The following is a 57,398-nucleotide window of genomic DNA, read 5'->3' as shown; positions in this document are numbered from 1 at the left end:
GCTGGGGTTGTAGAAGAGAGCCAACGCTCGTCAATGCCGCCGCGGACGCCGCCCAGCACGTAGTAGTCGTCAGGATGAAGTTTGATCCGCCGTCCGGGTACGCAGAAAGAACGGGGTACCCAGGTGGGAGCGAGGCGTAAAATTCCTTTTCCCTGTTCGAGTGCCTGTGCCGCCAGACTGGTTTTATTCAGTGTTTCCATTAAAATGAGAATTTATGATGTATGCTAAAATTGATTCAAAAAGGTCTTTATGGATTCCGGGTCCTGCTTCACCTCAATAGTAAGATCGTAGCTTCGGCTTTCTCCGGGTTCCAGTTGAATCAAGGTACCCTCCTCGCGCGCTTTCGCCTGTCCGATGGGCGGATGGGTACCCGGTTCGAGTCCTGTTACGTATTCGCCTTTTCCCCAGTGTTGCCAGTTCGTGAGCCAGGGCAGTTGGTTTTTGTTAAATGCTATGGAAAGCGCCAGTCCTAGTTTTTCATTATGCAGTCCGCACACGGAGGTACCTGACTCATCAGCCACGGGATCGATGATGGCTACTTCTTCGCCTCCACCCGAATGGGCATCCAGCGGGGCCGGACATTTCCGGAAGTTATTTCCTTCCCGGAAAATCTGATGTTGACTCGGGTCGAGGCGCGGCTGCCAGGTACCTTTCCACAGGATATCCGTACCCTCATCAGCCAATGGCCAGCCGAGGTTGAAATGGTACAAAAGCATGTGCGGTGCCGAAGTATTGCCCCGGTTGATTACCTCGTCGTGAATGCGGATCTGCGGCTGTCCGAGGGTACCTGAAATAGTCCGTCGCAGTTCCAGACTGGGCCCGAACACCTTGGTTTCGCGGATGCGTCCGGTAATACTCATTTCCATCCGGCCCATTGCCGGATCAGGCTGGATGATGGATTCTATTTCTGCCTGACAATGGCTGATCAATCCATGCAAGCCCCGGTCGCCATACTGGTCTGACTCAGGGCCGCCCACGTGCGAAAGCCCGCAGGTAACCAACAGGCCACCGCCAAAGGTACGTATCCAGTCGATGCCCTTATCTGAAAATGGCTGAGGAGAAGTGACTCCCACATGACTCAGCCAGGCCAGGCTGTGTTGATTACAAAAGGCATCGGCAATATCCATCGCCCGGTCCAGGAGTACCTTGTAACGCAGGCCGGTACCCGTATTGATCCAGGCAATGCGGGTACCGCGTCCGGGACCGTTGTCCAGTACGGAAGTCTCTATCCCGCCCATTTGCGCGGGGTTTCCTACTTTATCCAGTCCGTCAATATCTCCCATGTACTTTTCCGTTCGAATTAATGCTTGTTGAGCCAGTCGAGTATTCTGGCGTTAAAATCCTGGGTCGCCTCAAAATGGAAAGCGTGGCCCAACTTTTCGTACAGATATATTTCGGCACCCGGTATGGCCTCGGCTATTTCCTGCCCCATCCAGGGAGGAGTGAAAATATCTTCCTTTCCCCCAATCACCAGCGTAGGTACCCGCAGGGTAGGTAGCTGATCCAGGACATTATGACTGATACAGGCCGCAGCTTGTCCCTGCAATCCGTGCAGCGGTTGGGGGAAGGCCGGATTCTCTTTTTGTCCGTCTTCCAGCTCCTTTCTTTTTTCGTCATTGTCCCAGCTGGACTTGGAAAATATCAGGAGCTGAATGTAGCGGCTGAATTCCTCCGGTGTAAACCGCGCCTTGCAGTCCATCATGTGCTGGAATATGCCCTTCGCCATGGCATCGCAACGCGCCCAGGGACACATCAATACCATGGACTTTACTTTGTTGGGATGCCGGAGGGCCAGCTGCATTGCAATGGTACTACCCATCGAAACGCCTACCACGCGGACATTTTCCAGCTCCAGGTGATTCAACAGCCCGGCGTAGTCGTCGGCCATTTCAGCGGTGGTGTAGGGTCCGTCGGGTTTGTCGGAGAAGCCTACACCCCGGTTATCGCCGAGGATACATCGGTAGTGTTTTTCCCAGTTCGCGGCGTGTGGCTCCCATACCGATCCATCGGCCGTAATGCCCATAATCAGCAGGAGTGGCTCGCCCGAGCCGCGCTCTACGTAGTGGAAGTTTATTCCGTTGGACTTAATGAGTGGCATAGTTTAAAGCTGATAGCTATTGGCTTATAGCTTCTTCGGTATAGCAAATTGAATTTCGTGAATCAGTAAATGGTAGCTATTGGCCAACAGCTAGCAGCCAATAGCTAAAAAATTCACTTCAACGCGGGGATCAGTTCGTGGGTGATCCAGCGACCATCGTGGAGGGTCACGTAGTCAGGGTCTTCGAGAGCTTCTTTGCCTTCGTCTTCACAGACGATCCAGCCCTTGTACTGCTGATCTTTAAGCCATTGGGTAATGGCCAGCAGATTTACTTCACCCATACCCATAAGGGAGAATTCCGGATCGCCATTCCAATCCTTGTAGTGCACATGATTGATCAAAGAGGCGTACTCCTGCATTTTTTCGAGCGGATCCATGCCCCCATTGATAATATGACCCACATCGGGCGTCCAACCCGTGACAGACGTATCCAGCCCTCCCAGCACGATCCGATAATCTTCGGCAGTACGAATGATCGAACTGTGGGGTGAATTGGGATGAAAACTGCAGGGAATACCTTTGTAGGAAGCCCGAGCCGAAACGCTATTGACATTATTGACCAAGTTGCGCTGACGGTCGGATAGATCGTGGCGACCCGTCGGAATCTGTACTGTGCAGAGGATGGCTCCCGGAAAATAGCGCAACAATTCAACCGCTTGGTCGGCTTCGGCGCGCTCGGCTTCGGTTTCTTCGGGGCCGTTCCATTCCAGGGCCAGGGAGAGCGCCGCCAGTTCCAGGTTGTGCTCTTTCAGCTTTTCGGCCAGGAGGTGTGGGTCACGCAGGGTACCCATCCAGGAAAAAATGGGCTGTATGCCGGCAAAGCCGGCTTTGGCAATGATATCAATCATATGGTCCAGGCGCCCGGCGTAGGTAGTGCCGTTGCCACTCATATACCAAGTGTATACTTCGGAACCAAAACGAAAAGGAAGTATGGAGTCCATTAGGTAGGTAGTTTATAGTTTGTTGGATATAGTTTCTAAGAATAAAGTCATACAGATGATAGGCGGGCCGCCATGTTATTTCCCTTTTTTCTTCACCACTTCACCGGGCATAATCAGCGAATCCCAGCCCGCCAGATCGGCCGGTTTGACCTTGGCCTTATAGCCCTCGAAATTGAATGTGGTGGGTTGGTAAGGCCCCACAAAGGCAATGTTGTTATTGGGCTTAATACTCTTTTCCATTCCCATCGCCCAGAAAGCCGCGTTGATGAGCATGCGCCGGAAACCTTCATTGAGAATATCTTCCGACGCGCCGTGCGTAGTGGTAAAGGATCGCCCGCTTTTGCCGTTTTCGATCTGATAGGTTTTGGTCCAGGCTACCGGAACAGGCTTTTTGGTATCATCGGCGGGTGAGTCAGGTGTCATGCCGTTCAGGGGTTGATCATAAGCCAGAATGGTACCTTTGGGTTCGGCGGTATAGGCTCCCGATTGGACCCATATGTCTTTCACACCCCGGAAAATCGGGTGGTTTTTCTGTGCCTCATCAATGGTGAGCCGCGACGACTGCTTGTGATTGGTACCATAGTGGCCAACCCAGGTTTCGCCCAAAACATTTTCGCCAAAGCCATCCTTCCACGCCGTTTTAGGACCGTTGTAGCGGTAGTCGTAATGTTGCCACTTGGGGTTGTCTTTAATATTGAAAGCATGCGTGGAGGTACGGAGGGCCACAATAGGGCCGCCGCGTTTCAGGTACCCGTCAAAGTGCTGCATCTGCTCATCACTAAAATCGGAGAATCGCGTAAACAGCACCATCAGGTCGGCGTTATCGAGCGCTTCCAGACCTTTGAGATTGGATCCTCCGGGCAGAATGTTACCTTCCTCGTCCAGAGCAAAGATGACGGTACAGGTGAAGCCATAATGTTTGGCCATAATGCGGGCCAGTGCCGGCAGGCTTTCTTCGCCCCGGTATTCGTGATCGGAAGCAATGAATACAATGTTTTTCCCCAGGCCAGGCCCTTGGGTACCCTTGTATACCACCCGGTAGTCAGCCACATCGCGTGAGGGATCTGACTGAGCGCAGGCCGAAATACCCAGAAGGATAAGCAGACAAAAGGGAAGGAAAGGGCTTGGACGATTTTTCACGGAAAATGAATTTTACGAAGATCAAAGACCATGCTTCTGGCACATGCTCTGGATAAAAGTGAATCCCTGCTCGGCGATGTCCCAGGGTTCGTTGTATTCCCGCCAAACCCCGATGGAGTTGGCAAAGTCGGGATCATTGCGGGAGAAGGCTTCGATAGTGAGCCACTTATTGTACTCGATTTCGGCGAGGGTACCAAAGATAGTGTCCCAGGGTAGGTGACTACCACCCGGGGTACCCCGGTCGTTTTCGCTGATGTGGACATGCGCCAAAATCGGAGCCAGCGTTTTAATGGCCCCGGCATAGCTTTTCTCTTCCACATTGGCATGGTGCGTATCAAACATTGCCCGAACGTTGGGATGACCCGCCATCTTGACCAGCCGGCTCAGTTGTTCGGCGGTATTGCAGAGGTAGCATTCGAAGCGGTTGAGGGCTTCAAGCGCCAGTGTCACATCGGCCTGCGCGGCGTACACGCCGGCTGCGTGCAGTACTTCTGCTGCCCAGCCGTATTCCTCATCCTGGGCCGGACGCTTGGAAAAATGCGCATGGGCCGAATGGAACGGCCCACATAGGATGCGAGCCCCCAGATCATGGGTACGGTCGATGGTCCATTTGATACGTTCCAGCGCTTTTTCCCGGACTGAAGCCGATTCGCTGATGGGATTGGTGTCGGGACTTACTACGGTAACGCCCGTCATCTCCATGTCCAGATCTCGGACGTGCTTACCAAAGCGGTGATAGGCGGTGGGGTCTTCAGCAGCTCCCACAAAGCATTCCACTCCGTCGTATCCAATCTTTTTCAACCGGTCGGCCAAGGGCATCAGATCGTCTGATACAACGGCCGACCAGGCTAACACGTTAAATCCAATTTTTGTCATTTGTCGTTTTTCGAGCTATTAGCTGATAGCTACCGGCGGTTGGCCTTACTTGGGTGTTATGAATTCCAGGCATAGCTACCAGCCCAAAATCAGTAGCCTCCTGTCTTACTGTTTTATCCTTAAATCACGGTACTGTACTTTCATAGGCGGACCCACGTGTACCTGTACCCCGAGCAACCCTTTTTTCATGCCATTGACGGTATCGTTATCGGTAACATCGCTCATGAGTTTGCCGTTGATATAATGCTGCAGGCGGTTTCCTTTGGCAACAATATGAAAAGTGTTCCAGTCTTCTTTCTTGATGGAGCTTTTCAACTCATCCGAAGTACCCAGTGAGCCGGTAACGGTCCGGTTGGTCCAGTTGTTTTTGGCTACTTTGGTGCGAACCGCCGTCGGATCGGCGTCGCCGGTATAGGGATTAATCTCCGAGATTTCGCCACGGTAAGCCAGAGTAGTACGCTTGCGTTCCTCGTAGTTTTGGCCCGTATAGTTAATCTTACCGTCAATATCGGCTTGGTATCCGCGCAGGGCATAGGGTATATCGGTCAACTGGTCGCTGCGGTAGTTGATGCCGGAGTTGCCCGCCTCAGTGATCTTGAATTCACCTTTCAACTCAAAATCCCCGGGCTCACCGCCCTGCCAGATAATGAAGGAATTGGTTTTCAAAAGCGTCGAGGGCGTGATTTCACCCGTCAGGGCACCATCTTCGACCCGCCAGTAGGTAGGATCACCCTTCCATCCATTCAGGGTTTTGCCGTCAAAAATGGACACAAAGCCATCCTTGGTTTTTTTCTGACCTACGCAGGCATTCATACCTAGCACGAGGAGAGACAAGCCACAGGCGAGAAAGGTGAAGGAAAGATTATTTTTTTTCATGGGGAGAATAGCTAAATCGTTTGGTGGGCAGATCCCGGCACTTGCCAAGACCCGTAAACTTAACTTTACCCTTATTGGGGGCCATACAAAGAAAAAAGGACAGGAAACCCACTGAGCTTCCTGTCCTTTCATTATCACTTATTTACCGCCCTGACTTTTGGACGACTGGGCGGAAAACATCGCGTTCTTTTCGTTGCCCCCTGATTTCAGGTAGGCGATAAGATCTTTGAGCTCTTCTTCATTCAGGCTGTTGATCAGGCCGGGTAGCATGATGGAAACCGTCGAGTACTTGCTCGCCGCTACGTCTTTCTTCGGAATCTTCACCACCATGTCGGGGGCAAAAGGATTCTGCGAAACCGTATAGGACGCGTTGTCTTCGTTGGTGATGCGACCCACAATGGATTCTCCGTTTTTCAGGGTAATCTGTGTAGCCGCGTACTGGTCCGAGATTACTTTGTTAGGTTCGATGATCGATTCCAGGATATCCTTCGTCGTAAATCGCGTAGCCAGTTGCGTCAAATCCGGACCAATGTTGCCACCTTGCCCGTTGATGGCGTGGCAGCGGCCGCAGGTAATGGCATTGTACATATCCTTGCCCTGCTGGAAGTTCCGGCCAGTCAGGTGGTCTTCCACTACGGCTACGGCGGTAGGTACCTCCCACCGTTTACCAGGGCCTTTTGGGTAGACACTCTGTACGAGGTCGTTACCGTTTTTCGTAAGCAACTCGCCACCCGACATTTTATCGTAGGCGACGCGCTTGTTTTCGGGCGCATTGGCCAGGGCCATTTTACGGGCTTTGTCGATAAAACCAATGTAGCTTCTTCCAGCCTGATAGGTAAAGGCTTTGTTAAACCACTTCATGTATTTTTCCTGTGTGGCAGGTGTCCAGCCCGTTTTGGCGGCACTCAGCATGGTGGCAAGGTACGTTTGCTGGGGAGGAGGCATCTTTTCCAAAGTCTTGGCAATGTCCAGTCCGTACTGTGGGTTCCGCATGATGAGGTCGGCCGACGAAGTCGCCGTCATTCCGCCGGGCATCATACTGGTATCCTCTTTTTTGTCCATCAAAGCCAGGGTTTTCTCGATTACGCCAGGCGCTTCGAGGGTTATCAGGATGCGGGCGAGTGAGCGGTTAAGCTCCCCTGAGTTGGAAGGGTAGCTCGGGTTGAGCGCGGCGACAATTTGCTTTTTCTGGGCGGCATCAGGTTCACCCAGCCGCAACGTTACCAGCTCGTAAGCCCGGATCAGGTCAATTTGCTGGGGCTCAGTCAGGCTTTTAAGATTGATTCTCAAAAGATTGGCGTTCAGTTTGCTCTTGATGTCGCTATCGACACTATCGGTGCGCGCCAGGGCAATCGCTGCCTGAATGGCCGTGATGGGGTCTTTTTCACTGGTAGCCTTGTCCTTCCATTCGCTCAGCGGCTGGTGTTCGACGGCAATGCGGGCAGCGTAGCGGATAAAACGATCGGGGTTGTTCAGCTGAGGCCAGGCCGCGGCAATAGCGGCGCTGTTGGGGCCGGTATGGTATTTTTCCAGACTCCGGCGCAGTTCGTTTTCTTTGTTGACGGGTGTTACCGCCACGGAAGAAACCAGTGCGTCATTACCCGCATAACTCACCCGGTATAGGTCTGATTCCAGGCGGCGACCGCCAGTCATAAAATACAGAGCTCCGTCGGGTCCGATCACACCATCGGTAAGGGGTAGGGGTACCCCGGAAAGAAATTCTTCGCGGTCGGCAGAAAAGGTAGAGCCGCTGGGCTTGAGGTGAATGGCGTGCACAATGCCAAAGCTCCAGTCAAAAGCCAGCAGGGTGTTTTTATACTTGGCTGGGAACTTGGCATTGCTCGCAAAAAGCATACTGGTCGGGGAGCCTTGCCCGATGTTAATAATGGGGGGCAGGTTGTCGGGTAGGGCGGGTGACCACTTGCTGTTACCCGTCCGCCAGCCAAACTCACTGCCACTGGTAGCATGGCAGATCCGGGTAGGGCGGTACCAGGGAGTACCAATGTCCCATTCCATGTCGGCGTCATAGACAAACAAATCTCCGGTATCATTGAACGCCATATCGAAAGCATTCCGATAGCCCGCACTGTACAGTACCCAGTCGCTGCCGTCGGGCTGTACATTGGCAACCCAGCCACCGGGAGCCATCCGGTCATTGGCGTGGCCACGTGGGTCTTTGATGAGCGGGAAAAGGTTATCCTGTTTCCAGGTTTTAGGCAACAGGTAGTTGTCCATCTGAGGGGCGTCGGTGTGATTTCCTGAAATCACATACAATGATTTTCCGTCGGGCGACAACTTAATGCTGTGGGGACCGTGTTCGCCGTTTCCTTCCAGTTCTTTGAGCAGGCTCACCTTGTCGTACTGATCGTCGCCGTTGGTATCCTGTAGACGGTAAAATCCACTGTGGACGGGCAAATCCTTCGTCACGCGGTTATTCACCATGACGTACAGGCTGTTAAAAGCGTAGAGCAACCCATGGGCTGTTCCCATGCCCAGCGTGTCGCCAGGGGTACCTACCTTGAGGTGCTCCACCTTGGTGGGGGCGGTAGAACCCGAACCGAGGGCCGGGAGCGTAAGACGATACAGGCCACCGTACTGATCGGAAGTGATGAGTCGCCCCTTGTCGTCAAAGCACATCGAAACCCACGAACCCTGCCCGTTTTCGGATGGACTGTACAAGTGCTCGGCTTTGAAACCAGGCTGTAGCTTTAACTTATCCACTTTGGAGTTATCGGGGCGGACATGGGTGGGAGCGAACGGGTCGACTTTTGCGTAAAAGGCACCCAGTCCCACCAGAAGTCCCAATCCCAGCAGGGGCTTGACGAAGACGGAAGTGGCAGACGAATTCTTGTTGAACATGAGTTTGTTATTTTGTTTAAATGCTGAGAAATGCTTCAAATACGGAGATACTCTATTTTATATGACGCAGGAAATGGCTTTATATACTTATACGTTGGTTTACTTTTTCTGGTATGGATTATAAAAAAGCGTATCAAACCGGATACTTACTTGCGTTGACTAGGGCAATCTGTACGCCCGACAAGGATAGAATCGTGTATGAAACTATCCCTGCCGGGCGAAATCATCAGAAATTGGGGCTTAGTGCCGACTCGTCGGCGGGTAGCGCGTAATACAGGTCTAGGTTGGTGAAGGCGTTGCCACGGGGCTTCGATCCTTCCGACACCGGATAATAATAAGCTTCTGGATTTGATTTGATGCGTTGGCCATACGCAGTAATGACGTCTACAGCCCGGCCCGTTCTTACCAGATCGAACCAGCGTTTGTTTTCAAAGGCCAGTTCCACTCTTCTTTCTTTAAAAATCGCTTCCCGCATATCAGCTTGCGAAGAAGCCGTAGTGTTAGCCAAACCAGCCCTGTTTCGCACTTGATTGAGGTAGGGCGCGGCATCGGAGGTTTTCCCCTGCTCGTTCAGTGCCTCGGCCAAAAGCAGCAATGTTTCTGAATACCGGTAAATCGGCCAGTTCATACCATGGTTGCCATTGAGGGCGTGCGTTTTAGCGTACTTCTTGATATAAGGGTACACCTTGTCCTTACGCTGGCTTCCACTCAATGTAACATAAGCAATCGATGCATCCTTACGCGTGTCGCCCGGCTCGTAAGCCGCGATGATATCCGGAGTAGGAATATTATTACCCTCACCGGTCTGAGGCTGCGGATTCGACGTACCGGTGATTTTTACCAGTTCTTCGGACGACATAGGGCGGGGCAGAAAATTGTAAAGGAAGCTTCCGTTCAAACCCGCCGAACCTTCGATAAACTGTACTTCGAATACCGACTCCTTATTATTCTTATTACCCGTCGAGGTCGAAAAGGCGTCGGCGTAGTTGGGCATGAGCGAATACTCGCCGCTATTCACTACATCTTTCAGCAAGGGTTCCGCTTGCGCCCATTTTTTCTGATTGATATACACATCCGCCAGCAAGGTTTTAGCGGCCCCGGAGGTGGCCCGGCCCGGCTCCTGCTTGGATTTGGGTAAAAGCGAAGTGGTGGCTTCCAAGGCATCTTTCTCAATCTGTGCGTATAATTCAGCGGCCGTAGCCAGCGGCAAAGCAGCTTCCTGCCGAACCGTTACTGGGGTCAAATGCAAAGGCGCTTTGTTGAAGTAGCGTACCAGCTCGAAGTAGGCGTATGCTCTCAGAAACAAAGCCTGCCCTTTCAGATTGCTTTTTGATTCAGCGTTGAAATCGACGTCATCAATGACCGCCAATATCTGATTGGTACGGGCGATGATCTGATAATCTAACCGGTATTGGTTCAGCACGTGCGTATTAGAGGTAACGCCATTGGCGGTAGGAATCGCAAAGTCGGCGATATCTTCCTGTTGTTCCGTGGCGCCAAAGAGCGGGTTACGGGCATAGTACGTGTTGTCCGAATGCATTTCGCCCAGCAGCCAAGCACGGTCGTTGACGATGCTGCGTAGTGGTACGTAAGCGGCGTTGACAGCCTGCTGGAAATCGGCTTCGGTCTTGAAAAAGGTAGCCGAACTGAGTGAAGTTTCGGGGTATATTTCCAGAAACTTGCTGTCGCAGGCCGACACGAGCAAGCCAATGGTACAGAAAAATATAAGTGATCTTTTCATAGGAAGTATAGTTATGAGGTATAAATCATGAGAGTTATTTTACTCATAATTAGAAATTTAGATTAACACCAATGGTCCAGGTACGTGGGACTGGATAGTTGGACAGATCAACACCCGGACTCAGGTTACCACCATCGCCCTGCCCATTGTTTTGGGCACTGGTTTCGGGGTTAGGACCGCCCCAGTACTTGGTGAAGATATAGGCCTGCTGCACAGAAGCATACAGACGGGCGCTCTTGAAGAACTTATTGACTGCTCCAATCGTATAGCCCAGCGTGATATTCTTGATCGTAAAGAAGGAAGCGTCCGTTACAAAGCGACTGTTCATCCAGTCGCGCTCGATACCCGTTACGTTACCGCCACCCACGGTCGTACCGAAAAAGCCTTTTCCTGGGTTATCCTCCGACCGGAAGCGATATTTCACCTCCTTTAGCAGATTGAAAACCCCATCCAGGTTAGCAGTACTGTACAGGTGACGTACCAGCAGCTGATTGCCCTGTGAGCCGGAGCCTACAATGGAAAAGTCAAAATCACCATAACGAAGAGTATTGGTGATGCCATAGATAAACTTCGGGAAAGGATTACCCATGATCACGCGGTCGTCGTTATCGCCACCATAGGTAATAATGCCGTCCCCATTGGCATCTTTAAGCTTGATGCTACCCACAACGGAGCGGCCGGGTACCTGCGGTGAATTTTTGAGATCTTCAGCGTTCATGTATACTCCATCGGCTTCAATTCCATAGAACTGGCCGAAGGGATAACCCACTTTGGTAATGTGGTAATCGCCATACACGCGGTCGATGCCGTCGGCCAGTGCGAGCACCTTATTCCGGTTGAAGGAAATATTGGCATTCGTGGTCCATTGCAGGCGCCCGGTAGTGTTCCGGGTAGTAAGTGAAAACTCGTGGCCCCAGAACTTGATCTCGCCAATGTTGTCAGCAAATGTGCTGAAACCCGACTCCTGAGGTACCTGTACGTTGTAGAGCAGGTTAGTAGTGCGCTTGGTGTAGTAGTCGTAGGTCAACTGAATGCGGTCATTGAAGAACCCTACATCCAGGCCGGCATCTAGTTGCTTGGTAGTTTCCCAGCCCAGATTGTTGTTAGACAGCGAAGTCACGACGGCCCCCGACGCTACGTTGTTGCCAAAGGCGGCATTGACCGTATTATTGATCAGGGCGTATTGCGTGTAGTTACCGATGTTGTTATTACCCGTAATTCCTAGGCTCGACCTGAGCTTAAGGAAGGAAACCTTGGGTAGCTCCTGCATGAATGCTTCATCGGAAACCACCCAGCCCAATGACACGGAGGGGAAGGTACCCCAGCGGTTTTGAGAACCAAAGCGCGAAGAACCGTCGGTGCGGATGGCGGCGGTCAACAGATACTTGCCTTTGTAATTATAGGTAAGTCGCGACAGAAACGAGGTCAGGCTCCACTCATTCACGCCGCTACTGGTTCCAGAATTACCATCATTGCCACTACGGTTAATGTTGATCGCGCCTTGTATGGTGGGCAGACGGTCATCGGCGTAGGTATCAGCTTGAATACGGAATCTGTCCTGCCGGAAATGCTGGTTGGTGAATCCGCCCAGCAACTCAAAGTTGTGCTCTCCAAAACTATGGGAGTACGTAGCCAGGTTTTCGTTCAGCCAGGTGAAGTTGTCCGTATTCTGGCGAATGGATACCGCTGTGGTAGGTATAGGCACATTAATACCGCTGGTAGCCGTGGAGGGGTTGAAAAAGAAAAACTTGGAACTGAGCAATTCGGCGTTAATGGTCGATTTAAGTAGCAATCCTTTGATAGGGCGGTACTCCACGTAGCCATTGGTCAGGATATTGGTTTCCTTGGTTTCATTGATCAACTCCTCAGCTGACCTTACCCAGTTAGCGTATGCATAGATATTACCCGTATTGGCAGGAAACTTATTGAATAGGGTTAGTTCTCCGTTATCGTCATAAATAGGCATGATCGGCCAGGTATGCAGGGCATTGAAGAGAATTCCCGTACCCCGGGTACCATCCGTACGGGGCGTATTGTCATATACGTAGGAAGGAGCAATGTTGAAGCCAATTCTTACCTTGTCAGAGAGGGCATAGTCCAGGTTCATCCGCAGCGAATACCGCTTGTATTCATTATTGATAACAACTCCCTGCTGGTTGAATACCCCGGCTACAATGGCCGTGTTGACTTTTTCCTTGTTGGAAGTAATCGTCAGGTTATAGCTCTGAATCGGGGCTTTGCGGAGTAGGGCATCGTACCAGTCATTGTTTTTGCCTTCGTACTGCGAGGGATTTTGAAACGCCTCAGGCACGGGTAACCCCGAATCTTCATAGGATTCTTTCTTGAATTGGGCGAACTCTACAGCATCCATCATTTCGATGCGCCCTTTTTTAGGTACGTTCTGAACGCCTACGTACGTATTGAAGCTTACGTTGGTCTGGCCACTCTTCCCTTTTTTCGTGGTGATAAGTACCACCCCGTTAGCCGCCCTTGATCCATATAGCGAAGTAGAAGCGGCATCTTTCAGAATCGTGATATCTTCGATCTCGTCGGGATTGAGCGCACCAATGCTACCTGTAATCGGGAAGCCATCGATCACATACAGAGGGTCACTACCCCCTGAAACTGACAATTGACCCCGAATTCGGATGTTCATGCCCTGTCCCGGCTTCCCGGTGGTCTGGTTGATTTGCACCCCGGCCAGGCGGCCCTGTAATTTCTGACCGATCTGCGAAACGGGAATATCCTTGATTTCCGCCGCACTCACAGTCTGTACCGCTCCGGTGATTTCTTTTTTGGTCTGGCTACCGTAGCCCACGACCACTACTTCGGAAAGGGATTTGGTGTCGGTGGCCATTTTGATGTTGATCGTCGAGCGACCGTTGATGGCTTCTTCCACAGTCAGAAAGCCCACGTAGGAGAACACGAGGGTACCATCGCTGCCCGGTGTGTTCAGAGAGTACATACCCTCCGCGTTGGTAGTGGTACCTGTGGTGGAGCCTTTCAGCACCACGCTTACCCCCGGCAGGGCTATGCCGGCATCATCGGTGACCTTACCCGTAATAGCGGCTAGGGAGGCATCTGAGTCAGAGGGAGCCGCCGCCCGGGCTGCCGTAAAGCCCGAAGGCATAAGTAGTAAGAGGAGCAGGAGAACCGGAACCAGAGCCAGATGTGGCCACTGCCGCTTCGATGCACAGAATTGTAGAATTCGCGATTCGTTCATAGTTTTGAAAGTTTTGTTTTTTGGAAATGGAACAGGACATGCCGCATGAATCTTCCAGGAAAAATGCGATAATGTCGAAGACTCAACCGGCGGTGGTGACACACTGCCGGTTGTTTTTTACAGGTAGGTTTTTATTTACATAGGCTGATTGGTAAGAGATTAAGGATAGCATATCAGGTAATTATTCATTTGATTTGTCACAAAGATCATTCACAAAGTGCAAAGCTAGACTAAGCTAGCTTCTAACCATCCTATACTGTCTTGCCTGAGTGCAGAACTGGGATTAGATTTAAAAAGCATCCAACCTGAAAATCCTTACTCCATGAAGCACTATGATTTTGAATACACCAAGATGTTCACGAAGAAAAAAGGTACCGCGGAACTCGACGATACCTACTTACTCCTCCATCTTGACGGGGAAGAAAAACACTTTCAGTTTGGGGAGGTGGTGTCTTACCAGGTAGAATACTATAATGGTGTAACCCTACGCCTTAAAATGGCGGACAAAAGCAGATTCAAACTGATCGCGAATGCCAATTTCTGCAACGCTGAACCATTCGGGAATTTTTGTGAATCTTTCGAAGGTACCCTGGCGCGCTATGCCCGTGAGCATCAGGGTACCCTGGTGCGAAAGCCCTCTATTTTTGAACAAAAATGGGTACTATGGTTTCTGATCGCAGGCACCCTGGCGATTGCCTGGATAATCGTCCGTAGTCTTTCGGCTGGTCAGGGCGTAAGTAATGCCCTGGTACCAATGGGTCTATTTGCCATGCTGTGGGCGGCCTGGTTCAATACCCAAAAAAAGCGCAAAGAAGCTCTATCTGAGGAATAGAAGGTATCCCCTATTTTAATTCACGATACCCCGGTAGGGTACCTGGATGTCCATTTTCCCTTTCCAGTTTTTAGGAACGGGCTTGCCCAGCTCCCAGTGAATGGCGTTGACCACCAGGCGCTGAAAAGCTTCTACCTGAAAGTCTTCGGGATGGCCCAGGGTGGTCATAAAGACCCGCGCACCCGCTGGGTTTTGCCAGGTCCAGGCTACGGGCTGATCCACGGCGGGTTGGGAATTAGGATTGACCGATTTACCCATTAGCAGCCAGGTAGTTCCCTTCACGGGGTAGTCGGGCAGTACCCGGTAGAGCCACGAGGCTACATGAAAGTTGGGATCGACCCCGGTGAGAATGGGGTGCTGGGCCGCTTCGGGAATGATGGAAACGTCGGTGGTACTTTCGTGTCCGTAGTGGGAGTGCTTGGCGGCTCCACCCCAACCCGGAGGCGCGCCAAAGGCGCGTTCGCCGAACGCATTCCAGGCTTCCAGTTCGTGTCCTTTAGGATAGTTGAAGGCATGGGTACTGGTACGAAAGCCCATCACGGGCTTGCCGGAGTTGAGGTACTCATCGATGTAGGCCACCTGGTCTTTTGGAAGCCTACGCCAGCGGAGGAAAAAGACCGCCAAATCGGCATCTCGCAGGGCTTCCAGGCCGGGAATATTTTCTTCACTGTTCTGATTGGGCGAAGCTTTCAGGACTAGGGTACGCATCCCGTAGTTTTTTTCCAGCTCGGCCGCTACGATGGGCAGCGTGGATTCGCCGCTGTACTCGTGGTCGCCGGTGACGAAAACCACCAACGGCCTCTTGTCTTTGGAGGTACTCGTTTGATTTTTGGAAGAACAGCTCCCAATCAGTATACCTACCCCCATCAGCAGCAACCAGCTCAGTATTTTTGGAGAGAATGGGGTAGTTTTGGCGCGCTGGAAAGAAAATGTCATAGCCAGGAAGAGTTGAATTTTTCGAAACACAGGATGTTTTCTATAAAGACGCAGGAGCTGTCCTCTTACCCGCGCAGCGCCACGTTACTCTACCAATCCCTCCCGCATGGCCTCGGCCCGCAACAATTCGCGGTCGATCGGTACCACACCTACCTGCTCACAAACCAGACCGCCGCCCAGGTTAGACAAAGCCGCGATCGTTCGTGGGGGTACCCCGAGTGCCACGCAGCAGGCCGCGATGCTGATGACGGTATCGCCCGCCCCGGATACATCGGCGATGCTGCGGACATGGGCGGGCAGATGGCACGTTTCGTTCTGATAATCAATATAAATGCCGTGTTCCGAAAGCGTGATCAGCGCCCCGGAGGCATTGAGTGTTTGGGTAAGTTGCTGCACCACGGCTCGCAATGCAGCGCCATCGCGCACATCGAAATCTACCTTCAGGCCTTCCCGCAGTTCTTTCAGATTGGGTTTGAAGAGCGTCACCTGCTGATAGGCCAGGAAGTTGCGTTTTTTTGGGTCAACCACCGTGGGTACTTGGTGCTGGTTGGCAAATGCCGTAATGTCGGCAATGGCTTCGGGGCTAAGTACCCCCTTGTCGTAATCCTCAAAAATAACGACCTGACAATCTGGAATGAGTTCTTTGGCTTTGGCCACAAGTTGGGCACGTTCCGTGCTGGAAATAGCGGCATCCGTCTCGGTGTCGATGCGCACGACCTGCTGCGAACCGGCAATAATTCGCTCTTTGATGGTGGTGATGCGGTCCTCGCTGCGGATAAGGCCCTCACAACTCAGGTTCCGCTCGGTAAGCTGGTGTTGTAGAATATCACCCGGCCCGTCGTTGCCAATAACGGTGCAGGCAATCGCCTCTGCGCCCAGGGCCTGCACATTAAGCAACACGTTGCCCGCACCACCCAAACGGTACTCACGCCGTCCCACGTTGACCACAGGTACGGGCGCTTCGGGCGAAATCCGCTCTACTTTCCCCCACACGTACGAATCGAGCATGACGTCGCCCACCACGAGAACGCGCAACTTGGTAAAGCCTTCAAATAGTTGGTCTAGAGTCACTGCGATCATTGGAAGGTTGAATGTTGAAAATGACGATTGCGCATTTTCAACTTACCATTTTCAACTGGATGTGGCAAAGTTCTTAAATTTTGGGAGAAGGTCAGGCTAATGTGCTATTTTTAGCATGAAGTGACCGTAATAAGGCCTTTGTCAAAATTCCAGCATCTTACCGCCAATAACTTAATGGAAACCCTTTTTGCCACTGAACGCCTACGTACCTTACTCCCCCGCATTCAGGAATTTGTCGAAACCGAACTTTATCCCCTCGAAACGACCGAAAATCTGACGCGTGATTTTTCCTACATAGAGCCTGTATTATTGGAAAAGAGAAAACTCGTAAAACAAGCCGGGCTGTGGGGCCTGCACCTGCCGGAAGCAGACGGTGGACTGGCTTTGACGCTTTGCGAGTTCGGGCAAATCAGCGAAGTACTGGCGCGTTCGCCCTTCGCCCACTTTGTGTTCAATACGCAAGCACCCGACATTGGCAATACCGAATTGATGCACCAATACGCCCCCGAGCCTTTGAAAGAAAGGTACCTTAGACCGCTCATGGAGGGTACCGTCCGGAGTTGTTTCAGTATGACCGAACCCGAATTTGCCGGCTCTAACCCCACTCGCATGGGTACCACTGCCGTGAAAGATGGTGAAGATTATATCATCAATGGGCATAAATGGTTTACCAGTTCGGCCGACGGCGCGGCTTTTATCATCGTCATGGCCGTGACCAATCCCGAAGCAGCCCGCCACAAACAGGCCAGTCAGATTCTGGTACCCATGGGTACCCCGGGCGTTACGCTAGTGCGGAATATTCCGATCATGGGCCATGCGGGTGACAGTTGGGCGAGTCATGCCGAAATGCGTTATGAAAACGTAAGGGTACCTCAAGCGAATTTGATCGGGCCGGAAGGAGCGGGGTTTTTGCTGGCGCAGGAACGGCTGGGACCGGGACGCATTCACCACTGTATGCGGTTCATTGGTATTGCCGAGCGAAGTTTTGAGTTGATGTGCCGCTATGCCGTCAGTCGCGAACTGGAAGAAGGTACCGTGCTGGGCGACAAGCAGTTTGTTCAGGGGTTCATTGCCGACAGTCGGGCAGAAATTGACGCCGCCCGGCTGCTGGTGCTGCGCACGGCCCGGCACATCGACGAGCAGGGAGCCGCTGCCGTTCGCGATGAGGTATCCATGATCAAGTTTTTTACGGCCAATATGATGCTCCGCGTCGTCGACCGCGCCATTCAGGTGCACGGCGCGTTGGGTATGACGAGCGATATTCTGCTTTCTTACTGGTACACCCACGAACGGGCCGCCCGTATCTACGACGGGGCCGACGAAGTACATAAATCCGCTCTGGCCCGGAACATCCTGAAAGGCTACGGGCTGGACGTAAAAAGGAAAAAATGAGCAAGATGCATATCGTTACCGATAGCCCCGCGCCCATCCGGGCGGGCGAGGAAATTGATCTGGTTTCTCTGAATGGGTACCTGTTGCGATCGGATATTTTCAAATTGCCGGTAGTAGAAATGCGGCAGTTCCCCGGCGGCTACTCCAACCTAACCTATTGGCTTAAAACTGAAAATCAGCAGGAGTATGTACTGCGCCGTCCGCCCTTCGGGGCTGAACACATCAAGGGCGGTCATAATGTCATGCGTGAGTACCAGGTACTGAAGATGATCCAGAGCACTGGCTTCACCAAAATTCCCCGGCCGATTCTACGGTGTGAAGATACGCAGGTGATAGGCTCTCCCTTTTATATTATGGAACGCGTGCAGGGCATTATCCTGCGGGCGCAAAATGCCCCGCAGTTTGGGCTTACACCCCAACAATTGCGGGGTACCTCGGAGGCTTTGATCGATAATCTGGTGCAACTGCACGCGATCGACATTGCCACCCCCGGCCTCGACACGCTGGGCAAGCCCGAAGGCTACGTACGTCGGCAGGTGGAAGGTTGGTACAAAAGGTACCTCGCCGCCCAAACCGATGACCTGCCTGTTATGGGGCAACTCTACCAATGGCTCAGTGACACGATGCCCGAAGAGAATGCACCTACCCTGATTCACAACGATTATAAGTACGACAATCTCGTGCTAAATCCCGATAACCTGGCCGACATCCTCGCCGTGCTCGACTGGGAAATGTGTACCGTAGGCGATCCGCTCATGGACGTAGGTACTGCCCTTTCCTATTGGGCCGAGGCGGATGATGGACCTTTCGAGCGGAGTTTTAACCTCACCTGGCTACCCGGCAACCTGACCCGGCAGCAATTTGCCGATCGCTACGCCGAGCGAAGCGGGCGTGATTTGTCGAATATTCTCTATTACTATGTGTTCGGGCTTTTCAAGAATACAGTGGTAATCCAGCAAATCTACGCCCGTTGGAAAAAAGGTCTTACCCAGGATGAGCGTTTTGGCGGATTGCTGTTTGGGATTAATTCGTTGTCGGCTAAGGCGGCAAAAGCCGTGGAGCGGGGTAGGTTTTAGTTTTGAGGCCAGTTGCCTATTGGCAAACTCCAAAATAAGTTTTTTACTAATCCTTTGAATCCCATGAAAGCCCTTCTCTGTACCCAATTTGGTTCACCTGAAAACCTGATTTTGACTGAGGTACCTTCGCCGACGCCCGGCAAAGGGCAGGTGCTGATTACCGTAAAAGCCTGCGGCGTCAACTTCCCCGACACGCTCATCATTCAGAACAAGTACCAGTTCAAGCCCCCACTCCCGTTTTCGCCGGGCGGCGAGGTATCGGGCATGGTCAAAGAAGTAGGTGAGGGCGTAAAGCATCTTAACGTGGGCGATACTGTACTTTCGCTGACGGGTTGGGGCGGATTTGCCGAGGAAGTCGTGGCCGATGCCACTACTACCTTGCCCATCCCGGCGGGCATGGATTTCGTTACGGCGGCAAGCGTGATGTACACTTATGGTACCTCCTACCATGCCCTGAAAAACCGCGCCCAACTCCTGGCCGGAGAAACGCTTTTGGTACTGGGTGCCGCAGGAGGCGTAGGCCTGGCTGCCGTGCAGCTGGGTGTGCTCATGGGTGCCCACGTCATTGCGGCGGCATCGAGCGACGAGAAACTGGCGGTTTGTCGAAAAATGGGGGCAAAAGCGACCATCAACTATGCTACTGAAGACCTCCGGGAAACCATGAAAGAACTTACCGAAGGCAACGGCGCCCACGTCATCTACGACCCCGTAGGCGACCGCTATACCGAACCGGCCCTGCGCTCCATCGCCTGGAAAGGGCGCTACCTGGTGGTAGGATTCGCCGGGGGAGAGATCCCGAAAGTACCCCTTAATCTGGTACTCCTGAAAGGTTGTCAGTTGGTGGGTGTTTTCTGGGGGGCCTTTGCCAAAAACGAACCCCGCGAAAGCCAGAAGAACTTTCAGGAGCTACTGACCTGGATAACCCAGGGAAAACTGCAACAGCATCTGTACAAAACCTACCCCTTGGCTGACGCCGCCCAAGCGCTCCGCGATATGATGGATCGGAAAGTGGTGGGGAAAGCCGTAGTAGTGGTTTGAAACGGAAAAACTTCTCCAGAGTAGGCAAAATGCGTATATTGGGTTGTAATCTGTTTTTTGTAATAAGAGCGCTGACTTCATCAAAATCATCCTATATCCGTCCCTTATGAAAACCTACCAGAATATCGCGCAATTCCGGGAACACCTGGGCCGAGAAATCGGCGTAAGCCCATGGGAAACCATCTCGCAGGGCCAGATCAACGACTTCGCCGACGCCACCGGCGATCACCAGTGGATTCACATCGACCGTAAGAAAGCGGCGGTGCAATCCCCCTACAAAACTACCGTGGCCCATGGCTTCCTGACCCTTTCGCTCGCTCCCAAACTCATGTCCGATCTGTATAAGATCAATTCGGTCAAGGTAGGGATCAACTACGGCACCAACAAGGTACGCTTCATGGCGCCGGTACCTTCGGGCAGTCGGGTGCGGATGCGCATGACTTTGAAGGAAGTGGAAGAACAGGAATCGGGCGGGGTACGTGCTACCACCGAATGCGTGTTCGAACGGGAAGGTTCCGATAAGCCGGTCTGCGTGGCGGAGCTCATCACGCTGCTTTTTGAGAAATCACCTTTTTCCTGAAATTCAAAATCCCGTTATTTTCAAAGCATGAACCGATTACAGGATAAGGTGGCCATCATCACCGGAGGTGCCCGCGGCATTGGAAAGGCCACGGCTTTGCTTTTTGCCCAGGAAGGCGCCCGGGTGATTTTGTGGGATATGCTGGATGCGGGCGAAGAAACGGCCCGCGCGCTACGCGATCAGGGCTTTCCGGCCGAATTCATGAAACTGAGCGTCACCGATCCAGGTATCCTGGAGACGGCCGCTCAGAAAGTCGTTCAGCAGTATGGAAAAATTGATATCCTCATCAACAATGCCGGCATTACCCGTGACCGCTCCCTGCTGAAAATGTCGCACGAAGAATGGCAACAGGTACTGGACGTGAATCTGACGGGCGTATTCAACTGCACCAAAGCCGTGGTACCTTATATGGTTGAAAGAAAATACGGCCGCATCATATGTACCTCATCGGTGGTAGGTATAACGGGCAACTTCGGCCAAACCAACTACTCGGCCACCAAGGCAGCCATTATCGGCATGGTCAAAACCTGGGCGAAGGAACTCGGTAAGCACAATATTACGGCCAACGCCGTAGCGCCGGGCTTCATCCTGACCGACATGACCGATCAGATTCCCGAAGAAGTGCGTGACCAATCCATTGCCGCCATACCACTCCGACGCATGGGGGTACCTGAAGACATTGCTCACGCCTACCTCTACCTAGCCTCCGACGAAGCGTCATACGTCAATGGCCACACGTTGAGCGTCAACGGGGGCGTGGCTTAGTGTAACAAATGTCACTGAACGGACTGAATGAGCGGGGTAGTTTTGTAGAAACACTAAACAAACCAGCCCCATGAGGAATCTATTGAAATCCCTATTCGGAGGTACCAACACCAACGATTTAAAAGAGAAAGTTGCAGCCGGAGCTATCATTGTGGATGTACGGACCCCCGGAGAATTTGCCGGAGGACATGTTCCAAACGCAAAAAATATTCCGCTGGATGCCTTATCTGCTAAAATGAGTCAGATACAAAGCTGGGACAAACCGGTGGTGGTATGTTGCGCTTCGGGTATGCGCAGTAGCCGGGCCAAGTCGCTGCTCGCGGCGAAGGGAGTCGAGGTATATGATGCTGGTCCCTGGAAAAATCTGGCCTGATAAGAAACCAGAGGTACCTTCTACCAATTCACCACCCCTTTTTCGCCCAAGCCTAATTTTCCCATAAATTTAGAAGAAAAATTGGAGCGCGACGTGAGGTACCTTACGCTTACGCCCACGTAGGGAGCAAAAGGCGGGTGGGTAGAAGTGAGATTTTCCCGCGCGCTATTAAAAGTCCGCAACTGCCGGAAACCTGCCACGCCCGCTTCGGCAGAAATATTGAATACGGTCAACAGATGTAGGTTGGCGGATAGGCCTAATTTGACGTGCTGGTAGTTCTGGCGGCGCAGTATTTTTTCCTCGGCGGTTTGTATCTGAAAACCACCGCTATAGCCGTTGACACCCGCCAGCATGTCCATGCTGAACCATTTGGTCGGATGGTAGTTGACGTCGGCCATGAACGGTAGGAGTGCGGTCGCGCGCCACTGCTTGCCCAGCCGCTGATTGATTCCGAACACGGGAATGACGCGTAATTTTTGGTTATAGGCCAAAATAGACCCATACACGATCTGGCTCCGTAGCCCAATAATCCGCATCCGGGCGGCCCCGCCCCATAGGAAAGGTTGCGGCGTAAAAAACGTTTCGTTTGACTCGGTCATACCGATCGCCGCACCGTATACCCACAATTTGTCTTTCACACTTGCCTGCATTCGAATCGCACCCAGCGAAATGGTTTTATAGCCGTTGTCGGGAAAATTTTTCTCGTCCAGGGTAGGCTGCAATTGCGAATATTGGCCAATGAGTACTGTATGTACCGCCCGCAGGTCGAATTTCTTTTTTAAACTGAAACTCCCCTGTACTTCGCTTTGGATGGGTACGATCCCCAGAAAACTGGTGCGTGTCAGCCCGAAATTCTGCGTAGTAGCCGAGTTAGTCGGTACGATATAGCTGGCACTCAGGGTACCATTGGGATAAAAAAGGCGACTAAGACCGAGCTGCTGCGCCTGAGCGCAGGGTACCAGGGCAATTAGTAAAATAGCGAAAAGAACGGGAGTGAATTTCATGCGGGCGAAGTTTGGAATTCCGTAGCCAATAACGTCAAAGATATACGGCTATTGCTTTTCGATACCAAACAGAGTTAGCCGAATTTATCTATTTTTGGCTGTTCACACTGATTTGAAAAACTGTAAAAGCCCCAAGCCTATGGCCGATCGATCCCGATTTCCGACCATTCTTCGTATACCTTCCCTCAAAACACTGACCTATGGCATTGAGCAGGTGGTCCGGCGGTTTCCGTTGGTAGTACTGGTGGCCGCTCTGAAGGCGTACCTGCTTTACAGGTTGATTTCACTACCCGACCACTTTGCGTTTGCGCGGCCCATGTACATTCGTCCCCTGTTGGTCGTGTTTGTAGCTCTACCTCTCTTGCTGAGCCTGCATCTGGTAGCCGAGCGGCGGAAGTGGAGTCGGCTGTGGTTGGCGGCGGGTGCCCTGGGACTACTGGCTCTGCTAGTGGCTTACTTCTTCACCATCAGCCCCGTTCCCATTCAACGCGATTATTACCGCTTCGGGATGTTTCTGGTGAGTGCGCACCTGGTGGTATCGTTTGCACCCTTCGTGGGTTATGACGAACCCAATGGTTTCTGGCGGTTCAACAAAACTATGCTGCTGCAGTTCCTCACCGCCACGCTCTATGCGGGTACCCTGTACATTGGAGTGCTTGTGGCGGTCGAAACCGTCCGATTTCTGTTTTCCTTTGATTTTTCCTATAAGGTTGAATTGTACCTACTGGTATTCATTGGCGGGTTTCTGCACTCGCTTTTTTTTCTGAATGGCTTTCCGGCCCATCTCGAAAACCTGGAAGCGCAGAAAGGCTACTCGGCTGGTGTCAAGCTATTCACGCAGTATGTACTCCTGCCGCTGGAAGTTGTGTACCTGCTGATTTTATACGTCTATACCGCCAAGATCCTTGTCCAATGGCAGCTACCCCAGGGCGGCGTAGCTTACCTCGTTATGGCGTTTTCAGTGGCCGGGATTTTCGCCCTGCTTTTGCTATATCCCATCCGCGACAGCGCCGAGGAACGGTGGATCCGGATTTTCACCAACCGTTTTCACCTGGCTCTTTTTCCGCTGATCGTACTGCTGGGCGTAGCTATTTTCCGCCGTATTTCGGAATACGGCGTCACCGAAAACCGTTACCTCGTGGCGGCGCTGGCCGTATGGCTCACGGGCCTCACGCTCTATTTTTTAATTAGTAAAAAAGACGACATCCGCTGGATTCCGCTTTCGCTCTGCGTGGCCAGTTTTCTGCTGGCGGTAGGTCCGTGGAGTATTTTCAGTTACTCCCGTCAGAATCAGGCGAAACGTTTCGGCGGGCTTTTGGAAAAATACAAACTCCTGGATAGCAGTGGAAAACTTACAGGGAAAGCCACCCTACCTGCCGATGACTATGATCGGCTGATCTCGGGAATACGCTATTTCCGCGACCGAAAAGAGATAGGTACCCTGAGTCCCTTTTTTGCTTCCGTTCCCGAAGACAAGAATCAATCTGCCATTGCGGGTATCATGGAAAAACAGCTGCGTGAAACCGTGAGCGCAAAAACACGGAAATCCGGGCAAGCCGATAATATCCGGTACGCTCTTGCCGGAGGCGATGGAATGTATGGTACCCGCATTCAAGGGTATGATTACCTGCTGGTTTTCGACTTGTATGGTGATGCCGTGCGCGAACAGGATACCTGGAAAGTGGAGGCAGCAGAGCAGGGAGCCAGGCTTATTGTCTCAAAAAATGAAAGAGTAATAACTACTTTGGACATAGCCGCGCGGGTAGCCCAGATCGAGCAACAATATGGAGCCGCCGGATACGAGGTCAGTCCAGACGAACTTACCTTCACTCAGGCTAAGGTACGGGTGTCGCTCAACACCGTTTCGAAGAGTGGCAAACTTTACTCCTATCGAGGCGTATTACTGGGAAAGGACTGAAATTCAAGGGATATATACTTTAAATAGGATTGGTGGCTTTATCAGGTAGCCCATTTCTTGATTTGAAAAGTAAGAATAAGGGCACAGTATTACCTGGCCTTTTTTCCCTTTTACAGCTACCTAATCTCGAAAATCCATGAAACCGATTGTGTTCTGCTTACTCGCCTTCTTCATGATTCACGCCGCTTCCGCCCAAACCAAAACCTTCGCCGAGCAGCTAGGGTACCCGGCGGGCAAAAAGGTAATCATTATGCACGTGGACGACGCAGGCATGTCCTACGACTCCAACGAAGGCGCCCTCAAGGCCATCCACGACGGGGTGGCCACTTCGGTGAGCGTAATGATGCCGTGCGGCTGGGTGCCGGGGTTTGTACATATCCTTAAAAAGTACCCCGAGATCGACGCCGGTCTCCACCTTACACTCACTTCCGAATGGAAAGAGTATCGCTGGGGACCATTGGCCGGTAAGCCCACCGTGAAGGGCCTGGTGGATGCCGAAGGAGCGATGTGGCCCAGTGTGGCCGATGTGGTGAAACACGCTACTGCCGACGAAGTAGAAGCCGAAATCCGCGCCCAACTGGAACGGGCTCGCACGATGGGTTTTGAACCTACCCACCTGGATTCGCACATGGGTACCTTGTTTGCCACGCCGGCCTTCATCGAGCGTTATGTTAAGGTAGGTATGGAGGAAAAAATCCCAGTCATGTTTCCCGGCGGCCATAACACGGCCATTCGGGTGGATGAGCGTATGAACGATGCCATGTTTGCCATGACCCAGACCATCGGTAAACAACTCTGGCAGGCCGGACTACCCGTGCTTGATGACTTGCATAATGTCAGTTACGGTTGGAAACTCCCCGAAGGTACCCCGGCCACGAAAGAAAACCTGCAAAACTTCAAAACCCAGAAGTACATCGAAGGACTGAAAAACCTGAAGCCCGGCCTGACGATGGTCATCATGCACTGTACCGACCCAACGGAGGTTTTTCCCATTATTTCCGGCTCCACCCAAACGCGCGAAGGCGACCTGCTGGCCATGCTAGACCCCAAGTTAAAAGCCTACATCGAAAAGGAAGGCATCATCCTCACCACCTGGCGCGAAGCCATGCAGCGGCGGGGGAAGGTGAAGTAAAAGACAGTATCTTGTTGTTTATGCAGTGCAACGGATAAAGTAAGAGACAATCCCCAAGGTACCCCCTACATCATCGCCATCGTAAAACGATCCATCACCTCACCGGGATGTACCTCCAGGACATTGGCCAGTACCAGTAGCACCAACGTGCGGGAGGCCATGTTTCGGGGAATGCCCACGGTGCTGGCGAACGAATCCACGGTGACGCTCTGCTGCTTGTCGAGAAGCTGCATCAATTGCCTTTCCTTTTCACCGTAGCTGAAGCGCACGTCGCGATTGCGGCGCGTTCGTTTCATAATTTCACGCATCTCGGGGCTAGCCTGTACCGACTTGTCCTTTACCCGTACGTATGATTTTTTTTGCCAAACATGTCGAGCACGGCATGTGGCTTTTCGGTGCTGCGATGGATGTGAAACACCAGCACATCGCGCTCATTGGTGAGCGGCACACGTTCGGTACGGTAGGGGATAGGAGGCGAGCAGTACTTCTGGATGGCCCGCTCCAGGATGTATTCGTCTTCGTCGGCGTATTTCAGGCCCTTGATGGTTTTGTCGTCGCCGATACCGATGAGCAGCTTTCCCCCTCCGGAGTTAGCGAAAGCGACCATTTCGCGGACAATTTTTTCGGGGTGATTGGATTTCAGTTTGAATTCCAGGTTATCACCCTCACCTTGCTTAACCAGCTCTTTAAGCGTTCGCAGGTCCATCAATCGTAGAAATTAGATGGAAGATATGTTTGCTAAATATAGGGACTTTCGTCTTTTTAAAAAAGTAATGTACCTAACTTTTTTTTCTAACAATTATCCCTTCCAAAACGTTTTTTTTCTGACCTTGTCTAGTGGAAAGCTATCAGGGTCTTTCACAATTCCTTAGCTATAACGCATGGATTTAGCAGTTAATATATTACTCATGCTGGGTACCTTCGCTTTTATGGAAGGCTTCGCCTGGTTCACGCACAAGTACATCATGCATGGCATTATGTGGCGCTGGCACGAGTCGCACCATGTGCACCACAAGCACTGGTGGGAGCGTAATGACTGGTTTGGTATTATTTTCGGTATTACCGCCACGGTATTAATCATAGTAGGTTCAGAGGTACCTGCGTGGCGGTTCTTGATGTGGATTGGTTTCGGTATATCGCTATACGGTGTAGCCTATTTCATTTTTCATGATATCATCGTGCATCGCCGTATCAAGGTCAGGTACTCTCCCCGCAGTGCCTACATGAAGCGTATCATGAAGGCACACTACATCCACCATAAAGTACACGAGCGGGATGGAGCCGAAGCCTTCGGGTTTCTATATGCACCCAAAAAGTACGAAGCGAAGCCGTTGAATAAAGCGAAATCAGCAGAAACGGCCTAACAAAAAAGGCGCCCGCAGGCGCCTTCGTGCTGAATCAATATTCGTCTTCGTTGAAGAAGAAATCTTCTTTCGTGGGATAATCGGGCCATATTTCTTCGATGCTTTCGTAGGGTTGGCCGTCGTCCTCCAATTCCTGCAGGTTTTCAACTACCTCCAGTGGGGCTCCGGTACGAATGGCAAAGTCAATGAGTTCGTCCTTGGTAGCTGGCCAGGGGGCATCTTCCAGATATGATGCAAGTTCTAGTGTCCAGTACATAATGTAAAATAGGATTAAATTGTTGGATTCTTTTTTTGGAGTGCAAAAGTAAAAAGATTTGCTTCTCTCGGTAATTTTTAACAGTATTTTTAATAAAAAATTTTTGTTTCTGTTTTTTTTTTTTCTATTGTACTATATAGTATTGACTTTCAATGAATTAAAAAATAATAGAAACCTTAATTTTGTGGCAACCTTTGTCCAAAACAGGCCAACTACGCCGACGAACCCACTGAATTTTTGTAATATTCACCCCTGATTTCCCATACCTGTTCCGAATGACTGTCGAAGTATGTGCCTATTCCCTCGAATCCTGCCTGAACGCGCAGGAAGCGGGTGCCGTCCGCGTGGAGCTATGTGGTGGCCTGGGGGAGGGAGGTACCACCCCAAGTGCGGGCCTTATTGCTGCCGTACGTGAACACATCAGTATTGCTCTCTACGTCATGATCCGCCCCCGTGGGGGCGATTTTGTGTATGATGAAAAGGAACTGGAGGTCATGCGCCGGGATATTGATATCGCACGTTCAATGGGAGCCGATGGCGTAGTGTTGGGTATCCTCCTGTCGGACGGAACCGTAGATGTGAATCGTACCCGCACTTTAGTGCAGTATGCCCACCCTATGGGTGTAACATTTCACCGGGCCTTCGACCTCACGCCCGATCCACTAAAAGCACTGGAAGCTATCATCGAAACTGGGGCCGAGCGGATTTTGACCTCGGGGCAGCAATCTACAGCTCCGCAAGGGGTACCCTTGTTAGCGCAACTCGTTCAACGGGCGGGTGATAGAATCGAAATCATGGCCGGCGGCGGTGTGTCGGCTGATAGTGGGCCACTTCTGGCGGGCATCGGTATTCATGCGTTGCACCTGACAGGGAAGGCCTTCCGGCCGGGCCAGCAGACCTATTTCCCAGATGGTATTTCGATGGCGGGGGAAATCCCGGATGAACATAGCATCATGTACAGTGATCCGGATCGCATTGCGGCGTTGCTTCGTGCTGTTTCCTGATCTTTCTCATCTCAGTTAGTATTGAAAAGAGTAGCAAGCTCGTATTCCCTACTTATAAAGTACCTCTGCCTAGTAAACCCTTACCCACCTATGAAGTTTGTAAAAGCAATCGCCAGCGTGCTGCTCGTCGTTGGATTTGTGTATGCCTTAAGTAGCCCCTGGGGACCAGTGCCTGCCCTGGGTCCTTTCATAAGTCCCTATACCGGATTTTGGCAGAATGGGGATATTCCTTTGTTTTCTCGCATCAACGATCCCGACTTTGCCCTCGATAGCCTGCGTGAAGACGTTACTATCCGGTTCGACGACGTGGGCGTCCCGCACATTTTTGCACAAAATAACTACGATCTGTATTATGCTCAGGGGTACCTAACCGCCCGCGACCGGCTGTGGCAGATGGACTTGCAGACGCGGGCGGCGGCGGGTCGGCTCTCAGAGGTATTGGGTGCCCGTACCGTGGCCATGGATCGCCGAAGCCGCCGTATGGGCATGGGCTACGGGGCTGAGGTAAACCTAAAGATGGCCATGAGTGATCCCATTAGCCGCGAGGCTCTGCTAGGCTATACGGCCGGGATCAATGCCTACATCGATCAGCTTCCAGCCCGCAGCCTACCCATCGAGTATAAACTGCTGGGCTATGAACCCGAAGCCTGGACTCCGCTCAAATGCATGTACATGCTGGAACAAATGACTTTGACGCTCGCCGGTGGCGGCGATGAGGTAGCCATGTCCAATCTGCTGAAATCCCTGGGCAAAGAAACCATGGAGCAGGTATTTCCCGACTACCCCATGCTGATGGAAAGTCCGATTATTCCGGCAGGTACCCCCTGGAACTTTACTCCTCTGCCAATTCCGGCCCCTCCGGTAGAGGTGGAGACGGCAGCGGTGGGTTTCACGGAAAAAAATCAAAAGTCTACTCCCTTTGCCGAACCGATTTATGAAGGCCTAGGAAGTAACAACTGGGCGATCAGTGCCGAAAAATCGGCCACAGGGTACCCCATTCTGGCCAATGACCCCCATCTGGAACTGACACTGCCCTCCATCTGGTACCAGGTACAGCTACACACTCCCGATATGAATGTATACGGCGTTTCATTGCCAGGTATACCCGGCGTAGTAATCGGATTTAACAAAAACGTGGCCTGGGGCGTAACCAATGTCGGTGCCGACGTGCTCGACTACTACCAGATCAAATTTCGGGATACCTCGCGAGCCGAGTACTGGTACGACAACCAATGGCGTAAGACTCGCAAGCGGGAGGAAATTATTACGGTGAAGGGAAGCGATGAGCCGGTTCGGGAAGATGTGGTGTACACCCACCACGGGCCAGTTGTATATCAGGAAAATGAAGGACGCTCCGGACCCGCGCTGGCCGTGCGCTGGATCGGTCATGAGCCGGGTAATAGCTTCCGGGCTTTCTACGAATTGAACATAGCCCGGAACTACGACGACTACCGGCGGGCCCTAACGTACTATGTAGGCCCGGCGCAGAATTTCGTATTTGCCGACAATAGCAAGAATATAGCCATCACAGTCAATGGCAAATTTCCCTTGAAGTGGAACGAACAGGGAAAGTACCTCCTGGACGGAAGCGAGCCAGCCAATGACTGGCAGGGCTGGATACCGGCCGCGCAGAATCCGCACGTAAAAAACCCCCCACGCGGATTCGTGAGTTCGGCCAATCAGTCTTCCACCGATCCTACCTACCCCTACTATATTAACTGGCGTTTTGCTCCATCAGAACGGGCCATCCGGATCAATGAGCGGCTCGCCGCTATGCAACAGGCCACGGCCGATAGTCTGCGCATGCTACAGAACGATAATTTCAGCGTCATGGCCAGAACTATCCTGCCCACCTTGCTTACCTACCTTAAAGGGGTACCCCTCACGGCTTCCCAAAAAGCGGCCTTTCAGAAATTGGAGAGCTGGAACTTGATGAACAATCCAAACGAGATAGCGCCCACGATCTTTGAAGAATGGATCGTCGCGTTGAATACGGCCATATGGAAAGACGAATTTTATTCCGATTCTCTGGCATTCAGGTACCCCACCCGGGACCGTACCCTATACCTTATTTTGAATCAACCTGATATTCACTGGGTAGACAATGCCAAAACGCCTGTGCGGGAAACCATGGCTGATATTATCCATCAGAGCTTCAAAGCTACCCTGGATTCACTTACCGTCCACCACGGCCCCATGAGTCCCGCCTGGCAGTGGGCTACAGTGAAGGACACGGAGATTCTTCACCTGAGTCGCGCCCTTAAACCCTTCAATGCCCCCCGATCAAAAATGGTGGAGGCGGAAGCATTGTCAACGCCACCACGCACCACCACGGTCCTTCGTGGCGCATGGTGGTGGAGCTGGGGCCGGAACCCCGGGCTTATGGGCTTTATCCGGGCGGGCAATCGGGCAATCCTTCCAGCCCATTGTATATGAACATGCTTGGAAAGTGGGAAAAAGGAGAACTCAACGAGTTGATTTATCTAAAATCGCCGGAGGAGCAGAGTCCCCGCCTGACCACTACCTGGACTTTAACCAAGAAATAAGCTATGCGTGTTGTTTATAATTATCTCATTATTCTGGTGGCCACCGCCGTATTACAACTATTTCTGCCCTGGTGGATGATCGTGCTGGTACCTTTCGTAGTGTGTCTGTGGCGTTCCCATCATCCTGGCAGCGCCTATGCGGTCAGCCTGGCGGCGGTATCGACGGTATGGCTGGCCTACACCACATTCATTCATAACAGTACCCAGGGCAGTATGTCTAACCGGATGGCGGAATTGTTCTTCCTGCCCAACGGTGTGGTACTGCTTATAATAGTATCGCTGGTAAGCGGATTCGTGGCGGGATTCGCCGGGATGGCAGGCTACTACGTACGTCAGCTTTTTGGGAAAGGAACGGCCGGAGTAGAGCCAGAACTGCACTCCCGCAAATTTTGACCCGCTGTATAGGGCTTGATTTACAAATTACTATCTTTGCGGCTCCTTGGGGAATAGGCTATTCCCCGGTATCTTATTTTTCATTCATTATTCAACAACGTGAACAACAATACCTCCCTTATCTGGAATGCTATCCTGACTGTAGCCGTGCTCGTGCTATTCTTTTTGCACTTCTCGGGCGGCAAGTCCTCTTCTTTTTCGGGCGCTGACTCCACGGGCGTACAGGGTCGCCGCATCGTGTATGTGCAAGTGGATACCCTTTTGAAAAACTACGCTTTTTTTGACGATACCCGCAAGGAACTCGAAAGCAAGCGTTACCAATTAGAAAACGACCTGGCCAACCGGGGACGTTCACTGGAAAACGAAATTCAGTTTTTCCAACAGAAAGCCCAAACCATGACGCTCGACCAGGCACGTGCCACTGAGGCGCAGCTGGGAAAGAAGCAACAGGATCTGATCGCTTACCGCGACCGCCAGGCGCAAACCTTGGCACAGCAGGAAGCGGATAAGAACAATGAACTGTACGATTTGATTTATAAATACATCGAGAAGTACAACAAGGATAACGAGTATGAGTACGTACTGGGCTACTCGAAAGGTGGCGGTATTTTGTTTGCCAATTCAGATCTTAATGTGACCCAGAAAATACTGGATGGCCTGAATAACGAATACAAAGAAAAAAGCAAAGCCGGCGAAGCCAAAAAAGATTCGACGGCGAAAAAATAATTTTTAAGCCATTGGCTCAGGGCTGTTCGCTTTTAATATTGAGTAAAACAGAAAAGCCGACCAATTTTGGTCGGCTTTTCTGTTTTAATTAGTTCAGAATAAAGTATTAACCAGCAGCAATTCGCTGAATACCTATCTCCTACCTATACCCGGCTCGATGTAATCTTCGCACCCAGGTACTCGCGGTTCATGCGAGCGATATTTTCCATGGAAATCTCCTTGGGACATTCGGCCGAGCAAGCGCCGGTATTGGTACAGGCCCCAAAGCCTTCGGAATCCATTTGAGCTACCATCTTTTCGGCGCGGATCTTGCGTTCGGCCTGCCCTTGGGGCAGGAGAGCCAATTGCGAAATTTTGGCCGAGGTAAAGAGCATCGCCGAGGCGTTCTTGCAAGCCGCTACACACGCCCCACAACCAATACAGGCCGCCGCCATGAAGGCTTCGTCGGCGTCCTCCTTCGCGATGGGAAGGCTATTGGCGTCCTGGGCATTACCCGTATTAACGGATACGAAGCCGCCAGCCGAAATAATCCGGTCGAAGGCAGAGCGGTCCACAACCAGGTCTTTAACTACCGGAAAGGCTGCCGCCCGCCAGGGTTCCACCACAATTGTGTCGCCGTCGTTGAACGAACGCATGTGCAGCTGGCAGGTAGCTACCCCTTTGAGTGGTCCGTGCGGGCGGCCGTTGATGTGCATTGAGCACATTCCGCAGATTCCCTCGCGACAGTCATGATCAAAAGCGATGGGTTCCTTATTATCGTGCACGAGCTGCTCGTTCAGTACGTCGATCATTTCCAGGAAGGACATGTCCGGCGATATGTTTTGGAGGGAATAGGACTCAAATCCACCCTCGGAATTTTTATTTTTTTGTCTCCACACTTTCAGCGTGAGGTTCATGTTTTCTGCTGACATTTTTTTGGGGGTAAAAGGTTAACGCGGGGCGCCCCACGGCGTCAAAAGTTAACGTAACTTATTCCTCTTGGTATTCTGCGGAATTCTCACTCAACCTTCAACGCATAAACTCATAAACTCTTTACTTATAACTCCGTTGCGCGATCTTGATGTTTTCATATTCGAGTTCTTCCTTGTGAAGCTCCCAATCACTGTCGCCTTTATATTCCCAGGCCGACACGTACATGTAGTTTTCGTCGTCGCGCAGGGCTTCACCCTCTTCGGTTTGGTACTCCTCGCGGAAGTGACCGCCGCATGATTCGTTACGGTCCAGAGCATCCTGGCACATGAGTTCGCCCAGTTCCATAAAGTCGGCTACCCGGCTGGCTTTGTCCAGTTCGGGATTCAGTTCATCGGCCGACCCCATCACCCGTACATCTTCCCAAAACCGCTTGCGCAGAGCCCTGATTTCCATAATGGCATCCTGCAGGTCTTTGGCATTACGGGCCATACCGCACTTGTCCCACATGATTTTACCCAACTCGCGGTGGAAATGTTCGGGAGAGGTTTTTCCCTGTACCGATAATAGCTTGGAGATTTTGTCTTTCACATCCTTCTCCGCCTGCACAAATGCCTCATGGTCGGTCGGGATGGCACCGGTACGGATTTCTCCGGCCAGGTAGGCGCCGATGGTGTAGGGTACTACAAAGTAGCCGTCAGCCAGCCCCTGCATCAGCGCCGAAGCGCCCAGGCGGTTGGCTCCGTGGTCGGAGAAGTTGGCTTCGCCCAGAGCATACAGGCCCGGCACGGTGGTCATCAGATTGTAATCTACCCACAAACCGCCCATGGTGTAGTGTACCGCCGGATAAATCCGCATAGGTACCTCATAGGGATCTTCGCCGGTAATCTGCTTGTACATATCGAACAGGTTGCCGTATTTTTCTTTTACGACCTCCTTGCCCAGTTCCCTGATTTGTTCTTCCGAGGGGTTGTCTATGTTGTTTTTATTGGCTTCCGCGTGGCCGTAGCGGTTGATGGCCGAAGCATAGTCGAGATAAACTGCCATTTTGGAAGGTCCTACCCCATAGCCTGCGTCGCAACGCTCCTTGGCGGCACGCGAGGCAATGTCGCGGGGCACCAGGTTGCCGAAGGCGGGATAGCGGCGTTCCAGGTAGTAATCGCGCTCGGCTTCGGGAATTTGATTGGCCGGGCGGTTATCGTCTTGTTTTTTGGGTACCCAAATACGCCCGTCGTTCCGGAGCGATTCCGACATCAGGGTGAGTTTCGACTGATGTTCGCCCGATACGGGAATACAGGTAGGGTGGATTTGGGTAAAGCAGGGGTTGCCAAAAAAAGCGCCGCGTCGGTGCGCGCGCCACGCCGCCGTTACATTGCAGCCCATGGCGTTGGTCGATAGGTAAAATACGTTGCCGTAGCCGCCTGAACAAAGCAACACCGCGTGCCCCGAATGGCGTTCGATCTCGCCCGTGACCAGGTTGCGGGCGATGATCCCCCGGCATTTACCATCAATTTTTACCACATCCAGCATTTCGTGGCGCGTATACAGCTGTACGGCTCCGATACCTACCTGCCGTTGCAGGGCCGAATAGGCACCGAGCAAAAGTTGTTGGCCAGTTTGGCCGGCAGCGTAAAACGTCCGCTGCACCTGCACTCCACCAAAGGAGCGGTTGGAAAGCAAGCCGCCATACTCCCGGGCAAAGGGTACCCCCTGGGCCACACATTGGTCAATGATGCTACCCGATACTTCGGACAGACGGTACACATTCGCTTCCCGCGAGCGGTAGTCGCCCCCTTTGACGGTATCATAAAAAAGCCGGTAGATGGAGTCGCCGTCGTTCTGATAGTTCTTGGCCGCATTGATGCCGCCCTGGGCCGCGATGGAGTGGGCCCGACGGGGAGAATCCTGGAAACAGAAGGCTTTGACCTGATAACCCATTTCAGCCAGGGAAGCCGCCGCTGAAGCCCCGGCCAGGCCGGTACCTACCACTATCACTTCGATGCGCCGCTTATTGGACGGGTTTACCAGGGGTACGGACGATTTATACTTGGTCCACTTACTTTCCAGTGGCCCGGCCGGGATTTTAGAATCCAATTTTGGTGAAGTTGACATATTGCTCTTGTTTGGAAAAGCAAATTGAAAGTTGAAAAATGAAAATTGAAAGTGAGACTATTAATTTCATTTTCAATTTTCATTTTCAATTTTCAACTGACTAGAGTTGTTTTAAGTAAAAATATACCGGCATAGCCGCAAAGGCTATCGGAATGATGATGGCAAATAGCCATACTCCCAGAAAATTAAAGAGCGGATTGTACTTAGGGTGATTGGCCCCTAGCGTTTGCCAGGCCGAACGGAATCCGTGCACCAGGTGAAAGGACACCGCCGCCATACTCAGTACGTAGAACAGCACCAGCAGGGGGTTGGAAAAAGAAGACTCCGCTTCGCGGTAGAGGTCTTTCACAATGACGGTCTTGCTCTGATTGTCGTCGCTCAGACGTTCCTCCATCTTGCTGTTGAGGATAAAACCATCGGGCATCTGCCTGGTTTGAAGGATGGTACCTTCGGACAAGTCGATGGTGTACTCTTTGAAAGGTAGGTGGCCAAACTTGTATTCGTACCAGAAATCGCCCATATGTACCACCAGGTACACCAACAGAATGGTACCCAGAATGCCCATGTTCCGGCTGGCCCAGGTACTTTGATTATTGACCGTAGCGTACCCTTTTTTTCCACGCGCCTGACGGTTTTTGTAAGCCAGGTAAAGGCCGTCGAACGCATGAATCAGAATGAATGCATACAGACCGTACGAGATTGTTTTGATGAACGGATTGGTGGTCATGAAAACCGTATACGTATTGAACGATAGCCCCTGATCGGGCTTGAAAAGCTGCAGATTACCCGTTACGTGTACAATGAGAAAAGTGCATAGAAAAAGGCCCGTAAGAGCCATAATTAACTTTTTACCGATGGAACTTGATAACGTTTGTGTTAGCCACGACATAGCAAAACGCGTTAGAATTGAGTGCAAAAATTAGATGGTACTATAACCTTTCAAAGGTACGGGACAAACGTATCCGACACAATAAAAGGCTTTCTATTTTGCACGAAAGCGATCAATTTATAATGATTTTAAGATTTTGAATGCTAACCGTCTGTTTGAAATATTTGTTTTGATTTGTAGCTCTGATGAAAATTCCGAATTCGGAAAAAATGGGTACATTCACTTTTGAAAAAACGGACGAGTACATATTTTTTTCTTTCTTTTTCGTTCAAGGTAATATTGATTCAGTTAAGCAGCCCTAATTCATGCGCCCACTAATACGCTCGATATTTTTTTTCCTATCCCTGATTCTGTCTGTATACGAGGCCCGAGCCACGCACGTGCGAGCCGGCGAGATTACGGCCAAGCGGATATCAAGCACCTCGCTGACCTATGAAATCACCTTCACCGGCTATTTTGATATTCAAAATGGGAAACCGGCCGCTGATGCGCAGGTGGATGTCGAGTTCTTCATTGGGAGCGTCGGTCCCTTCAAGGTACCCCGCAAAATGCCCATCACCGATATTGGGAACAACACCACGCGGAACGAATATACGTTTACCTATACCTTTCCCGCGCCCGGACGGTTCGAGATTTCCACCAACCTCGATAAGCGCAATAACAATGTGCTGAACATTGGCCCGCCCCCTACGCAGGAGCTTAGCTTTTATGTAAAAAGTACCCTCGTCATCAATGCCAGCCTGGGCCAGAACCGTACGCCGGTGTTGCTGAATGCTCCGATTGACCTGGCTGCGGTGGGACAAAAATACATTCACAACCCGAATGCCTACGATGCCGACGGCGATAGCCTGGCGTACCGCCTGGTGGTGCCGCAGCAAGGCGTGCCGGGTCGTCCGGGCGGTACGAATGTGCAATACATGGACCCTAACCGGGTTCAGCTGCCAGGCTCCACGTCGCCGGGCATGACGGAGGACGGACAAATTCCGGCGACTTTTGGGATCGATGCCATAACAGGCGACCTTAGCTGGGATTCGCCATCGATTCCGGGCTACTACAACGTGGCTTTTGTCGTGGAAGAATGGCGTAACGGAATCAAAATTGGGGAGATTGTACGGGATATGCAGATTATCGTCGTAGAGGCCCGCAACGATCGGCCTAAGCTCGACTCGATCCCCGATCTGTGCGTGGAGGCGGGTACCCTCATTCAGCAGGTGATTAAAGCGACTGACAAGAACGGAGACCGTCTGATTCTGACCACCAGCGGTGGGGTGTACCGTACTGACCTGATTGATCCGCAGGTAGCCCAATTTATCGCCAATCAGCCCAATCCGCTGGGTGAGGCAGGAGGTGTATTCCGTTGGCAGACCAGTTGTGACCACATCCGGTTAGAGCCTTACGATGTACTTTTCAAGGTGGAAGATAACGCCGGGCCGAATTTTCCAAATCCGTCGCTCTTCCGGAAACTCGTGGATATCAAGACCTTCCGAATACGGGTGTACGGTCCCCGCCCACAAAACCTGCAGGCTACTCCTACCGCGGATGCTTCGGGCCGGGCCTTCCGTCTCACCTGGAATAATTACCAGTGCCAGGTCCCCGGTGCTCAGGTAGTTATCTATCGAAAAGAAGGATGTTCTGACTACCAGGCCGATGCCTGTCAGCCCGGCCTACCTCCCGGCCTGGGCTATATAGAAGTAGGCCGCGTACCCGTAGGCACGAATGCCTTTGTGGACAATAACAATGCGCAGGGACTGCGGCGTGGCGTGAAATATAGCTACCGCCTCGTAGTGGAATTCCCGCGGCCCGGTGCCAACATCGACGAACCGGGCTACCTCAACGGCGGGGGCAGTAGCTTGCCTTCGGCAGAATTCTGTCTGGATCTGCCCCTACTGGTACCTGTCATTACCAACGTGACCGTAGATTCGACCAGCACCACCAGCGGGATCATCACCGTGAAATGGACGCGCCCAATCGGCGTAGATCCGGCTACTTTGGAAGGGCCTTCGCAATACCGGCTTTTCCGCGCCACGGGCCTTACCGGTACTAACTTTACGCTTGTGGCTACAATAAACACAACCTTGCAGCCCGGCCAGCCCGACACACTGTTTGTGGATAAGGATCTGAATACGACAGCTAATGCGTACCGCTATCAGCTGGAATACTATTTCACGCAGAATGGTACCCTCGTCAAGCTGGATACCAGTGAACCCGCCAGCAGCGTCCGTCTGGAGCAGGGACAGGCCCAATCGCGGCAGGTCAGGCTGCAATGGGAGGCTAACGTACCCTGGATGAATACCAACCAGCGTCATAGGGTTTACCGGGAAAATCCGGGTAGGCCAGGTACTTACAACCAGATTGCCGAAGTAGCCGTGCAAGGTCCCCAGACATTCACCTACCTCGACGACGGTACCGATAAATATACTGCCGATGGTACCGTGAATGTGACACTGTCCGCCGACTCGGTGTACTGCTATCGGGTAGAGACGGTAGGTACCTACGGTAACGAGCGGATCAAACCCGCCATCCTGCTGAACTTCTCGCAGAAGATTTGCGTGGCACCACTTGATACCATCAAGCCCTGTCCGCCCGTGTTGAGCCTGGATACGCTGGATTGCAGCCAGATAGCGCCCGACGAATATTGCAATCAGACAACTTTTACCAATAATCTGTCGTGGGTGTATCCGGCCAAAAATGCACAGGGTAACGATTGTGACCCTAATGTAGTGAGCTACAATATATACTACGCCCGTTATGCCGATGAAACCCCGGCGTTGCTCACGTCCGTGTTGCCTCCACCTACCCCCCGGCAACTACGTATGCTCACTCCGGCCTCAGTTCCTTTGCGGGATGCTACTACGTGACGGCGGTGAACCGCTATGGCAATGAAAGTGCGCCGAGTAACCTGGTATGCAAGGACAACTGTCCCCAGTTTGCCCTGCCCAATGTGTTTACTCCGAATGGCGATGGGAAAAACGATACTTTCAAGCCACTGAACTGCCCTACCTTTATAGAAACTGTTACGTTCAGAGTCTACAATCGCTGGGGGGTAAAAGTGTTTGAAACGACCGATCTGGACATTAACTGGAACGGCAAGACCACCGGCGGACAGGACGCCGCTGCTGGCCAGTACTACTATGAAGCCAGCGTGACCTTCGAATCGGTCGTCAGGCCGGGGCAACCCCTGATCCTGAAAGGCTGGATTCAATTGCTGCGCTGATGAATGTGGTATATTTTGATGGCGTGTGTAATCTGTGCAATAGCGCCGTCAATTTCTTGATTGATCGGGACAAGAAAGGGAGGCTAAAATTTGCCTCCCTGCAATCCGAAGCCGGCAAAGTAGTACTCCAACGTTTGGGTCTTCTCGCGCAGGACTACGACAGTTTTATTCTATTAGTGAACGGGAAACCCTACCAGAAATCGGAGGCCGCGGTGGAAGTAATGAAACTACTGGGCGGAGGGTGGTCGCTCCTGTATGGTTTCAGAATAATACCCCGTGCCTGGCGCGATTGGCTCTATACCCGCATAGCCCAAAATAGGTACCGCTGGTTTGGCAAACGTACGGAATGCCGCCTGCCTACCCCCCAATTACGCGCTCGTTTTCTGTGAACCAATTTGGGGGGGTATTTGATAGAATAGGAGAATAATGCTTTATTGGCCTTGTTAGCTCGTATCGTTTCCAAAAATGGGACAGTTAACATTCGATCTATTCACTTATCCTATCATCGTACGGGCCGCTCCGGCGTAACGGACCCCGTCACAATTAACACGTAATATGAAGGCATACGTTTTTCCCGGCCAGGGATCTCAATTCAAAGGTATGGGTGCGGACTTATACCAATCTTCATCTCAGGCTCAGCATCTCTTCGAACAGGCCAATAAAATCCTGGACTTCGAGCTTACCCGGATCATGTTTGAAGGTACGGATGAAGAACTCAAACAGACTAACGTAACCCAACCCGCCATATTTCTGCATTCCGTGGTACTGGCTACCGTGACGCCCAATTTTGACCCCGCCATGGTAGCAGGCCACTCTCTGGGTGAATTCTCCGCCCTGGTGGCGGCGGGAGGACTATCTTTTGAGGATGGCCTGAAACTGGTAGCTCAGCGCGCTGATGCCATGCAGAAAGCCTGTGAAATACAGCCTTCTACGATGGCGGCCATTCTGGGGCTTCCTGATGAAGTCATAGAAGAGGTGTGCGCTTCGATTAAAGACGAAATCATCGTTCCGGCCAACTATAATTGTCCGGGCCAGGTTGTTATTTCGGGTACCATGGAGGGTATCCGGATCGCATGCGAAAAATTGAAAGAGGCCGGTGCTAAGCGCGCACTACCATTGCCGGTCGGCGGCGCGTTTCATTCGCCCCTCATGGAGCCTGCCCGCGAGGAATTAGCGAAGGCCATTGAGCAAACCCGCTTACAACCTCCCCGTTGCCCGATTTACCAAAACGTTACGGCTTGTCCCTCAACCGATATTGACTCGATCAAGACCAATCTGATTGCCCAACTCACGGCCCCCGTTCGCTGGACCCAATCCGTCGAGAGAATGGTAGCCGACGGTGCTACTTCTTTCGTTGAGTGTGGACCCGGAAAAGTACTACAGGGTTTGGTGCGAAAGATAGCCAGCGAGGTGGAAACCGCAGGTCTGTAATTTTTTTCAGGTATTACTTGACACAGAATACCATTCCCCTTACTTTTGCACCACCATTTCAGGATTGGCAGGTGGTGTAAAGGTAGCACAGGAGATTTTGGTTCTCTTAGTCAGGGTTCGAATCCTTGCCCGCCAACAGAAGGTAAAGTCTCATTCCCTATGGATGGGACTTTTTTTATGACCTTATGCGACAAGTTTAAACTTCCACTTGAAAAGTCGCAAAGAAGGATAGGGATAACGCAACGCTGAAGATCTAATCCACATCCGGAAAGTGTGACTTTTTTTTAACCTGGTTAATTTTAGTAACTTTTTTTCTAAAATTAATTATACAAGTTAACATTTTCCGTATATTGGACACCGAATTGATAATATTCCCGTAACACGCCGTAAGTCTTACGACTTCCCGTTTACTGCTTAGACATTAAGCAAGCCTTTTAGCTAATTTATATAACCACTTTATAACCGCTTTGTTGCTGAGTAACTCGGCACTGGCAAGTGGTACAATATTGATATTTTGTAAATAATATTCCCTTCTAATTTGCTCCAATTATTCATTCTATACACCCCTAAAACTAAAAAGTAAAATGGCTACACAGGCAAAAGTAAAAAAGCGTGATCGCGAACGTACCAAAGGCAAGATTCTGAAAGCCGTTGGTGAGGTGATTGAAAAATACGGCACCGAAAAAGTGGGGGTCAATCTGATCGCCCGCGAAGCAGGTGTTAACAAAGTGCTCATCTACCGGTATTTCGGAGGAGTCGACGGCCTGATGGAACAATATGTAAAAACCGGACAGTACACCTCTACTTCCAGCCTGGAGTATATTGAAAACCTTCCGATTCCTGCCCCCGAAGATCGGGCCAAGATGTGGGCCGATGTACTTACGAAAGGATTAGCCGATTTGCGGGAGCGTAAGGCTACGCGTGACCTGATTCGCTGGGAAATTGGAGCGGGCAAGCCCGTAATGACCGATGCCCGCAACGACTCTAGTATGAAGATGTATGAAAAAATAGGTGAATTACCCAATTATCCCAATACCAGCCCCATGCTGGCCATTTTGATTGGCGGAATGTACCATCTGGCAGTTTCAGCCGATTACCGGGATAAATTTGCCACTGTGGATTTACAGTCGGAAGAAGACTGGAAACGGCTTGAGCAAACCATGAAAGACATCATCATGGCTTTGGATAAGAAATAAGCAATCAGTCTCTTAGTAGAGCCCTTTTCTGAGTATCAGAAAAGGGCTTTTTTGTACATTGCTATCCACAACTCCTATATTTGCCCCAGCCAGCCGGAAAGTGGTGGTGTTTGTTGAAGTAAAGACTATGAGCGTACTTAAAAAACTGGCTGGTGAAACCGCGACATATGGAGTCAGCACCATGCTGGGGCGGTTGCTGAACTATCTGCTGGTGTTCCTGTATACCCAGTTCGATCCGGCACTGTTGGCCGTACAGGCGCAACTGTACGCGTACGCCGGTTTCTTTTTTATCATCTATACCTTCGGGATGGAAACGTCCTTCTTTCGCTTTGCTAGGAAAGAAGGAGACAAACAGGCTTACTACAATCTTATTTTAAGTGCGGTGATCGTGGTCAGCATAGTGATTTCGACCCTGCTCATCCTTTTTGCCGAACCCGTGGCCCGCCTGATCGAGTATCCCGAGGAAGTAACTTTGGTACGATGGATGGCGATCATAATGGCTACGGACGGAATCATGGCCATTCCTTTTGCGCGGCTTCGACTGGAGGGCAAGGCCAAAAAATTCGTACGAGTACGAATCATCAATATTCTGCTGGTCATTGGCCTCAATGTATTCTTCCTGGTTTTCTGTCGGGCTATTTATGATGGGGAGTACCTATCTTCGCTACGACCCCTGGTAGCGCTGATTTACATCCCTGATGTGCCGGCGGCCTACATCGTGCTGGCCAACCTGATTGCCAATCTAACCTTCTTCTGGTTTATGCGACAGGAACTGATGGATTTCCAATTCGTGTGGAACTGGAAGATCTTCCGACCGGTGTGGGTATATGCCTTTCCCATTATGATCATGAATATTGCCGGGGTCACCAACTTGCTTTTTGACCGGATGGCTCTACAATTTCTGTTGCCTGACGGATTTTATCCGGGCCGCACCACGCGGGATGCCATCGGGATTTACAGCCAGACCTTTAAGCTGTCCATTTTTATGAATCTGGCCATTCAGGCTTTCAAATACGCTGCCGAACCTTTTTTCTTTTCGAAAGCCGAGGACAAAAACGCCCCGGAGGTGTTCGCCGATGTGATGAAATGGTTTATAATCATTTGTGTACTCATGGGAGTAGGAATCTGCCTGAACTTGCCCACGCTGGCGGAGATTTTCCTGCGCCGCAAAATCTATCACGAGGGCCTGCCCGTGGTACCCTGGCTATTATTGGGTTTCCTGTTCCTGGGGATTTATTATAACCTGGCAACCTGGTTCAAACTGACTGATAAGACCCAGTACGGTACCTACCTTACCGTGATGGGCGCTTGTATTACGGCGTTGCTCAACATCGTGCTGGTGCCCATCATGGGGTATCTGGGTTGCGCGCTGGCCTTTGCGAGCTCGTCGGTCATCATGACGGCATTGTGCTACGCATTCGGACAGAAATTCTATCCTGTTCCCTACCGGGTAGGTTCAGCATTAGGCTATGTGTTATTGGGAGGCACAGTGGTATTTGGGGCTTCTTTTCTGCCCAGAGCCGGTTTTTGGATAGACTTGGGAGTGGGGTTGATGACATTCTTTTTGTTTGCGGCCATAGTACTGCTCATCGAACGCGACACACTGCCTGTACGATTCAGAAGGTACCTGGGAAAATCAGCCTAGGTACCTTCAGTCGCGCATTTCGCGCAAAAGCTTGTTGGCAAAAATGAATTCCTTCAATTCCTTGACATCGGTATGCAGGATGGCGTTATTATCGCCTTCCCATAGTTTTCGACCTTTGTAAAGAAAGATCACATTGTCGCCGATCTCCATCACCGAATTCATGTCGTGCGTGATGACTACCGTGGTAATCTTATACTCGTCGGTAATCTCCCGAATTAACTCGTCAATTTTCACACCGGTGAGCGGATCAAGACCCGAGTTGGGCTCGTCACAGAAGAGGTACTTGGGGTTCATGACGATGGCACGGGCGATGGCCACCCGCTTTTTCATCCCGCCGCTAATTTCGGAAGGCATCAATTTGCCCGTATTCTCCAGACCTACCCGCTGCAGGCAAAACGCCACCCGGTCGTTCTTTTCATCCGGAGGCATCGAGGTAAGCATATCCAAAGGAAACTGGACGTTCTGATGGACCGTCTGAGAATCGAATAAAGCCCCTCCCTGAAACAAGACCCCCATTTCGCGGCGGATCGCCTGCTGTCCTTCCTTGTCACTCTGGTAAAAACTGCGGCCATTGTACAGGATGCTGCCCGAATCGGGCCTGACAAGCCCAATGGTACATTTAAGAAGCACACTTTTACCCGTACCGCTGCCGCCGATGATCAGATTGGTTTCGCCCTGCCGTAGCTCACAGCTGATTCCCTTTAATACATCATTGTCGCCGAATGACTTGACGATATCTTTTATCTCAATCATGGCTTTACAGGAAAAGTTGGGCAAGAAGGTAATCCGCCGCCAGCACGGCAATGCAGCTATTGGTTACGGCTTGTGTGCTCGACTGCCCTACCTCCAGGGCCCCACCTTTGGTAAAGTACCCTTTATAGGCCGAAACCGTGGCTATCAAAAAGCCGAAGACAAAAGGTTTCACACACATGAAGAAGATATTGAAGGGTACGAATGAGTCGCGGATGCCGTACACATAGTCGCGCGGTGAGACGGCGCCGGTGAGGGTACCTGCCAGGTATCCGCCCAGAATCCCCAGGAAAGCCGCCAGTACCACCAGCATCGGAAACATAACCATCGCGGCCAGTACCTTAGGCAGGATCAGGTAGGAAGCAGAATTGATCCCCATTACTTCCAGGGCATCCACCTGCTCCGTGATCCGCATGGTACCTAGCTCCCCGGCAATATTGGAGCCGACTTTCCCGGCCAGCACAATGCAGGTAATGGTAGGGGCCAGTTCCAGAATCACCATGTCGCGCACCACCAGGGCAACGGTAGAAACCGGAATGATAGGACTGACCAGATTGTAGGCCGTTTGGATGCAGGATACCGCGCCAATAAAAATAGAAACGATGGAAACGATCAATACCGAGCTAACGCCAATCCCCACGCATTCTTCTATGAACCGCCGCCAATAGACCCTCATCCTTTCGCGCCGGGTAAAGAGCGTTCCTAAAAAAATGAAGTATTTTCCGATGGTGGCCATGCTATCTGAGCGGTATTCGATAATTTCGGCTGAAAATTAGAAAAAATTGACCCAAAGTAAAAAATGAATCCACTAGCCGTCATTACCGGTGCTACCAAGGGAATTGGCCGGGCTGCCGCCGAGCGTTTTTTGGAAGGGGGCTTCGACGTGGTTACCTGCGCCCGGCAAAGGGACACGCTGGAAAGTTTTCGTGAGGCCGCCCAGGCGCGTTATGCTAATTCTTCACTTTTGATTCATCAGGCCGATCTGTCGGTGCGTTCCGACACCGATCACTTCGTGGACTACGTCAACTCCCTCAATCGCCCCGTGGCGCTGCTGGTCAATAACACGGGTGTATTCGTACCCGGTCAACTGCACACAGAACCCGCTGGCATACTCGAACGTTCCATCGAAACCAATGTTTACAGTGCCTACCACGTAACAAGGGGTTTGTTGCCGGGCATGATCGCCCGGCAGGAAGGACATATCTTTAACATTTGTTCTACGGCCAGTATCATGGCCTATCCGAACGGAGGCTCTTACAGCGTCTCCAAATTTGCGCTATATGGGATGACCAAGGTCTTTCGTGAAGAACTCAAGCCGCTGGGCATCAAAGTGACTGCCCTGTTGCCGGGGGCTACTCTTACTGAAAGTTGGGCAGGGACAGAATTGCCCGAATCGCGTTTTATGAAGGCCCAAGACATCGCCGAGAGCATCTGGTCGGCTTATCATCTGTCGTCTTCAGCGGTGGTCGAAGAAATTATCCTGCGTCCCCAAGCCGGGGATATTGGGTAAAATTAGGCGGATTGGAGTATAAATGCCTAACTTTCCGGTTTGAAACAGTACCAACCTTTACCTCATCATTTATAATTATTCATGGAACAGTACCTCGGCATAGACGTAGGCGGCACCAACGTAAAAATGGGAATCGTAGACGCTACTGATGGAAGGATTTCAAACTTTTACAGCCATGACACCGCCAGCTGGCGCAAATCGGGCCACTTTGTCGAGCGTCTGGGCGATGCCATTGCCCTGCAGCTACTGGAGCACCCCCACGTCAAACGTACCGGAATCGGGGTACCTGGCCTGATTACCCGTGACCGCAGCACCCTGATCGAGATCACTGCCATACCCGAAATCGATGGTATCCGTATTATTCCCGAACTGAGCACCCGTTTTCCCGGCCATACCTTTTATCTGGAGAATGATGCCAATGCGGCCGCATTGGGTGAATACTACTTTGGCGAAGAAAAACTTCCCGAGGACTATATTTTTGTTACGCTGGGTACCGGCATCGGCGGCGCGGCTATCATTGATAAGAAAGTATTCAAAGGTGGAGGCGGCAATGCCATGGAGCCAGGTCACGTACCTTCCCGACATGGCCGCGTTCTGGAGCGTAATATCGGAAAGGTTGAATTGCTGCACATGGCCAATGAAATGAGAGCTGCCTACAAAGGTGAAACTCAACTACCCAAAGACGGTACCATCTCTACAACAGGTCTGGTGGCCGCCGCCGCTGAAAACGATGAGCTGGCTATGCGTGTTTTTGACGAAATGGGTGCCATGCTCGGCGATGGCCTGGTAGCCATGATTCGGATCCTGGATATCACGACCATCCTGATCGGAGGCGGTATTTCGGCGTCTTTTGACTTTATTATGCCTTCGGTAAAGCGCCAGCTCGACTACTGGCTCACGCCCCACTACTTGAAAAATCTGGTGGTCAAACGGGCTACTTTGGCCAATGATGCGGGTTTGCTCGGAGCCGCTTCGCTATGCTTCGAATGATTTTCGGTAATGGTGAGCTATCTGCCTACATGAAATTTACTTCCGGGGACAGTTGTATGCCGAATTTATCTTCTACCGAATTCTGTATTTTGTAGGCTAACGCTTTGATTTGCTGGCCGGCGCCAGTACCGTAATGTACTAGCACCAGCGCCTGCCGGTCGTGAACCCCCACAGACCCTTCGCGGTGGCCTTTCCAGCCGGCCTGCTCAATGAGCCACCCGGCGGGTACCTTTACTATCTCTCCGTTCACGGGGTAGCCAGGCAGGTTTGGGTATTGGGCCTTAAGTACCTCAAAAGCCGCTCGGGGAATTTCGGGATTCTTAAAAAAACTTCCCGCGTTACCAATCTGCGCCGGATCGGGTAATTTGCTCTGACGAATTTGTATCACCGCATCACTAACTGCGCGTAGTGAAAGTTCGCGGATGTCCATGGCTTCCAAGGTTTTTTGAATATCGCCATATGTGACATGAAAATCAGGTATTTTCTGTAAACGGAGCGTCACCGAAGTAATGATGTAGCGGTCTTTCATACTCCGCTTGAATACGCTTTCCCGGTATCCGAAGGCACAGGCAGGGCCGTCAAATATTTGAATGGTACCGGTTGCGATTTCTACGGCTTCCAGTTCTTCAAATACGTCTTTGATTTCTACCCCGTAGGCGCCAATGTTTTGCATCGGTGCCGCGCCCACGGTACCGGGAATCAGGGAGAGGTTTTCTACACCGGCAAACTCGTTTTCGACGCAGTATAGTACAAACTGATGCCAGCTCTCGCCGGCCCCTGCCCGTAGCCATACATGTTGAGTATCTTCACGGACTTGTTCTATTCCCTTGATGGCGATCTGAATGACCAGTGCATTCACATCCTGAGTAAGCAGCACATTGCTGCCATCACCCAAAATCCATTTGGGAAGCGCTTCCCATTGCGGATCGCGCAACAGTTCCTGCAGCTGTTCCACCGAGGTAATGGAAACAAAATAACGAGCCCGGACATCGAAGCCGAAGGTGTTGTAAGGACGCAGTGAGACGTTTTGCTGAATTTCCATGCGTGAGTCGAAAAAATGCAAAGGTAGCCAATCCTCGACCACATGTGCTAAATGGGCGCATTTATTCGTTTTTTGGTTATGTTTGTGCCATAATCCTGAATAGTCTACTCCATGATAGCTGACAAGTATAGTATTCTGATCTTTCTGGTAACAGGAATCGTGGCGGGATCAGGATGTACAAAAAAGACGGTATCAAATGCTTCAAAAGACCGTTATGAAGCAGAACTGAGCAAAGTGAGGCCCCACTATACTTACGTAGAACCTGTCATTGAGAAACCGAAAGAAACGGAAAAGAAGGATCCACCGCCACGCTACCGACCTTCCAAAACGGAAGAACCCCTCTACATCAATAAACGGTTGGAGGCTGTGTTGGATACCATGGCTGAGCAGAATCGCGCCATTCGGTATATAAGCGGATTTCGGATTCAACTGTACGTTGGAAACACCCGGCAGGATGCTGATAATGCAAAGTCGTTTGTCTATCAACTTTTCCCGGAGTTGAATCCATACGTGAGTTATTCCCAGCCCTCGTACCGGGTTAAGGCCGGCGACTTCATGTACCGGGCCGACGCGGAAGAGTACCTTGCCCAAATGCGTCAGCAATATCCATCGGCGGTTATCCTGCCCGAACGGGTGGAAATTAAAAAAGGACTGGAAATTAGAGCCTCAGCGGATACACTTAAGTAACCTGATCCCGATTTTATAGAAAAGTAGAGCCGATTTTTCGACACATTCCCTATTTTTGTAGCTTGATCTTTTCACCAAAGGTGCGGTAGCATCCCTCAGAACTATGAAAAAAGCATTGGTTACCGGAATTACCGGACAAGATGGCGCCTACCTCGCCGAACTGCTCCTGAGCAAAGGGTATGAGGTACATGGTATAAAACGCCGGACATCTTTGTTCAATACGCAACGCATTGATCACATCTACGAAGATCCTCACGAAAAAAATATTCGTTTTCACCTGCATTATGGTGATCTGAGCGACTCAACCAATATCATTCGGATCATTCAGGATGTGCAGCCCGACGAAATTTATAACCTTGGGGCTATGTCGCACGTACAGGTGAGTTTTGAGGAGCCTGAATACACTGCCAACGTAGATGGTATCGGAACGCTCCGGATTCTGGAAGCCGTTCGCCTCCTGGGACTGGCCAAAAAGACCAAGATTTACCAGGCTTCTACTTCTGAACTTTATGGACTGGTACAGGAAGTACCTCAATCCGAAACTACGCCTTTCTACCCGCGCTCGCCCTATGCCGTGGCGAAATTGTACGGTTACTGGATTACGGTCAACTACCGTGAGGCGTATGATATGTTCGCAGTGAATGGGATTTTATTCAACCATGAATCACCTCTACGGGGCGAAACGTTTGTAACCCGCAAAATTACCCGGGCCGTAGCCCGCATTGCGCTGGGTTTACAAGATAAGGTGTATTTGGGGAATATGGACGCCCAACGCGACTGGGGTCATGCCAAGGACTACGTTGAAGCCATGTGGTTGATCCTGCAACAGGAAAAAGCCGAGGACTATGTGATTGCTACTGGCCAAACCACCCGGATCAGGGAGTTCGTACGCATGGCTTTTGCGGAGGTAGGTGTAGAGCTGGAGTTTAAAGGTGAAGGCGTTGATGAGAAGGGAGTCGTGGTCAAAAGCAGTAATCCAGAATACCAGCTTGCCGAAGGCAAGGAAGTAGTGGCGATCGATGAGCGGTACTTCCGGCCTACCGAGGTGGAACTGCTGATCGGCGACCCGACCAAGTCTCAAACCAAACTGGGTTGGAAACCAAAGTACGATCTGAAAGCTCTGGTAAATGACATGGTAATGGCCGATTTGGAATTATTTAAGCAAGATAAACTTCTGGAGAACAGCGGCCATCGGGTGCTGAATTATTTTGAATAGAAAACACGGGTGTCTATTCATCTGGAGATACGATAAACCATCAAAAAGCCCGCTACGGATTTCCGTAGCGGGCTTTTTGATGGTCACAAACCTTAGAAATTACATTCTAAATCCGAAAGTATAAACATCGCTGGGTGAATCAGGGTACAATCCTTCGAATTGTACCATCGAGTCGGTCTTACCTGAAAGGGCGTCCTGCAATTCTTTCACCGAACGAACCTGCTTACCATTCACCTTGGTGATGATAAACCCTTCGCTCACACCAGCACGCTGAAGCTTGCCACCGTCGATAGACATTACTTTTACACCACCTTCAATCCGATAGCGGGCCAGACGTTGCTTCTCAGGGGTAGTGAGGTTGTCGAAACTAGCTCCCAAAGCACTCAAGGTAGCCTTACTTTCATCGCGTTTGATCACATCAGATCCACCGGTACGGTTACGAAGTGTCACATCGAAGTCTTTTTCAGAACCGTTACGATTTACGGTAATAGCAACTTTGTCGCCAGGGCGGTGCAGACCGATGGACTGCTGCAACTCAGGAATTGAATTGACCGTGCGGCCGTCCACTTTTACGACAACGTCACCTTTTTTAATACCGGCAGCTTCTCCGGCGCTACCTTCTGTGAAATCACGAACATAAACGCCTTCGTTTACCTTCACACCGTACTCTTCGGCCTTGCGGCTATCCAAATCATCCAGGGCAATTCCAAGGTACCCCCGCTGTACGTTACCGTACTTGATAAGATCGCTCGATACTTTCTTCACAATACCAGCAGGTACCGCAAAAGCGTACCCGGCAAAGCTACCCGTAGGGCTGGCAATAGCCGTGTTGATACCAATCAGTTCACCTTTCAAATTAACCAAAGCGCCACCACTGTTGCCAGGGTTTACTACAGCATCCGTCTGAATGAAAGATTCCAGAGGTGAGTCTCCGTCGTAGTTACCGCTATTGCCGTATTTACGAAGGTACTCCTGGCTAATGATGCCCAGGCCACGGCCTTTGGCGCTCACGATTCCCGCCGTAACGGTCGATTCCAAATTAAAGGGATTTCCTACGGCTACTACCCATTCGCCCACCTTGGCGGCGTCGGAGTTTCCAAAAGTGATAGCGGGCAGGTTGGTTTCGGCTACTTTAATAACGGCGATATCCGTGGAAGGATCGGTACCCACTACTTTGGCAATTACTTTCCTGTGGTTTGAAAGTGTCACTTCCAGTTCGGTGGAGCCTTCCACCACGTGATTGTTCGTAACAATATAGCCATCCGTGCTAATAATTACGCCTGAGCCCGAAGCTTCGGCCTCCCGCATTTGGCCACGCCCCTGACCGCCCATACCATCACCGAAGAAATCACGGAAGAATTCAGGCAGTTGGGCGCTCATATCGCGGGTTTCGCGCATCAGCTTAGACTTGATATGTACCACCGTAGGGGTGGCCGTTTCGGCAGCATAGGTAAAGTCACCCGGGGTACCAGCGGGCAGGCCCGTTGAGGTGAACTTGGCAAGGGATTCAGTAGGGGCTTCTTTTAAAATTACATCGCGTTCACTGCCGGAATCCAGCAGTTTGAAGCCCGCGATCGTGGTGGCGCTCGAGAGCAGGCCCACCAGTACAATAGCTTTCCAGTTGGTATTCATAAGTATTTATCAGGGTTTTATAATGTATGATTGAAACGCACGCTTTCCCGGTATTCATTCCCGGACGCTTTTCATTTAACAAATTTTAACAAAGATATTTTAAAGAAAAAGAATTATACCGAATGACAATGAGAGGCTTATCTTTTCTCCATAAACGAACAAAGGCGGTTTCTGTTTGCAAAAACCGCCTTTGTTCGTTTCACCCGTTCCCATTAGGCAATTTCAATGGTACGGCTAGGTTTCACTTTAGCCTCTTCCCGCTTGGGAAGTTCCACGTGCAGTACTCCATCCGTATACGAGGCGTTTATTTTCTCACCGTCTACCGTGGTAGGCAATGTGAAGGTACGCTGGAACGAAGAATAGCTAAATTCGCGACGGGTATACCTACCTTTTTTGCGGTTCTGCTTCTGCTCAACTTTTCCATCTTCGTTGCCTTACGACCCATCACCGTCCTGATTTTCATAATTAACGAACTCACTCTCCTCTTTCTTCTCGGCAGAAATAGTAAGCCGATTGTGGTCAAGGTTCAGTTTAAAGTCTGATTTCTGCATGCCGGGGGCAGCTACTTCGATGTAATAGCCGTCCTCATCTTCCCTGATGTTTACGGCAGGAGCGGTACCATTGAAGGTCGGCGTGAAGAACTCATCCATCAGGTCTTTGCTGAAAAAGCTGTTGATGAGGCTAGGGTACTGATACTGATTGTTGTTTTTACTTTTCGTTAAGGCATTCATAGCTAATGTAGGTTTTGTGTTGATACTTAGTTTATGTCAGTTTCGACTTGTACTAAGTATATTTTCAACAATTGTACCATTGCACCTTAATGAACAATTAATGCCACTTTGGCTGAAAAATATTTGAAATCAGTCTAATAATAGACAATTTGTCATTGAGCCATAAAATATGGATAGAAAAAATGGCTGGGCTGAGATTCCACAGCCATTTCAATACTTTCGGGAAAAGTTGCCACACGGTGTACAGACGCGGGAAGCGAAGGTACCTTAATCGAACCACCGATTGCTGTACCTATGGGTGTAATATATCAACGTGCTACTATTGAACGCAATAGGAAGTAACTAGGAGGGAGTAAGCTATCCGAGAATGCACCAAAGGATGGGTACCCTACCGCAACGCCAGCTGCTCGCAGGCTTTTTCGGCGGCGGCCTGTTCGGCTTTTTTCTTGGTGAAGCCGTTGCCGATAGCAAATGTTTCGTCTTCTACCAGCAATTGAGAGATAAACTCGCGGTGGTGGCGGTTACCTCGCTCTTCCAGTACTTCAAACCGGATTTCCTTGCCTTCGCGCTGCGCCCACTCGATAATCAGACTTTTGAAGTTGACATTGTTCTGGATGATGTCTTCCAGATCGTAATGGGCCAATAGTTTTTTGATGATGAACTTGCGGGTAAACCTGAAGCCCTTATCGAGGTAGATAGCCCCCACGAATGCTTCGAGAGCATCACCGTACATGGAGGAGCGCGACGACATGCCCTTGCGATTGCCGTCATATTCGATCAGGCGATCCAGGCCCAACTTGCGGGAGATTTGGTTGAGGGTTTCGCGGTTGACGATCCGGGAGCGGATTTCGGTCAGGAAGCCTTCGTCTTTGTAGGGGTACTTGGTAAAAAGGAACTCAGCTACGACCATGCCCAACACGGCATCGCCTAGGTACTCCAGCCGCTCGTTCGACTCACGAAAGCCCTGAATAGCGGTTTCGCGGGAAGCCGAAGTATGGCGGAAAGCCAATTGATACACACCCAGATTTACGGGCTTCTCCCCAAGAATATGCTCGATGGATTTCTTGAAATTCTTCTCGGCAGCGCTGCTCTCCGGCTTAAAAAGCGATAAAATCGGTAACAGGATTCGCTTGGGCAAGATGAATAGAAGTTTATTATTGTTACTCTTCGAATTTCTTGAATATTACCGAAGCATTGTGCCCTCCGAAGCCGAAGGTATTACTCAGTGCTACGTTGACAGTACGTTTTTGGGCTTCATTAAAAGTAAGGTTCAACCGGGAATCAATTTCGGGGTCATCCGTAAAGTGGTTGATGGTAGGGGGAATCACCTGATCCTGTATGGCCATAATACAGGCTGCGGCCTCGATGGCCCCAGCTCCACCCAGTAGGTGGCCCGTCATGGATTTGGTAGAACTGATGCCCATCGCGTAGGCATGCTCACCGAAGTACCGTTCTATGGCTTTGATTTCCTGCGGATCGCCCAGCGGTGTGGAGGTACCATGCGTGTTGATATAATCTACCTCTTCGGGCCGAATACCCGCATCCTCCACGGCATTTTTCATTACCTGGTAGGCACCTACCCCCTCGGGATGAGGCGCTGTGATATGGTAGGCATCGGAAGACATACCCGCGCCGATGATCTCGGCGTAGATTTTGGCCCCACGCGCCTTGGCATGTTCGTATTCTTCCAGAATCAGGGCGGCCCCTCCCTCACCCAATACAAAGCCATCGCGATCCTTATCATAAGGACGGGAGGCCGTTTCGGGCGAATCGTTGCGCTCAGAAAGTGCCTTCAGGGCGTTGAAGCCGCCAACGCCGGCATTGGTAATAGCAGCTTCCGACCCTCCGCTGATGCACAGCTTCATTACACCCAAACGAATGTAGTAGAATGCATCGATGAGCGCATTGGTAGAAGAAGCGCAGGCCGAAACCGTAATAAAGTTAGGGCCCCGAAAACCGTAGCGGATGGACAAGACGCCCGAAGCGCTGTCGGCAATCATTTTGGGAATAAAGAAAGGATTAAAGCGGGGGGTACGGCCACCTTCAGAAAAGTTCACCACCTCATCTTCGAAGGTTTTCAGACCACCGATGCCCGAACCCCAGATGACGCCGGCTTTGTCCAGATCAAGCTTTTCGAGGTCAAAGCCGGCGTCTTTCATCGCCTCATCGGTTGCGATAACCGCATATTGGGTGAAGGGATCCATTTTGCGAGCCTCCTGCCGCGGAATGTAGTCATTCATATCCAGCCCCTTGATCTCACAGGCGAATCGGGTGCGGAACTTCTCGGCGTCGAATCGGGTGATGGGTGCAGCACCGCTGACCCCGGCCACCAGGTTTTTCCAAAAAGTGGGAGCATCATTCCCGATCGGCGTAAGGGCGCCAATACCAGTAACTACTACGCGCTTGAAACTCATAAAATAGATTGATGATGAAGATGATACGGACAGTAAGCTTGGATTACTTCACGTTTTCTTCCAGATAGGCTACCGCCTGCCCTACCGTGCCGATGTTTTCAGCCTGATCGTCGGGAATGGAGATATTGAATTCCTTCTCAAATTCCATGATCAACTCAACGGTATCAAGAGAGTCGGCTCCCAAATCATTGGTGAAGCTGGCTTCGGTCGTTACTTCCGACTCTTCAACGCCGAGTTTCTCGACGATGATCTGCTTAACTCTTTCTGCGATTTCTGACATTTTATGTACGCTTTTTGGTTAAAAACGCCACAAAGAAAGCGCTTTCAAACCACTTTGTCAAACAATTTTTTAGTCCTTACTACCCGGATCAAATCTTTAAGTGGCAAATGAACGCTCAGAAAATCAGCAGCTTACAAAATTTTGTGAAATCGTCGCAAGGAGACGGATGGAGATCGTAAGGGAGTAACGTACCTTTGAATCATGATTTCCTACCGCAATCACGATTCATTATGCTGTCTATTCCTACTCTGAAATACATCGATTCGGGCAATTTCTTCCTGATGGCTGGCCCCTGTGCCATTGAGGGCCGCGATATGGCTTTGCGTATCGCCGAACGCATTACGGAGCTTACCGACCGACTTAAAATTCCTTATATTTTTAAGGGTTCTTACCGAAAGGCCAACCGTACCAAATTAGATTCTTTTACGGGTATTGGGGACGAAAAAGCACTCGCTATATTAAAAGAGGTAGGTACCACCTTCGGCGTCCCAACAGTAACGGACATTCATGAATCAGCCGAAGCGGCCCTAGCCGCTGAGTACGTGGATGTGCTGCAAATTCCGGCCTTCCTGTGCCGTCAGACCGACTTGCTGGTGGCGGCCGCCCAAACGGGCAAGGCAGTCAATGTGAAGAAAGGCCAGTTTCTGTCGGGAGCTTCCATGAAGTTTGCCGTAGAAAAAATCCAGGACACCAACCCCAGTGCACAGGTAATTCTGACCGACCGGGGCAATTCTTTCGGCTATGGCGACCTAGTGGTGGACTACCGCAACCTGCCCGAAATGCAGTCGTTCGGGGTACCTGTGGTGATGGATTGCACCCACTCGCTGCAACAGCCCAACCAAGCCAGTGGTGTCACGGGTGGTAAACCCAGGCTCATTGAAACCATTGCCAAAGCGGCCATCGCGGTAGGGGCCGACGGCCTGTTTATGGAAACGCACTACAATCCAGCCGAGGCCAAATCGGACGCCGCCAATATGTTGCCGCTGGATCAGTTGGAAGGACTACTGGAAAGATTGCTCCGAATCCGGGAAGCTATTCTTTGACTGGATTTTCAGGCAAGCTTGCCTTCTTTGTGAAAATACTCCCACCGCCACAGGAGGGTACCTTCGGTGTTTTCATTACAAGCATCATAGAAGATATACACCCCTGCCAAAAAGCAGCATTTCTCAATTACCTTTTCCGCTGCTTCTTCTCATCATGAAAGTGTTAGCGTATTAATTACCTATATCGTCGCGTAAAAAACGGGGTTGAGTGAATGGTAATGCTTACTTTTAGCGCAAACCTTGGTTTATGAAAAAGCGGTTCAGTACATTTTTCTTGCTGGTGTGGAGTTGCACTTTCTCCGTGCAAAGTCAGCCGGGGGGTGCAGGTTTGGATTCGGTAGGACATGCTCCTACCCTGGAATCCTTTCGTGTCAAGCCGTTCATTATTCCTGCAGCTCTGGCTACGAGTGGGTTGCTGGTGCAGGGAAAAATCAGCCGTCAGCTACAGCAGCGGGTGGTCATGCATCATCCCGATTTCCGCACGCATGCCGATGATTACCTACTCTTCGCACCGGCTGCGTTAAGTTTGGGCCTTGGAGCAGCGGGTGTAAAGGGAAAGCATCCGTTTGGCGAGCAGGTCTTGCTGGCGGTTATCTCCGGACTGGCGCAGGGCGGTGTTACCTACATTTTAAAAGGAATCTCTAAGTACCCCCGACCGGACGGCACCACGAACGACGCCTTCCCCTCGGGCCACACCAGCAGCGCCTTTGCTTCGGCCACATTGCTACACGAAGAATATGGCTATCGAAGCGTCTGGTATAGCGTGGGGGGTATGGGGTAGCGGCCACTGTGGGTACCCTGCGGATTCTCAACAATCGGCACTGGCTGGCCGATGTGCTTTTTGGCGCGGGTGTCGGCATTGGGGCCACGGAGGTGGTGTACATGGGGTACCCCTGGGTGAAAAGGAAGCTGAAAAGGAAAAGACCTTAACTAGCGAGGAGAAGAGGTTCGGTCAGGACGAGCCTCACTCAGGATACTCAAAGATCCCGGGCTCCAATCCTGTACCAAGTGGGATCGGATTGCCATAAAAATCATTTTTTGGTAGCTCCCGACCAAACCATTTCCTTAAATCCAAGCCTTTGTTTCTGAGGGGAGAAGTTGGCTGCAATTGAAAGCCGGTCAGGGTAGCCAATTGGTGTGGATCGGTTAGGGTGGTCAGCGTGAGACCTTTTAACCGGGGATTGATTTGCAAACCGGCCATGTGCCCATTCAATTTTTCCTGCCCGGTAGCTTTGGCCCAGTCTACGAGAGACTGATATCCCCGAAAACGGATAACTGAGGTACCAATGCTCCACCAGATATTTCCCACAAAACGCTCCCCGGAAGTAGGGCCAGCGATAATTTCGTCTTTCCCCAAAAAGATGGTATTGGCAAAAACAAAATTCTGGTTCGAGCTGGCGTCGTCGAAGGCTATGGCGGGTCTATTTTCATTATAAATCACATTGTTATAAACGTAGGAGTTAGTAAACTCCTCACTGGTAGGTCCCCCATTCCAGACCAGGATACCCCCGGCCCCCTGGGTTTTGAGGCCATCGTTG

The 57,398-nt window shown here is 51.2% G+C and carries 51 protein-coding genes, 1 tRNA gene and 3 pseudogenes (2 of these 55 running past the window's edge); 28 read left to right on the top strand and 27 right to left on the bottom strand.

Going from position 1 to position 57,398, the window contains the following annotated elements; genetic code table 11:
* The 10 genes from GBK04_RS12390 to GBK04_RS12345 form a co-directional block, all read right to left on the bottom strand.
* Positions 1–200: the 5' portion of a class I mannose-6-phosphate isomerase gene (locus GBK04_RS12390; protein ID WP_152760105.1), read on the bottom strand. It extends 1,024 nt beyond the left edge of the window; the window shows 200 of its 1,224 coding nt (coding positions 1–200); the start codon lies at positions 198–200; its stop codon lies beyond the left edge, outside the window.
* 24 nt (positions 201–224) lie between these two features.
* Entirely contained in the window at positions 225–1,283 is a 1,059-nt protein-coding gene (locus tag GBK04_RS12385) for an aldose 1-epimerase family protein (RefSeq protein WP_152760103.1), read from the bottom strand.
* 17 nt (positions 1,284–1,300) lie between these two features.
* Positions 1,301–2,098 (bottom strand): alpha/beta fold hydrolase, encoded by a 798-nt coding sequence (locus GBK04_RS12380; protein ID WP_152760101.1) that lies wholly within the window; start codon positions 2,096–2,098, stop codon positions 1,301–1,303.
* Between the two features lie 113 nt (positions 2,099–2,211).
* Complete coding sequence (locus GBK04_RS12375; protein WP_152760099.1) at positions 2,212–3,039, bottom strand: sugar phosphate isomerase/epimerase family protein; 828 nt, start codon at positions 3,037–3,039, stop codon at positions 2,212–2,214.
* A 75-nt stretch (positions 3,040–3,114) separates the two neighbouring features.
* Complete coding sequence (locus tag GBK04_RS12370) at positions 3,115–4,179, bottom strand: ThuA domain-containing protein (protein WP_373330924.1); 1,065 nt, start codon at positions 4,177–4,179, stop codon at positions 3,115–3,117.
* 21 nt (positions 4,180–4,200) lie between these two features.
* Positions 4,201–5,055 (bottom strand): sugar phosphate isomerase/epimerase family protein, encoded by an 855-nt coding sequence (locus tag GBK04_RS12365; protein WP_152760097.1) that lies wholly within the window; start codon positions 5,053–5,055, stop codon positions 4,201–4,203.
* A gap of 105 nt (positions 5,056–5,160) precedes the next feature.
* Positions 5,161–5,931: a 3-keto-disaccharide hydrolase gene (locus GBK04_RS12360; protein ID WP_152760096.1), complete on the bottom strand. Its 771-nt coding sequence runs from the start codon at positions 5,929–5,931 to the stop codon at positions 5,161–5,163.
* Positions 5,932–6,069: 138 nt separating this feature from the next.
* Positions 6,070–8,790, bottom strand: a complete 2,721-nt coding sequence (locus GBK04_RS12355; protein WP_152760094.1) for a c-type cytochrome — start codon at positions 8,788–8,790, stop codon at positions 6,070–6,072.
* A gap of 226 nt (positions 8,791–9,016) precedes the next feature.
* Positions 9,017–10,531 (bottom strand): RagB/SusD family nutrient uptake outer membrane protein, encoded by a 1,515-nt coding sequence (locus tag GBK04_RS12350; protein WP_152760092.1) that lies wholly within the window; start codon positions 10,529–10,531, stop codon positions 9,017–9,019.
* A gap of 49 nt (positions 10,532–10,580) precedes the next feature.
* The gene (locus GBK04_RS12345; protein WP_152760090.1) at positions 10,581–13,754 is read right to left on the bottom strand and encodes a SusC/RagA family TonB-linked outer membrane protein; all 3,174 of its coding nucleotides are present in this window, start codon (positions 13,752–13,754) and stop codon (positions 10,581–10,583) included.
* 322 nt (positions 13,755–14,076) lie between these two features.
* On the opposite strand from GBK04_RS12345, the gene GBK04_RS12340 reads away from it, so the two are divergent.
* Positions 14,077–14,586: a hypothetical protein gene (locus GBK04_RS12340; RefSeq protein WP_152760088.1), complete on the top strand. Its 510-nt coding sequence runs from the start codon at positions 14,077–14,079 to the stop codon at positions 14,584–14,586.
* 15 nt (positions 14,587–14,601) lie between these two features.
* Here GBK04_RS12340 and GBK04_RS12335 read toward each other — a convergent pair whose 3' ends face one another.
* Positions 14,602–15,522 (bottom strand): ThuA domain-containing protein, encoded by a 921-nt coding sequence (locus GBK04_RS12335; RefSeq protein ID WP_373330923.1) that lies wholly within the window; start codon positions 15,520–15,522, stop codon positions 14,602–14,604.
* A gap of 84 nt (positions 15,523–15,606) precedes the next feature.
* Positions 15,607–16,602, bottom strand: coding sequence for a bifunctional heptose 7-phosphate kinase/heptose 1-phosphate adenyltransferase (locus GBK04_RS12330; RefSeq protein ID WP_152760086.1), 996 nt, complete (start codon positions 16,600–16,602; stop codon positions 15,607–15,609).
* A 174-nt stretch (positions 16,603–16,776) separates the two neighbouring features.
* On the opposite strand from GBK04_RS12330, the gene GBK04_RS12325 reads away from it, so the two are divergent.
* The 6 genes from GBK04_RS12325 to GBK04_RS12300 all read left to right on the top strand — a co-directional run bounded on the left by GBK04_RS12325 (position 16,777) and on the right by GBK04_RS12300 (position 21,826).
* Complete coding sequence (locus tag GBK04_RS12325) at positions 16,777–17,994, top strand: acyl-CoA dehydrogenase family protein (protein WP_152760084.1); 1,218 nt, start codon at positions 16,777–16,779, stop codon at positions 17,992–17,994.
* On the top strand, positions 17,991–19,070 hold the full coding sequence (locus GBK04_RS12320; RefSeq protein WP_373330922.1) for a phosphotransferase family protein: 1,080 nt from the start codon (positions 17,991–17,993) through the stop codon (positions 19,068–19,070). Before GBK04_RS12325 ends, GBK04_RS12320 begins: the two co-directional genes overlap by 4 nt.
* Positions 19,071–19,133: 63 nt before the next feature.
* Positions 19,134–20,108: an NADPH:quinone oxidoreductase family protein gene (locus GBK04_RS12315; protein ID WP_152760082.1), complete on the top strand. Its 975-nt coding sequence runs from the start codon at positions 19,134–19,136 to the stop codon at positions 20,106–20,108.
* Positions 20,109–20,214: 106 nt separating this feature from the next.
* Complete coding sequence (locus GBK04_RS12310; protein WP_152760080.1) at positions 20,215–20,688, top strand: MaoC family dehydratase; 474 nt, start codon at positions 20,215–20,217, stop codon at positions 20,686–20,688.
* Positions 20,689–20,715: 27 nt separating this feature from the next.
* Positions 20,716–21,453 carry a 3-oxoacyl-[acyl-carrier-protein] reductase gene (fabG, locus tag GBK04_RS12305; protein ID WP_152760078.1) on the top strand — a complete coding sequence of 246 codons (738 nt, stop codon included), beginning with the start codon at positions 20,716–20,718 and terminating at the stop codon, positions 21,451–21,453.
* Between the two features lie 70 nt (positions 21,454–21,523).
* Positions 21,524–21,826, top strand: a complete 303-nt coding sequence (locus GBK04_RS12300; protein WP_152760076.1) for a rhodanese-like domain-containing protein — start codon at positions 21,524–21,526, stop codon at positions 21,824–21,826.
* Between the two features lie 20 nt (positions 21,827–21,846).
* On the opposite strand, the gene GBK04_RS12295 is transcribed toward GBK04_RS12300, so the two are convergent.
* Entirely contained in the window at positions 21,847–22,830 is a 984-nt protein-coding gene (locus GBK04_RS12295) for a hypothetical protein (protein ID WP_152760074.1), read from the bottom strand.
* A 139-nt stretch (positions 22,831–22,969) separates the two neighbouring features.
* Here GBK04_RS12295 and GBK04_RS12290 point away from each other — a divergent pair, with 139 nt between their 5' ends.
* Positions 22,970–24,748: a DUF4153 domain-containing protein gene (locus GBK04_RS12290; protein WP_152760071.1), complete on the top strand. Its 1,779-nt coding sequence runs from the start codon at positions 22,970–22,972 to the stop codon at positions 24,746–24,748.
* 136 nt (positions 24,749–24,884) lie between these two features.
* Positions 24,885–25,880: a polysaccharide deacetylase family protein gene (locus GBK04_RS12285; protein WP_152760069.1), complete on the top strand. Its 996-nt coding sequence runs from the start codon at positions 24,885–24,887 to the stop codon at positions 25,878–25,880.
* Between the two features lie 65 nt (positions 25,881–25,945).
* Here the strand turns inward: GBK04_RS12285 and GBK04_RS12280 are convergent.
* Positions 25,946–26,586, bottom strand: a pseudogene (locus tag GBK04_RS12280) (AlbA family DNA-binding domain-containing protein).
* Positions 26,587–26,761: 175 nt separating this feature from the next.
* Between GBK04_RS12280 and GBK04_RS12275 the strand changes: the two are divergent.
* A complete protein-coding gene (locus tag GBK04_RS12275; protein ID WP_373330921.1) occupies positions 26,762–27,244 on the top strand; it encodes a sterol desaturase family protein in 483 nt (160 codons plus the stop codon).
* A 34-nt stretch (positions 27,245–27,278) separates the two neighbouring features.
* Here the strand turns inward: GBK04_RS12275 and GBK04_RS12270 are convergent, their stop codons facing one another.
* Positions 27,279–27,500: a DUF2795 domain-containing protein gene (locus GBK04_RS12270; protein WP_132122348.1), complete on the bottom strand. Its 222-nt coding sequence runs from the start codon at positions 27,498–27,500 to the stop codon at positions 27,279–27,281.
* 275 nt (positions 27,501–27,775) lie between these two features.
* Here GBK04_RS12270 and GBK04_RS12265 point away from each other — a divergent pair, with 275 nt between their 5' ends.
* The 4 genes and pseudogenes from GBK04_RS12265 to GBK04_RS12250 all read left to right on the top strand — a co-directional run bounded on the left by GBK04_RS12265 (position 27,776) and on the right by GBK04_RS12250 (position 32,169).
* Positions 27,776–28,504: a copper homeostasis protein CutC gene (locus GBK04_RS12265; protein ID WP_152760067.1), complete on the top strand. Its 729-nt coding sequence runs from the start codon at positions 27,776–27,778 to the stop codon at positions 28,502–28,504.
* A gap of 90 nt (positions 28,505–28,594) precedes the next feature.
* Positions 28,595–30,930, top strand: a pseudogene (locus GBK04_RS12260) (penicillin acylase family protein); the annotation flags it as partial.
* Between the two features lie 123 nt (positions 30,931–31,053).
* Positions 31,054–31,443 (top strand): hypothetical protein, encoded by a 390-nt coding sequence (locus tag GBK04_RS12255; protein WP_152760065.1) that lies wholly within the window; start codon positions 31,054–31,056, stop codon positions 31,441–31,443.
* 99 nt (positions 31,444–31,542) lie between these two features.
* Positions 31,543–32,169, top strand: coding sequence for an OmpH/Skp family outer membrane protein (locus GBK04_RS12250; protein WP_373330920.1), 627 nt, complete (start codon positions 31,543–31,545; stop codon positions 32,167–32,169).
* A gap of 143 nt (positions 32,170–32,312) precedes the next feature.
* On the opposite strand, the gene GBK04_RS12245 is transcribed toward GBK04_RS12250, so the two are convergent.
* The 3 genes from GBK04_RS12245 to GBK04_RS12235 all read right to left on the bottom strand — a co-directional run bounded on the left by GBK04_RS12245 (position 32,313) and on the right by GBK04_RS12235 (position 36,079).
* Complete coding sequence (locus GBK04_RS12245; protein ID WP_373331451.1) at positions 32,313–33,065, bottom strand: succinate dehydrogenase/fumarate reductase iron-sulfur subunit; 753 nt, start codon at positions 33,063–33,065, stop codon at positions 32,313–32,315.
* A 136-nt stretch (positions 33,066–33,201) separates the two neighbouring features.
* Positions 33,202–35,190, bottom strand: a complete 1,989-nt coding sequence (locus GBK04_RS12240) for a fumarate reductase/succinate dehydrogenase flavoprotein subunit (protein WP_152760061.1) — start codon at positions 35,188–35,190, stop codon at positions 33,202–33,204.
* 100 nt (positions 35,191–35,290) lie between these two features.
* Positions 35,291–36,079: a succinate dehydrogenase cytochrome b subunit gene (locus tag GBK04_RS12235; RefSeq protein ID WP_152760059.1), complete on the bottom strand. Its 789-nt coding sequence runs from the start codon at positions 36,077–36,079 to the stop codon at positions 35,291–35,293.
* Positions 36,080–36,384: 305 nt separating this feature from the next.
* On the opposite strand from GBK04_RS12235, the gene GBK04_RS12230 reads away from it, so the two are divergent.
* The 7 genes from GBK04_RS12230 to GBK04_RS12205 all read left to right on the top strand — a co-directional run bounded on the left by GBK04_RS12230 (position 36,385) and on the right by GBK04_RS12205 (position 43,565).
* Positions 36,385–38,937 carry a fibronectin type III domain-containing protein gene (locus tag GBK04_RS12230; RefSeq protein WP_373330919.1) on the top strand — a complete coding sequence of 851 codons (2,553 nt, stop codon included), beginning with the start codon at positions 36,385–36,387 and terminating at the stop codon, positions 38,935–38,937.
* Complete coding sequence (locus tag GBK04_RS30590; protein ID WP_373330918.1) at positions 38,934–39,293, top strand: T9SS type B sorting domain-containing protein; 360 nt, start codon at positions 38,934–38,936, stop codon at positions 39,291–39,293. The genes GBK04_RS12230 and GBK04_RS30590 overlap by 4 nt, the downstream gene beginning before the upstream one ends.
* Complete coding sequence (locus tag GBK04_RS12225) at positions 39,293–39,682, top strand: thiol-disulfide oxidoreductase DCC family protein (RefSeq protein WP_152760057.1); 390 nt, start codon at positions 39,293–39,295, stop codon at positions 39,680–39,682. Before GBK04_RS30590 ends, GBK04_RS12225 begins: the two co-directional genes overlap by 1 nt.
* Positions 39,683–39,848: 166 nt before the next feature.
* Entirely contained in the window at positions 39,849–40,724 is an 876-nt protein-coding gene (gene fabD / locus GBK04_RS12220) for an ACP S-malonyltransferase (protein ID WP_152760055.1), read from the top strand.
* 65 nt (positions 40,725–40,789) lie between these two features.
* Positions 40,790–40,860 (top strand) — tRNA-Gln (locus GBK04_RS12215).
* A gap of 448 nt (positions 40,861–41,308) precedes the next feature.
* On the top strand, positions 41,309–41,920 hold the full coding sequence (locus GBK04_RS12210) for a TetR/AcrR family transcriptional regulator (RefSeq protein ID WP_152760053.1): 612 nt from the start codon (positions 41,309–41,311) through the stop codon (positions 41,918–41,920).
* A gap of 127 nt (positions 41,921–42,047) precedes the next feature.
* On the top strand, positions 42,048–43,565 hold the full coding sequence (locus GBK04_RS12205; RefSeq protein WP_152760052.1) for an oligosaccharide flippase family protein: 1,518 nt from the start codon (positions 42,048–42,050) through the stop codon (positions 43,563–43,565).
* Between the two features lie 6 nt (positions 43,566–43,571).
* On the opposite strand, the gene GBK04_RS12200 is transcribed toward GBK04_RS12205, so the two are convergent.
* Both GBK04_RS12200 and GBK04_RS12195 read right to left on the bottom strand, forming a co-directional pair.
* Complete coding sequence (locus GBK04_RS12200; protein WP_152760050.1) at positions 43,572–44,318, bottom strand: ABC transporter ATP-binding protein; 747 nt, start codon at positions 44,316–44,318, stop codon at positions 43,572–43,574.
* A 4-nt stretch (positions 44,319–44,322) separates the two neighbouring features.
* On the bottom strand, positions 44,323–45,051 hold the full coding sequence (locus tag GBK04_RS12195) for an MlaE family ABC transporter permease (RefSeq protein ID WP_152760048.1): 729 nt from the start codon (positions 45,049–45,051) through the stop codon (positions 44,323–44,325).
* A gap of 63 nt (positions 45,052–45,114) precedes the next feature.
* Between GBK04_RS12195 and GBK04_RS12190 the strand changes: the two genes are divergently transcribed.
* A complete protein-coding gene (locus tag GBK04_RS12190) occupies positions 45,115–45,825 on the top strand; it encodes an SDR family oxidoreductase (RefSeq protein ID WP_152760046.1) in 711 nt (236 codons plus the stop codon).
* Between the two features lie 81 nt (positions 45,826–45,906).
* Entirely contained in the window at positions 45,907–46,815 is a 909-nt protein-coding gene (locus GBK04_RS12185) for an ROK family protein (RefSeq protein WP_152760044.1), read from the top strand.
* A 25-nt stretch (positions 46,816–46,840) separates the two neighbouring features.
* On the opposite strand, the gene murB is transcribed toward GBK04_RS12185, so the two are convergent.
* The gene (murB, locus tag GBK04_RS12180) at positions 46,841–47,857 is read right to left on the bottom strand and encodes a UDP-N-acetylmuramate dehydrogenase (protein WP_152760042.1); all 1,017 of its coding nucleotides are present in this window, start codon (positions 47,855–47,857) and stop codon (positions 46,841–46,843) included.
* A gap of 111 nt (positions 47,858–47,968) precedes the next feature.
* On the opposite strand from murB, the gene GBK04_RS12175 reads away from it, so the two are divergent.
* Together GBK04_RS12175 and gmd are read left to right on the top strand one after the other, a co-directional pair.
* Positions 47,969–48,544: an SPOR domain-containing protein gene (locus tag GBK04_RS12175; protein WP_152760040.1), complete on the top strand. Its 576-nt coding sequence runs from the start codon at positions 47,969–47,971 to the stop codon at positions 48,542–48,544.
* Positions 48,545–48,647: 103 nt separating this feature from the next.
* The gene (gmd, locus tag GBK04_RS12170; RefSeq protein WP_152760038.1) at positions 48,648–49,760 is read left to right on the top strand and encodes a GDP-mannose 4,6-dehydratase; all 1,113 of its coding nucleotides are present in this window, start codon (positions 48,648–48,650) and stop codon (positions 49,758–49,760) included.
* A gap of 99 nt (positions 49,761–49,859) precedes the next feature.
* On the opposite strand, the gene GBK04_RS12165 is transcribed toward gmd, so the two are convergent.
* From GBK04_RS12165 to GBK04_RS12145, 5 genes and pseudogenes are all read right to left on the bottom strand, one after another.
* A complete protein-coding gene (locus tag GBK04_RS12165; protein WP_152760036.1) occupies positions 49,860–51,392 on the bottom strand; it encodes a Do family serine endopeptidase in 1,533 nt (510 codons plus the stop codon).
* 212 nt (positions 51,393–51,604) lie between these two features.
* Positions 51,605–52,042: pseudogene (locus GBK04_RS12160) on the bottom strand (Hsp20/alpha crystallin family protein).
* A gap of 469 nt (positions 52,043–52,511) precedes the next feature.
* A complete protein-coding gene (gene rnc, locus GBK04_RS12155) occupies positions 52,512–53,261 on the bottom strand; it encodes a ribonuclease III (RefSeq protein WP_152760034.1) in 750 nt (249 codons plus the stop codon).
* A 22-nt stretch (positions 53,262–53,283) separates the two neighbouring features.
* Positions 53,284–54,537: a beta-ketoacyl-ACP synthase II gene (gene fabF, locus GBK04_RS12150; RefSeq protein ID WP_152760032.1), complete on the bottom strand. Its 1,254-nt coding sequence runs from the start codon at positions 54,535–54,537 to the stop codon at positions 53,284–53,286.
* 43 nt (positions 54,538–54,580) lie between these two features.
* Positions 54,581–54,817 (bottom strand): acyl carrier protein, encoded by a 237-nt coding sequence (locus GBK04_RS12145; RefSeq protein WP_152760030.1) that lies wholly within the window; start codon positions 54,815–54,817, stop codon positions 54,581–54,583.
* A gap of 230 nt (positions 54,818–55,047) precedes the next feature.
* Here GBK04_RS12145 and kdsA point away from each other — a divergent pair, with 230 nt between their 5' ends.
* The 3 genes from kdsA (at position 55,048) to GBK04_RS30585 (ending at position 56,790) form a co-directional block, all read left to right on the top strand.
* Positions 55,048–55,860 carry a 3-deoxy-8-phosphooctulonate synthase gene (gene kdsA / locus GBK04_RS12140; RefSeq protein WP_152760028.1) on the top strand — a complete coding sequence of 271 codons (813 nt, stop codon included), beginning with the start codon at positions 55,048–55,050 and terminating at the stop codon, positions 55,858–55,860.
* A 247-nt stretch (positions 55,861–56,107) separates the two neighbouring features.
* A complete protein-coding gene (locus GBK04_RS12135; RefSeq protein WP_152760026.1) occupies positions 56,108–56,641 on the top strand; it encodes a hypothetical protein in 534 nt (177 codons plus the stop codon).
* Between the two features lie 8 nt (positions 56,642–56,649).
* Positions 56,650–56,790, top strand: coding sequence for a phosphatase PAP2 family protein (locus tag GBK04_RS30585; protein ID WP_373330917.1), 141 nt, complete (start codon positions 56,650–56,652; stop codon positions 56,788–56,790).
* A gap of 34 nt (positions 56,791–56,824) precedes the next feature.
* On the opposite strand, the gene GBK04_RS12130 is transcribed toward GBK04_RS30585, so the two are convergent.
* Positions 56,825–57,398, bottom strand: partial view of a right-handed parallel beta-helix repeat-containing protein gene (locus GBK04_RS12130; RefSeq protein ID WP_373330916.1) — the final stretch only. Its footprint extends 935 nt past the window's final position; the window shows 574 of its 1,509 coding nt (coding positions 936–1,509); its start codon lies off the right edge, out of view; it ends in the stop codon at positions 56,825–56,827.

This window comes from Salmonirosea aquatica (assembly GCF_009296315.1).
Classification (GTDB): domain Bacteria; phylum Bacteroidota; class Bacteroidia; order Cytophagales; family Spirosomataceae; genus Salmonirosea; species Salmonirosea aquatica.
The sequence above is the reverse complement of the archived record's forward strand: the minus strand, read 5'-3'. Positions and strand labels throughout refer to the sequence as shown.

What these genes read in the sequence shown, in the direction of transcription:
- GBK04_RS12385 (WP_152760103.1), bottom strand. Translation starts at nt 1,283, where the DNA reads ATGGGAGATATTGACGGACTGGATAAAGTAGGAAACCCCGCGCAAATG.
- GBK04_RS12380 (WP_152760101.1), bottom strand. Translation starts at nt 2,098, where the DNA reads ATGCCACTCATTAAGTCCAACGGAATAAACTTCCACTACGTAGAGCGC.
- GBK04_RS12375 (WP_152760099.1), bottom strand. Translation starts at nt 3,039, where the DNA reads ATGGACTCCATACTTCCTTTTCGTTTTGGTTCCGAAGTATACACTTGG.
- GBK04_RS12365 (WP_152760097.1), bottom strand. Translation starts at nt 5,055, where the DNA reads ATGACAAAAATTGGATTTAACGTGTTAGCCTGGTCGGCCGTTGTATCA.
- GBK04_RS12360 (WP_152760096.1), bottom strand. Translation starts at nt 5,931, where the DNA reads ATGAAAAAAAATAATCTTTCCTTCACCTTTCTCGCCTGTGGCTTGTCT.
- GBK04_RS12355 (WP_152760094.1), bottom strand. Translation starts at nt 8,790, where the DNA reads ATGTTCAACAAGAATTCGTCTGCCACTTCCGTCTTCGTCAAGCCCCTG.
- GBK04_RS12350 (WP_152760092.1), bottom strand. Translation starts at nt 10,531, where the DNA reads ATGAAAAGATCACTTATATTTTTCTGTACCATTGGCTTGCTCGTGTCG.
- GBK04_RS12345 (WP_152760090.1), bottom strand. Translation starts at nt 13,754, where the DNA reads ATGAACGAATCGCGAATTCTACAATTCTGTGCATCGAAGCGGCAGTGG.
- GBK04_RS12340 (WP_152760088.1), top strand. Translation starts at nt 14,077, where the DNA reads ATGAAGCACTATGATTTTGAATACACCAAGATGTTCACGAAGAAAAAA.
- GBK04_RS12335 (WP_373330923.1), bottom strand. Translation starts at nt 15,522, where the DNA reads ATGACATTTTCTTTCCAGCGCGCCAAAACTACCCCATTCTCTCCAAAA.
- GBK04_RS12330 (WP_152760086.1), bottom strand. Translation starts at nt 16,602, where the DNA reads ATGATCGCAGTGACTCTAGACCAACTATTTGAAGGCTTTACCAAGTTG.
- GBK04_RS12325 (WP_152760084.1), top strand. Translation starts at nt 16,777, where the DNA reads ATGGAAACCCTTTTTGCCACTGAACGCCTACGTACCTTACTCCCCCGC.
- GBK04_RS12320 (WP_373330922.1), top strand. Translation starts at nt 17,991, where the DNA reads ATGAGCAAGATGCATATCGTTACCGATAGCCCCGCGCCCATCCGGGCG.
- GBK04_RS12315 (WP_152760082.1), top strand. Translation starts at nt 19,134, where the DNA reads ATGAAAGCCCTTCTCTGTACCCAATTTGGTTCACCTGAAAACCTGATT.
- GBK04_RS12310 (WP_152760080.1), top strand. Translation starts at nt 20,215, where the DNA reads ATGAAAACCTACCAGAATATCGCGCAATTCCGGGAACACCTGGGCCGA.
- fabG (WP_152760078.1), top strand. Translation starts at nt 20,716, where the DNA reads ATGAACCGATTACAGGATAAGGTGGCCATCATCACCGGAGGTGCCCGC.
- GBK04_RS12300 (WP_152760076.1), top strand. Translation starts at nt 21,524, where the DNA reads ATGAGGAATCTATTGAAATCCCTATTCGGAGGTACCAACACCAACGAT.
- GBK04_RS12295 (WP_152760074.1), bottom strand. Translation starts at nt 22,830, where the DNA reads ATGAAATTCACTCCCGTTCTTTTCGCTATTTTACTAATTGCCCTGGTA.
- GBK04_RS12290 (WP_152760071.1), top strand. Translation starts at nt 22,970, where the DNA reads ATGGCCGATCGATCCCGATTTCCGACCATTCTTCGTATACCTTCCCTC.
- GBK04_RS12285 (WP_152760069.1), top strand. Translation starts at nt 24,885, where the DNA reads ATGAAACCGATTGTGTTCTGCTTACTCGCCTTCTTCATGATTCACGCC.
- GBK04_RS12275 (WP_373330921.1), top strand. Translation starts at nt 26,762, where the DNA reads ATGGATTTAGCAGTTAATATATTACTCATGCTGGGTACCTTCGCTTTT.
- GBK04_RS12270 (WP_132122348.1), bottom strand. Translation starts at nt 27,500, where the DNA reads ATGTACTGGACACTAGAACTTGCATCATATCTGGAAGATGCCCCCTGG.
- GBK04_RS12265 (WP_152760067.1), top strand. Translation starts at nt 27,776, where the DNA reads ATGACTGTCGAAGTATGTGCCTATTCCCTCGAATCCTGCCTGAACGCG.
- GBK04_RS12255 (WP_152760065.1), top strand. Translation starts at nt 31,054, where the DNA reads ATGCGTGTTGTTTATAATTATCTCATTATTCTGGTGGCCACCGCCGTA.
- GBK04_RS12245 (WP_373331451.1), bottom strand. Translation starts at nt 33,065, where the DNA reads ATGAACCTCACGCTGAAAGTGTGGAGACAAAAAAATAAAAATTCCGAG.
- GBK04_RS12240 (WP_152760061.1), bottom strand. Translation starts at nt 35,190, where the DNA reads ATGTCAACTTCACCAAAATTGGATTCTAAAATCCCGGCCGGGCCACTG.
- GBK04_RS12235 (WP_152760059.1), bottom strand. Translation starts at nt 36,079, where the DNA reads ATGTCGTGGCTAACACAAACGTTATCAAGTTCCATCGGTAAAAAGTTA.
- GBK04_RS12230 (WP_373330919.1), top strand. Translation starts at nt 36,385, where the DNA reads ATGCGCCCACTAATACGCTCGATATTTTTTTTCCTATCCCTGATTCTG.
- GBK04_RS12225 (WP_152760057.1), top strand. Translation starts at nt 39,293, where the DNA reads ATGAATGTGGTATATTTTGATGGCGTGTGTAATCTGTGCAATAGCGCC.
- fabD (WP_152760055.1), top strand. Translation starts at nt 39,849, where the DNA reads ATGAAGGCATACGTTTTTCCCGGCCAGGGATCTCAATTCAAAGGTATG.
- GBK04_RS12210 (WP_152760053.1), top strand. Translation starts at nt 41,309, where the DNA reads ATGGCTACACAGGCAAAAGTAAAAAAGCGTGATCGCGAACGTACCAAA.
- GBK04_RS12205 (WP_152760052.1), top strand. Translation starts at nt 42,048, where the DNA reads ATGAGCGTACTTAAAAAACTGGCTGGTGAAACCGCGACATATGGAGTC.
- GBK04_RS12200 (WP_152760050.1), bottom strand. Translation starts at nt 44,318, where the DNA reads ATGATTGAGATAAAAGATATCGTCAAGTCATTCGGCGACAATGATGTA.
- GBK04_RS12195 (WP_152760048.1), bottom strand. Translation starts at nt 45,051, where the DNA reads ATGGCCACCATCGGAAAATACTTCATTTTTTTAGGAACGCTCTTTACC.
- GBK04_RS12190 (WP_152760046.1), top strand. Translation starts at nt 45,115, where the DNA reads ATGAATCCACTAGCCGTCATTACCGGTGCTACCAAGGGAATTGGCCGG.
- GBK04_RS12185 (WP_152760044.1), top strand. Translation starts at nt 45,907, where the DNA reads ATGGAACAGTACCTCGGCATAGACGTAGGCGGCACCAACGTAAAAATG.
- murB (WP_152760042.1), bottom strand. Translation starts at nt 47,857, where the DNA reads ATGGAAATTCAGCAAAACGTCTCACTGCGTCCTTACAACACCTTCGGC.
- GBK04_RS12175 (WP_152760040.1), top strand. Translation starts at nt 47,969, where the DNA reads ATGATAGCTGACAAGTATAGTATTCTGATCTTTCTGGTAACAGGAATC.
- gmd (WP_152760038.1), top strand. Translation starts at nt 48,648, where the DNA reads ATGAAAAAAGCATTGGTTACCGGAATTACCGGACAAGATGGCGCCTAC.
- GBK04_RS12165 (WP_152760036.1), bottom strand. Translation starts at nt 51,392, where the DNA reads ATGAATACCAACTGGAAAGCTATTGTACTGGTGGGCCTGCTCTCGAGC.
- fabF (WP_152760032.1), bottom strand. Translation starts at nt 54,537, where the DNA reads ATGAGTTTCAAGCGCGTAGTAGTTACTGGTATTGGCGCCCTTACGCCG.
- GBK04_RS12145 (WP_152760030.1), bottom strand. Translation starts at nt 54,817, where the DNA reads ATGTCAGAAATCGCAGAAAGAGTTAAGCAGATCATCGTCGAGAAACTC.
- kdsA (WP_152760028.1), top strand. Translation starts at nt 55,048, where the DNA reads ATGCTGTCTATTCCTACTCTGAAATACATCGATTCGGGCAATTTCTTC.
- GBK04_RS12135 (WP_152760026.1), top strand. Translation starts at nt 56,108, where the DNA reads ATGAAAAAGCGGTTCAGTACATTTTTCTTGCTGGTGTGGAGTTGCACT.